The organism is Pseudomonas sp. (genome assembly GCF_049590575.1).
Classification (GTDB): Bacteria; Pseudomonadota; Gammaproteobacteria; order Pseudomonadales; family Pseudomonadaceae; genus Aquipseudomonas.
Window position 1 is genome coordinate 1 of sequence record NZ_JBAWDE010000309.1, and the last position, 56,252, is coordinate 56,252.

Below are 56,252 nucleotides of genomic sequence, written 5' to 3' on the forward strand. Positions count from 1 at the left end.
GGGCTATGCCACCGTGACCGCGCCGATCTCCGGGCGCATCGGCCGCGCGTTGGTGACCGAAGGCGCGCTGGTCGGCCAGAACGAAGCCACGCCGCTGGCGATCATCCAGCAGCTGGACCCGATCCACGCCGACCTGACCCAGTCCACCCGCGAGCTGAATGACCTGCGCCGCGCCTTCCGCGCCGGCAGTTTGAAGCAGGTCGGCCAGGACCAGGCCAAGGCCACGCTGATCCAGGACGACGGCAGCCTGTACCCCTTGCCAGGCAAATTGCTGTTTGCCGAAATCAGCGTGGACCCCGGCACCGGGCAAATCATCCTGCGCAGTGAATTCCCTAACCCGGACCTCGACCTGTTGCCCGGCAGCTTTGTGCGGGTGCGCCTGGAACAGGCCGTCGACAAACAAGGCATCAGCGTGCCGCAACGCGCGATTACCCGCGACAGCGCCGGCATCCCGATGGTGCTGCTGTTGGATGCGCAGCAGACCGTCAGCCTGCAACCGGTGGAATTGGGTGCGGTGATCGACGACCGCTGGATCGTCAGCAGTGGCCTCAAACCCGGCGACCGCATCGTGGTGGAAGGCCTGCAACACGCGCGCCCCGGTGAAAAGGTCGAGGTCGACGACAGCCCCGCCTCCGGCCAGCCAGTCAAGGAATAACCCGCCATGCCGCAGTTCTTTATCGACCGCCCGATCTTCGCCTGGGTGGTGGCCCTGTTTATCCTGCTGGCCGGCGCACTCGCGATCCCGCAATTGCCGGTGGCACAGTACCCTAACGTCGCGCCGCCGAAGGTGGAAATCTACGCGGTGTACCCTGGTGCCTCGGCGCAGACCCTGGACGAAAGCGTGGTCAGCCTGATCGAGCAAGAGCTCAACGGCGCCGATCACTTGCTGTATTTCGAATCCCAGAGCAGCCTCGGCTCGGCGACTATCACCGCGACATTCCAGCCGGGTACCGACCCGGAAATGGCCCAGGTCGACGTGCAAAACCGCCTCAAAGCAGTCGAGCCGCGCCTGCCGCAAGCGGTGACCCAGCAAGGCTTGCAGGTGGAAAAAGTCTCCGCCGGTTTCCTGCTGCTGGTCACCCTGACCTCCAGCGACGGCAAGCTGGATGACGTGGCGCTCAGCGATTACCTGGCGCGCAACGTGATGAACGAGCTCAAGCGCCTGGACGGGGTGGGCAAGGCTCAGCTGTACGGCGCCGAACGCGCGATGCGCATCTGGATCGACCCACAGAAATTGATCGGCTTCAACCTGACGCCGGCCGACGTCAACGCCGCGATCAGCGCACAGAATGCGCAGGTATCGGCAGGCAGCATCGGGGATTTGCCGGGCACCAAGACCCAGGAAATCACCGCGGCGATCCTGGTCAAGGGCCAGCACTCCACGCCGGCGGAATTCGCCGACATCGTGCTCAAGGCCAACCCCGATGGCTCCACCGTGCGCATCGGCGACGTGGCGCGGGTGGAAATCGGCAGCCAGGAATACCAGTTCTCCACGCGCCTGAACGGCAAGCCGTCCACCGCCGTCAGCGTGCAACTGGCGCCGGGGGCCAACGCCCTGAACACCGCGACCCTTGTGCGGGCGAAGATGGACGAACTGTCGCGCTACTTCCCGGCCAACGTGGAATACAAGATCCCGTACGACACCTCGCCGTTTGTCAAAGTCTCGATCACCAAGGTGGTTTACACCCTGCTGGAGGCGATGGCGCTGGTGTTTGCGGTGATGTTTCTGTTCCTGCAGAACGTGCGCTACACCCTGATCCCGACGCTGGTGGTGCCGATTGCCTTGATGGGCACGTTTGCGACCATGCTGTTGCTGGGGTTCTCGATCAACGTACTGACCATGTTCGGCATGGTGCTGGCCATCGGTATCCTGGTCGACGATGCGATTGTGGTGGTGGAAAACGTCGAGCGGATCATGGTCAGCGAGGGCCTGTCGCCCAAGGAGGCGACCAAGAAGGCCATGGGCCAGATCACGGGGGCCATCGTCGGCATCACGCTGGTGCTGGTGGCGGTGTTTCTGCCGATGGCGTTTATGCCGGGCTCGGTGGGGGTGATCTACCAGCAGTTTTCACTGTCGATGGCCACCTCGATTCTGTTCTCGGCGTTCCTCGCCCTGACCTTGACCCCGGCGTTGTGCGCCACCTTGCTCAAGCCGATCGCCAAGGATGAGCACCACGCCAAGGGCGGCTTTTTTGGCTGGTTCAACCGACGTTTTGAAAGCCTCACCAACCGCTACGAAGGCTGGGTGGCCTATGCGCTCAAGCGCAGCGGGCGCTACCTGCTGATCTACCTGGTATTGCTGGTGGGCCTGGGGCTGATGTTCAGCCGCCTGCCCTCCTCGTTCCTGCCGGTGGAAGACCAGGGCTACACCATCACCGATATCCAACTGCCGCCCGGCGCGAGCAAGAACCGCACGGTGCAGGTGGCCGAGCAGATCGAGGCGCATAACGCCGGGGAGCCCGGGGTGGGCGATACCACCATGATCATGGGCTTCAGTTTCTCCGGCTCCGGGCAGAATGCGGCGCTGGCGTTTACCACGCTTAAGGACTGGTCGGAACGCGGCAGCGATGACTCGGCCGCATCGATTGCCGACCGCGCCAACGCCGCCTTCAGTGAGCTCAAGGACGCGATTGCCTACGCGATCCTGCCGCCGCCAGTGGACGGCCTGGGCACCTCCAGCGGGTTCGAGTTCCGCTTGCAGGACCGCGGTGGCGTCGGCCATGCGGCGTTGATGGCCGCGCGCACCGAGTTGCTGGCGAAGGCCGAGAAGAGTCCAATTTTGGCCAACGTACGCGAAAGCGCCCTGGCCGAAGCGCCGCAAGTGCAATTGGAGGTCGACCGCAAGCAAGCCAACGCGCTCGGGGTTTCCTTTGCGGACGTGGGCAATGTGCTGTCTTCGGCCATCGGTTCGGCCTACATCAATGACTTCCCCAACCAGGGCCGCATGCAGCGGGTGGTGGTGCAGGCCGAAGGCGACCAGCGCAGCCAGGTGGCGGACTTGCTGAAGATCAACGTACGTAACAACGCCGGAAAAATGGTGCCGTTGTCGGCGTTTGTCGAAGCCAGGTGGACCCAGGGCCCGGCGCAGTTGACGCGCTACAACGGCTACCCGGCCATCGCCATCAGCGGCGAAGCGGCGCCGGGGCATAGCACCGGCGAGGCCATGGCGGAGATCCAGCGCCTGGTCAGCCAGTTGCCGGCAGGCTTGGGCCAGGAATGGACCGGGTTGTCGTTACAGGAACGCCTGTCCGGCTCCCAGGCGCCGTTGCTGCTGGGGCTGTCGCTGCTGATCGTGTTCCTGTGCCTGGCGGCGCTGTATGAAAGCTGGTCGATCCCGACCTCAGTGTTGCTGGTGGTGCCGCTGGGCGTGCTCGGCGCCGTGTTGGCGGTGACGTTGCGCGGCATGCCCAACGATGTGTTTTTCAAGGTGGGCCTGATCACGATTATCGGCCTGTCGGCGAAGAACGCAATTTTGATCATCGAGTTCGCCAAGGACCTGTATGACCAGGGCGAAGATCTGCTCGACGCCACCTTGAAGGCGGCACGGCTGCGGTTGCGGCCAATCATCATGACCTCGCTGGCGTTTATCCTCGGCGTGGTGCCCCTGGCGATCGCCACCGGGGCCAGCTCTGCCAGCCAGCAGGCCATTGGCACGGGTGTGATTGGCGGGATGATCACCGCGACACTCGCGGTGGTGTTTGTGCCGGTGTTCTTTGTGGTGGTTATGAAGCTGGTGCGCAAGCGTACAAAACCCTGGTAAAAATGCGCTATGGTGCTCACAACCTCCCCTGTTGTGAGCACCTATGGCCTTCCTCGCCCGCACCCACCCTCGCCTCTCCGCCGCCGCCGTTCTGGGCCTTGCCGTGGGCATCCTGGCGCCGGCCGATACGCTCATCGCCAAAATCCTCTATGGCTGGAACGCCGGGGTCTGGACCTACCTGGTGCTGATGCTGTGGCTGACCAGTCGCGCCCGCGCCGGCGATGTAAAACGCATCGCCGAAATCGAGGACGAGAACGCGGGATTGGTGCTGTTCATGGTGTGCATCGCGGCGATTGCCAGTCTGGCGACGATAACCCTGAATCTGCTGGGCAGTAAGGACATGGATGGCACCGCGCGCCTGCTGCATTACGGTTTTACCGCATTGACGGTGATCGGCTCGTGGTTGCTGATCGGGGTGATTTTCAGCGTGCATTACGCCCGCCTGTTCTACACCTGGGACGGCGACGAACCGGCACTGCGCTTCGCCGAGGGGTTACGCACCCCCAATTACTGGGACTTCCTGTACTTCTCGTTCACCATCGGCGTGGCCGTGCAAACGGCCGATGTCGGCGTGGCCACGCGCAGCCTGCGCAAAGTGGTGCTGGGGCAATCGTTGATCGGCTTTCTGTTCAACACGGCGATCCTGGGGTTCTCGATCAACATTGCCGCCGGCTTGTTCAGTTGAGCGGGCACTGATCGGGGTTTGGGGAGCAGTGGAACCAAAAACCACGTGCTGTTGTTCTCGACGGCCAGACAGCGGCGTCGGTATGCAAAGTGAACCGTCCAGGCATCGAGCTTGACCGCTGGTCACTTTAGTCTTCGAATTGTAAGACCTGACCGTTTCGAGCTTGCCTATTGTTCTACTTTGCAATGAGGACATTCACTTGCAAGGATGCAGCCATGGACGATCAAGATACCCCATTCGACAGCATGACCTTGGTTGCGTGCTTGCAGAAACGTGCAGCAGACTCGCCGGACGATGAAGTTTTTGCCTTCCTTGATAGTAATGGGAATTGCGTTGCTCGACTCAGCTACCTGCAGCTGCATGATCAAGCATGCGCCATTGCTGCCGCTTTACAGACCCACGGCCCGGAAGGGCAGCGGGTACTTTTGTTGTTCGAGCCGGGCCTTGCTTTCATCACGGCCTTCTATGGTTGCCTCTATGCGGGTGCCGTAGCAGTACCGGTATACCCACCCGATCCTCTACGTTTCGAGCGTACGTTACCGCGCCTGCTGACCATCGTCGCCGACTCGATGGCGGCAGTGCTGCTGACCAGCACACCTATTTTGGCGCAAGCCAGGCACTTCACTCGTTTTGCACCAGCGCTCGCCAAGCTGCAATGGTTCGCGGTGGAGGAGATCATTGAATCAGGCCAGACGAACGTAAGGCCTGGCCCCACGATTGCTGCCACCGATATTGCCCTTGTCCAATACACATCAGGCTCGACCTCGGCGCCCAAAGGCGTCGTTGTCAGCCATCAAAACTTGCTGATAAACGCGCGAATGATCCAGCGGGTCACCCATATGGATAGAAATCGAGTGATCGCGCTATGGGTGCCTATGTACCACGATCTTGGATTGATGACCGGGGTCATACTCCCGGTGGTTATCGGTGCCCGTGCCCTGCTGATGTCGCCCCTCGACTTTCTGAAGCGCCCGGTTCTTTGGTTATCGGTCATTGATCGGTACAAGGCGACCGATACGGCAGGTCCGAACTTTGCCCTGGACTTGTGTGTCCAGAAAATCGCCCATGATGACTATCAGAACTGGGACCTGAGCAGCCTGAAGTTCTGTCTTGTTGGCGCAGAGCCTGTGCGGTATGCCAGCGTAGAACGCTTTTTGCACCGGTTCGAAGCTGTCGGCCTGTCGCGCCAATGCATGTTCGCAGGTTATGGCTTGGCGGAGGCGACAGTCGGCGTCAGTTTCGGGTCGATCGGAGCCATCGGGCAAACAGCGTTTGTTGATGTTGACGAACTTGCACGAAATCGCGTCATGGAACTCGATTCGACACATCCCAAGGCCACGCCGTTGGTGACCTGCGGCATGCCGCTGGAAGGCGTCACTCTGGCCATCGTCAATCCTGAAACCTGTGAACGGGTCGGCGCCGATGAAGTGGGAGAAGTGTGGGTGATCGGACCGCAGGTGGCATTGGGTTATTGGCAGCTTGAGGTCGATAATGCACGCACATTCAAGGCACGTATTGGCCAGGAAGACCCTCGCGATTGGCTGCGCACGGGTGATCTGGGTTTCATTAAAGATCAACAACTCTATATCACAGGAAGGATAAAAGACCTGTTGATCATCAGGGGGAAAAATTATTACCCGCAGGATATCGAACATATCCTGGAACTCAGCCATCCACGCGTACGCAAGGGCGCAGTGGTTGTTTTCACCATTATGCAAGACGCAACTGAAAGCCTCGTCGCCGCCGCAGAGGTAGACCTACGCTTGTTGTCGACACCCCAGCAAAAACAACGAGCCTTTGACGAAATCACCAACGCCATGGTCAAGGCAGTCAGTCAACATCATGGGTTGCCCTTACACAGCGTGAATTTGCTCAAAATCAGAACGATTGATAAGACCTCCAGCGGCAAACTGGCGCGGCAGAGTTGCAAGCAACGTTACCTGGAGCAGAGGCTGGAGGTTGAGTTTGTTTGGCAAAAGGCAAAGTGTTCTCAGAATGAGCCTGCTTTTTTGCCAGAGATGCCGGGAAAGGAGGTCTCGACGTCTACGTCTTTCCCGGAACGGCGGCACACGCTGATCAACTACATTGAAAGTGAACTGGCTTCCCTGGCCAGGGTGACGCACACAGCGGATTCAACCGCTTTACATTTAGACGAGCTGGGCCTTGATTCTGTCCAGACAATGGAGTTGATGGGGCGCATTGAGCGGCATTTGCAGGTGGAGATTCCCGTCTCGAACATTTTCGGCGCCCGTTCCGTCGAGGAGATTGCCGATGTGCTACTTCAACTGGTGGTATCGAATGAAGTGTCACATGATCAGCGACCACCGTCTGTGGGCCGGGTGAAACCCTCTCCAGTGCGATTGAAGCAAGCATTGACATTGCAAGCATTATCCCTGCCGGCGCCTATTTTCTGTGTCTGTGGGCTGGGAGGCATGCCGCATTACCTCTTGCCGCTTTCTAATGCGTTGGCACATGCCAGGCCATTGATTTTCTTCCAGGCGGTCGGTGTCGATGGCGCAGAGTCGCCGCTTGGCTCCGTTGAAGAAATGGCGCAGCGCTATCTGCAAGAAATGAAGGCCATCCAACCCTCCGGTCCCTATACCCTGGCAGGTCACTCATTCGGCGGGCTTGTGATTTACGAAATGGCTCAACGCCTTACCGAGCAAGGTGAGCAGGTTGAAAATTTATTGCTGTTGGATACTACGCTGATCAAAAACAACGATCTTTATTCTACCCGCGAGGCGAACGCCAGCGATCGAACCATGGCGATGTTTGAACTGGCCGGAATGCTCCGAAGGTTCGCAGGTAAAAGTTGCGATGAAGATTGGCCTAAAAACATGCTCGCCCTGAATCTCGATGAGCAGGCAAGCAAACTCGAAGAGGAGCTCGGTGCTAGCGGTGCGATCATTCCTGGGTCTGTTATCGACAATATCATCGAGACCTATCGGGTAAGTTTCTCGGCAATGGAGCGTTATAGACCATTGCCCTATGCCGGCCCCATTACCCTGTTTCGTGCCCAAGACATATTTCCTGAGGCATCACTTCATCCCTCGCGAAAAATCGGTACTTATTTTGGTGATCCTACATTGGGCTGGCAGGGGCTTTGCCCCGCGTTGCGTGTGAGCGTTGTTCGGGGCGATCACTTCACCCTTGCTCTGGCGCCTAATGCTACCGAGTTGGCCAGCGCCATGTTGGGCACATTAAATGAATCGACACGTCTGGCAGTCGACCTGAATCAATTGATCTCGGCGAGGTTTGTCCCGACCAACAGACGCGCAATTGAAGTATCGCATCAGGGTGTCACATTTGATCAATACCATCCGGACGTATTCAACAACCCTTATCCGATTTTTCGTCAGTTGCGCGAACACGCCCCTGTCTATCGTGATACCGCAGGGACTTGGTGGGTAACGCGATACACAGATGTATCCGCAGGGTTACGTGACAAACGGTTCTCCGTGGAACCCCTAAACGCAACACAACCCGCGCAAATCAGCGCTGATGGTGTGAGCCCCACCCTGAGCGCTGCATCGCTACGCCAGGATGAGACACTCACCGCTTCCACGGTCTATAACAACTTCATGGTATTGGTTGACCCTCCCAGGCATCAGCACTTGCGTCAGTTTTTTTCACCACTTTTCGAACAGGCGACGATAAAAAAATGGAGGGCGGATATCGACCGAGAGGTTGATGTGCTGATTGCCAATATGCGCCTTCGTCCTGAACCGGATATTGTCCGGGATCTGGCGCTGCCCCTGCCGATCAGGGTTATTTCGAAGATGTTGGGAACGCCGCAGCACGATGCGTTCGTCCTCGAATCGTGGGCAAACGACCTTTTTCAGGGAGGCAATCCAGTGCTGGCGGAGGCCGTTGAGCGAATCAACACAAGCGCCCAGGACTTCATGCACTACATAGCTGATCATCTAGGCAGACGTAGGAAGTCGCCACCAAAAGATGATGTTTTGAGTTTTCTGCTTGAACGGTATGAAGGTCAACCACTTAGCGACGATGAATTGGCGGCCAACTTTATCTTGTTGTTCGCGGCAGGATTCGAGACCACTGCATCTGTCATAAGCAACAGTGTGCTTGCCGTTATGCGTCATCCGGATCAATTGCAGTTGTTACGTGAGCATCCGGAATTGATGGAAAATGCGGTCGATGAATTCATACGTTATGAGGGCGCATTCAGGCTCACCATTCGCACGGCACGGGAAGACGTTGAAATGGGCGATGTGCTGATCCCGCGTGGCGACCAAGTTTATTTCGTGTTGTCGGCAGCCAACAGGGACCCGCAAATGTTTGCTGATCCAGACCGGCTGGATGTGATGCGTGACGCGAAGCGCCATGTCGGATTTGGTCATGGCATTCATTACTGTTTGGGTGCGCCTCTGGCACGGTTCGAAATTCAAAGTGCGATCGCGGCACTGATTCGTTACGACCTTGCACCTGTGTCCGGTGCTATTAAATGGAAGGAAAGCATAATGTTTCGCAGCATGGAGCGGTTGCCTATCGTGTTCCGCTAGGGCATAAGCGCATATTCCCGATATTTTCCAAACCCCTGATCCGCGAGACAAAAAAAGGGGAAGCCAAAGCTTCCCCTTTTGATGTGCCTGACGGCGTTAGAAGGCGTAACGCAGACCGACGGTGCCGCCCCACGGCATATCGATTGCCTTGCCTTTGCTGGTCTCGATCTCGGCATGCATGCTGAGGTTTTCCGAGAACGAGACAGACATACCGCCCGCCACTTCATAGCGCGACCCGGACAGGTCGTTGTTAAAGGCCTGGTTGTTGATAAACACTTTGTTGTTAGCGTTGAACTCACGCACCGCGGCAGTACGCAGGTACGGTTGCACAATGGTGCCGCTGTCCAGCTGGATATTTTTACCCGCCGTCATCCCCACTTTACCGATGATCGACTTGGTACGGTCCCCCTCGACCTTCAAGCCGTTATCCATGGTGTAACCCGAGCCGCCAATAAACGACGTGCTCAGCTGTGTGTAAGGTTCAAAGAAGAAATCATCGTCCAGCTTGATGTGCCGGCCGACTTCCACCGATGCAGTCGCTGCGTCTTGGGTGTAGTTGCCCTTGGCACGCTTGCCATCGCTCATGTTGACCTGGCTTTGGTTGTTCAGCCGGTTGACCTTGGCCACCAGGTCGACATACAGCCCGGTCTCGGCTTCCAGCCACGTGGCGTAAGCGCCGACGTGGTAGCTGTTGACCATACCGCTGCTGCCGCGACTCAGGCTCAGATCGGATTTGCTGTAACCGCCCATCACACCGACCAGCCACTGGCCATCACCCGCCTCGATCGGCGTATCGACACCAATGGTCAGGCCGGTCTGGTTCTGTTTGTAACCCAGGCCGTTGCCGGTGGCAGCCACGTCATATTTGTTGCCGTAACTGCGCATCCACAGGCCCTGGCTCTTGCCCTGGGTGAAACGCAACTCACCCATGCGCGTACGCAGGATGCTCGCCTCGCCGAGTATTACGGTCGGCGCCGAGTTGGCCAGCGCCAATGCGGCCTGGGCGCTGTTACTGACGCCCAATCGTTCGGTGTCCAGGTACCAATCCGTACCTTCCTTTTTGAGACCGTAGGAGAAGGCGCCGACGTCGACGGTATCGCCCACCAGGCCGAACTGTGCGCCGCCGCCTTGGGTGTGAACGACTTTGATCGGCTCGCCGACCGCCAATTCGTTGCCACTCGCCGCGATCAACAGCTGGTGGCTGCCCTCGGCGTTGCCATTGACGTTCAACAGGTCGGTCACACCGGAGTTGAAGTTGGTGTGCATGACGAAGGTGCCGTTGCCGGCCAGGCTATTGGTATCGAGTTTGAAGAATTGGGTCGGGCCACCGAATTCAACGGAGCCGCCACCCATCCGCAGTGCGCCGACTGCGCTGTCACCTACCAGCATCCATTTGCCGCCGCTATTGGCATCCAGTTGCTCAACGTTGCGCAATTGGCCGGTGAGCAAGGCATTATTGTTCAGTTGCAGCGTGCCGGTGCTGCCTGCGTCAACGACCACATCGCCGGTCAAGCGGCTGTTGTCGACGTTCATGTTGGCGATGGAGTTATTGGCTACCTGCAGCAAAATGTTATTGCCGCTGAGCAAGTTGGAGCCGTTGAGCACCTGGATATCGGCCCGGGTGGCGTTGTTCGCCGGAGGGTTCACCAGAATGGCAGGACCGTTCAGCCCTTGGACCACCGACCTATCGAGGATCAAGCTATTGGTACGCGTAAGACCGCCGTCCACCCGCATGTTTACGCCGCTTGCACCACCCACAATGGTGCTGTTATTTCTGGCGACCGCGTCGGCATTCAGCAGTACCACGCCGACCCCTGCCGCACTCGTGGCCTCGACATACGCATTATTCAGGTCCACTACGCTGTAGCCGCCGGCACTGATACCGCGGGTTGTCCCTGAAACAGTGCTGTCTCTAACCGTGACCGATGGACCATCCGTCCCGGTAGTTGTGCGGCCGGCACTGATACCCCAGCCAGTACTATGAGTGACAACACTGTTGTTGGTGACAACTACGCTGCCGCCGTACCTAGAGGTGATCGCAGCCCCAACCTGCATGAGCGGGCGGGCGGTCACCCGTGAGTTATCGATGACAACCGTCGAATTAGTTTCCGCAAAAATATCTGATGTGCTGCTGCCCGCCAACACCTGCAAAGTGGCTCTATCCATTGTAATTTCTGCGGTGGTTGCCCCAGTGGCGGTCAACCTCGAAAGCGCAAACAATGAGTAATTATCAAGCGGCGTAGTCGAGGAAATAGTCGCATTGGTCGACCTCACCTGAGTGAGTGCCTGGGCGTCGGGCGCGACCAGAAATAAGAGCGAAACTGCTTGGGCCGTTAATGCAAGGCTCAGGGGGGTACGTTTGAAACTGAATGCTGCCGACATATTAGTGGACCTCTAGTGCCTTCACGAAACGATAGGTAGGGTTCTAAATCTCGTGAGACCCCGACCAATCAAGCGGCGCCATCATTGTTCATCTATTGCCTAAATTCTGTAGGACTAATCTCAAGAAACCGGAGGAATCGTACTGGGTTGATGTAAAGGCTGGAGGCAGCCAGTTAAAAGAGCTGGACATCTGGACTTTATAAAACTGAAAAGCCAAAGAGGGCCCTCACCCTCTTTGGCATACATTGACAACTAAGGAATAAGCCCACCGGAACAGTAGATGGGGCCGACATTACCCGGCCGGTATCCTCTGATACGAACGGTGGCCGGAAGAGAGGTCACTGTTTGTCCCTGGAACTGGGTGGAAACAGTGACCGTTGCAGAAGCCGCACTCAAGAAAGCACGGGAAGTATTAATAGGGTTGTACAGCTCGAGAGCAGTGCCCAAATCCACCGTAAACCCAATGACCCCCGCGTTATCACTTGGTACGGAGAAGTCTCTGATGAAAGTCATCACACTCGGAGGAGTATTCGTATTGTTTTGGAACCCGGTAAACGTCACTCTGACCGGTACCGATGGTGACAAATAGGCGGAGCCCGTGATATTGAGCCTGAGATTGCCGGTATCAATAGGCCGCAAGGCATCGCAGTTGGCATTTCTAAACCCGGTAATAGGATGAGGCACAATATCCGGGAAGGTGGGCGCGTCCATCTGCAAGAACGCCGAATCCACAGTGACCAAAGTCGTGGTCGAACGCTGCGGGTTGGGGTTGCCGGCACGACTGACAGTGTAATACGCGTCCTGAGTAGGACCACCCAAGGTTCTGATATCAGCAAACGGAATAGTGAACGTCACCTCCCTGCCAGGTGGGATGGCCGTCACGTTCTGAGTATAAACGCGGGTGCCATACACCAACGTAATGGTAAACGGCAATTGCAAATCAGGCACTACGGCGGCAGTCCACAATGGGATGCGTGCCCTCGCGTCGCGATTTACATCCGCAACCTGAAGATGGTTGGGCGGCCCGAATGTATTGCCAGGGCGAATGGCTTCAACAATGACCTCGAACAAGTCGTCATTGATACCGTCTGGCCCCGGTGGGTTCGGATTCGGGTTAGGCCCCGCAACAGACAGATCCAGGTCGAATGGAACGCTCAACGGCGTCGCCGGGTAGGTGTTCGCACCGCGCAGGACTACGTAACTCGCCGTTACTGGCACCCTGCCTGGTCCGGCACCGTACAGGGTGGTCATATTGGCTTGGGTGAATTCGAATGGCATCGGAAAAGCTGCCGTGCCAACCGGTAAGGTCAACGGTATAGAGCCGTTAACCGAAGTCAGAGTGACGATGATTTGATCCACTGTGCGGTCAACATTCGTATAGCTAGGAACCCGCACGATTGCGCCATTGTTATCTACCACATCACGACGATGGATCAGCCCATCACCGGGCACAGCCAGCAACACCTCGGGAGGTAGGAAGTCAGCGGGAACCGGCGCCTGGCCTACGTCCGTCAGCGTTAACTTGTAGGACTGTTCAGACCGGTTGCCGGAAGCATCGACAATCCTATAACTCAGGTCATAGTTGCTGTTCTGTTCAGCGAGGATATTGGCCAACGACAATGGAATGGATCCCGGAACACTCGGGTCGATGGGCAGGGTTGCTATAGGTCGTTGATTAGAGCCAAAGAACACTTGAACCGTATCGCCCGGAGACCGGCCTGCGGTCTGGTCGTATGGAATCGGAAAATTCACTGTCTGGTTCGGTTGGCTCTGGAAATACGCACGGTCAAGCGGCACCGTCAATCCCGCAGGAGCGTCCGGTGCAGGAGGCCAATCGCTAGTCCGCTCATAAGGCGCTGTCTCGTCAACGATCAACAGTTGCGGGACTGTCCAATTTGCTGCACCAGAGTCGGTAATCTCTAAATCAGCCCTGAGCAACCATATGCCATTAGGGACCATGGTTTCGGCCAACCTTACTACCACAGGAGCGGAGGGGTCGGTGACGGAGATGTTAAACGGCACTCTAAAAGTAGTGTTTTGGAAATAGGCATGTTCTTCGCTTATGCTCGCAAAACTGTTCAGGTCTATCAATGGACGAATGCTGATCGTCAAAACATCCGGGGCGGCTGGATCCGTACTGATGCCATCCCAGGGGGGAAGGTTAAATGTTAAAACCTGGCTTTTGGCAGCCTCCCTGGTGAGCAGCCCAAGGTAACCAGGTACCTCCCCTGTGAATGTACCGGGTGCCAGCCGAGTAGGCGTATAACTGCCAGGGAGCGGCGGGTTAAAGGCGTCAATAATATCTCGGTATGTTCTGTCCATCGTTTATTGCTCCGCATAGTTAGACCAATAGAACAACTACTCTTTTCGTTAGCTGAACGAATACACGTATATCAACCACGAACCTTTCGAACACATAGGGACTACGTAAATAGCTCAATCGATACAATCAAAAGCCCATTAACAATCAATTATCAATGCTCAAGCCCGCGCGGCGAGCAGAACCCGCCTGTGGGGTAAGTGAGATCAACACGCACACGCCCCTCCAGCGACTCGCCCACTTTTACACCGTTGCGCCACACTTCATAAGTGAAGATGGCCGACCTAAAGTCGCGCAATGGTCTCAACGTTGTGTCAAATGAATCCACCACGACTATCGCTCCAGCAGTTATATGTTGCGGCGCCCAGAGCAGCGAGCGGCGGAACACGACACTCGTATTTGGTGCGAACCAGTTGTTATCATTATAACCCTGCCATACACACCTTACTTCATCACCTAACTGCAGGGTGTTAACGGGGCGAATCAACCAACTAACACCGGCCATCACACTGGGCACTGAACCACAGGACAAATAACTAGCACCGGTTCGTGTGTGTTGCACAATAGGTGCTGGCAGTGAAATAGTCGGGATGGGCACTGTCGCACCCAAGCTCACAGTAAAGGGTAGGCCGATACTACGGTTGCTGAAGTTTCCAGTCGCGTCGAATATCTTGAAGAACACGTATGCCGGACCATCGTTCAGGCTGCGAAAAGCATCGCCATTCAGCGATACAGTCCACGGCGAAGTGGTGAAATCCACCAACGAAGTTCCAGCGGCTGCCAGACCGGGAGCGGGATTGGGTGAGTTGGATAAATAGATTTCGATTCGATCGCCTTCAGCCCCGATGTTATAGACCGGGACGTAAAAGGCAGGGCGCGGATTGTTCAGTAAATACTGGTTGTTAAGCGCCGGTACAGGCGGCACGACAAACCGCAGCGTATCGGTCGGCGACACCAACCGTGGAGGTTCCAGATCAAGTGTGATCGGAATGCTCGGCCGCATCAAGTTGGAACCACCCTCAGTGTTAACGGTGTAGTAAAGCTGTGCGATACGGGTTGCACTGCGCAGGTCAGCGAGTTGGATTGTAAGTTCGTGAAAAGCAGGAACAGGCGGCGGTGGTGCGGTGACAGTTTGCGTGGCCAGGAGTCTCACGCCATCGTGGCTGGACCAGAAAAGCCGGAGAATATGCGGCTCGTCCCCCGGTGCAGGTGTTGGCTCCCACATGGGAATCCGGACTGTCAGCGGTGCCAGCAATAACGTCTGTGGCACCACTCCCCTGCCGTCGGTGGTACTTACGCCCGCGATTGTCAAAGGAGCCAAGCCAGGGATAGTCGACATGTCACAGCCTCAGGGTAAGTTTCTCTAAGCCAAGCCAGGAGCGAACTACGTACCTGCCTGCTGTTAGTGAAAATTAAACGCCTAAAGCCGGGTCCCGGATACTGTCAGAACTAACAGGTAGGCCTATCCGCTCGTCGGTTTTATCCGCCAGAATTGGCCTGCCCCCCATTGAAATTCCTTGACCAGGTTGTTCTTTTGGCTTTTTATGAAACCGGTTTCAAGGCAACTGAACCCATAATTCCAATAAGAAAGGCCCGCTACCCGTGACGACTTTTTCCGCCGCCCAACGCAGCCGCATCACCATGCTCGACGTCGCCGAGCGCGCCGGTGTGTCCAAGGCCAGCGTGTCGCGCTTTATCGGCGATGACCGCGCCCTGCTCTCCGACGCCATCGCCCTGCGCATCGAGCAGGCCATCGATGAACTCGGCTACCGCCCCAACCAGATGGCCCGTGGCCTAAAACGCGGCCGCACCCGCCTGATCGGCATGCTGGTGGCCGATATCCGCAACCCCTATTCCATTGCCGTGATGCACGGCGTCGAAACCGCCTGCCGCCAGCACGGCTACAGCCTGGTGGTGTGCAACACCGACCGCGATGACGAGCAGGAGCGCCAGCACCTGGCGGCGCTGCGCTCGTACAACATCGAAGGGCTGATCGTGAACACCCTCGGCCATCACCTCGACCAATTGCTGGAGCTGCAACAGGAGATGCCGCTGGTGCTGGTCGACCGCAAGGTCGAGCCGCTGCACAGCGATCTGGTCGGGCTGGATAACCCCGCGGCGGTGCGCATGGCGGTGGAGCATCTGCAACAGCAGGGTTATCGCGATGTGCTGCTGGTGAGCGAAGCCACCGATGGCACCAGCTCGCGCCTGGAGCGGGTTGACGGCTTCAAGGCTGAAATTGCCGCCCGTCCCGGGTTGACCGGCGCGGTGCTCGAACTGGACGGCGAACTCAACACCCACCTGCAAACCTTTGTTGCCAAACCTGGGCGCAAGGCCCTGTTCTGCGCCAACGGCGTGGCCGCGCTGGCCTGTACCCGCGCGCTCAAGGCCTTGGGCTGCAAGCTGTTCGAAGATGTCGGCCTGATCGCCCTGGATGACCTGGACTGGTACCCGCTGGTGGGCAGTGGCATCACCGCCCTCGCCCAGCCGACCGAGGCGATTGGCGCCAGTGCGTTCGACTGCCTGCTCAAGCGGCTGCGTGGCGACAGGGAGCCGTTACGCAGCCTGGATTTCCTGCCTGAGCTGATTGTTCGCGGCTCGACTCAAACGATCTGAATTTTTTGCTCACGCGTTTGCTCAAATAAAAATGAAACCGGTTTCAGAGGTACACAACAATGAACAGATACCCCGTCTCCATCAGCCTCTCCAGCTACGGCGCCGACCTGGTTCGCCAGCAGGGACAATTGAGTTTCGTCGAGCTGCTGGCTGCCGCCGGCGCCCAGCGCATCGAATGGCGCGAAGAACTGCTGACCACCGAACGCCCCGCTGATCTGGCCCAGGCCGCCGCCGAGCAAGGGCTGGAGTGTGTGTTTTCATCGCCCTTGGAGCTGTGGGTTGCCGGACGCGCCCAACCAAACGCCGACCTCGCTGCCACCCTGGACCGTGCCCAGGCATTCGGCGCGCGCTGGCTGAAAGTCTCCCTCGGCTACTTCACCGACACCAATGACCTGGAAAGCCTGCAGGCGCTGCTCCAGCGCCACCCGGTCAGCTTGCTGGTGGAGAACGACCAGACCCTGCACGGCGGGCGCATCGAGCCGATGCAACGCTTCTTTACCGAAGTCGAACGCCTGGGCTTGCCAGTCAAGATGACCTTCGACATCGGCAATTGGCAGTGGCAGGACCAATCCGCCCTGACCGCCGCGCGCCTGTTGGGCCGGCATGTCGACTACCTGCACTGCAAGGCCGTGGCCCGCCGCGCGGACGGCAAGCTGGTCGCCTTGGCGCCCAGCGCCACCGACCTGCATTTGTGGGAACAACTGCTCAAACACATGACTCAAGGTATTACCCGGGCCGTGGAATTCCCGCTGCAAGGCGCTGACCTGATCGCGGTCACCGCGCAGCAGGTTGCCGCCCTCGCCCTCTTGGGCCAACCCCGTGCGGAGAATGCGCATGTCTGAGATCGATATCCTCTCGTTTGGTGAAACCATGGCGATGTTTGTCGCCGAACAGACCGGCGACCTGGCCCAGGTGGCGCAGTTTCACAAGCGCATTGCCGGAGCCGACAGCAATGTTGCCATCGGCCTGTCGCGCCTGGGTTTCAACGTCGCCTGGCTGAGCCGGGTGGGCAATGATTCGCTCGGGCGCTTTGTGGTCGACGCCCTGAAAAACGAAGGCCTGGATTGCCGGCATGTGGCGGTCGACCCGCTGCACCCGACCGGCTTTCAGCTCAAGTCCCGCGAAGAAGCCGGCGCTGATCCCCAGGTGGAGTATTTCCGCAAGGGCTCGGCGGCCAGCCATCTGTCAGTCGCGGCCATCAGCCCCGCACTGTTGCAAGCACGGCATGTGCACGCCACCGGCATCCCGCCGGCGTTGTCCGAGGCCACGCGCGAGCTGTCGGTCGAGTTGATGACGCAGATGCGCAAGGCCGGGCGCAGTGTGTCGTTCGACCCCAACCTGCGGCCTTCACTGTGGGCCAGCGAGGCGCAGATGATCGGCGAAATCAACGCCCTCGCCGCCCTCGCCGACTGGGTCTTGCCGGGCCTGGGCGAAGGCCGTTTGCTCACCGGTTTCGACGACCCGGCAGACATCGCCGCCTTCTACCTCGACCAGGGCGCCGAAGCCGTGGCGATCAAACTGGGGCCGGACGGCGCCTACTTCCGCACCCAGATGGACAAAGGCTTTATTGCCGCCGTGCCGGTGGCCAAGGTGGTCGACACCGTGGGCGCCGGCGATGGCTTTGCCGTCGGCATGATCAGCGCATTACTGGAAAATTTAAGCTTCCCCGAAGCCGTCCAGCGCGGCAACTGGATCGGCAGCCGCGCCGTGCAAAGTCGCGGCGATATGGAAGGCTTGCCCACGCGCGCCGAGTTACCCGCCCGATCCGTTGCGTAACCCACACCCTGTTGCCACAACTACAACAAGCTCAGGAGCAACTCCATGGAAACCGTGAAACTCGCCACCCGCCGCTGGTGGTACATCATGCCCATCGTTTTTATCACCTACAGCCTGGCGTACCTGGACCGCGCCAACTACGGCTTCGCCGCCGCCTCCGGGATGGCCGAAGACCTGATGATCACCCCGGGCATGTCGTCATTGCTGGGTGCACTGTTTTTCCTCGGCTACTTTTTCTTCCAGGTACCGGGGGCGATCTACGCGCAAAAGCGCAGCGTTAAAAAGCTGATTTTCGTCAGCCTGATCCTCTGGGGCGGTCTGGCCACCCTGACTGGGGTGGTGTCCAACGCCTACATGCTGATTGCGATCCGCTTCATGCTCGGCGTAGTCGAGGCGGCGGTAATGCCGGCGATGCTGGTGTACCTGTGCCACTGGTTCACCCGTGCCGAACGCTCACGCGCCAATACCTTCCTGATCCTCGGCAACCCGGTGACGATGCTGTGGATGTCAGTGGTCTCGGGTTACCTGGTGCAGCATTTCAGCTGGCGCTGGATGTTTATCATCGAAGGCTTGCCGGCGGTGCTGTGGGCCTTTATCTGGTGGAAGCTGGCGGATGAAAAACCGGCAGACGCCAAGTGGCTGAGCAACGCCGAGAAACAAGACCTGGAAACCGCCCTCGCCGCCGAGCAAGTGGGCATCAAGGCGGTGAAGAATTACGCCGAGGCGTTTCGTTCGCCCAAGGTGATCATCCTCGCGCTGCAGTTCTTCTGCTGGAGCATCGGCGTGTACGGCTTTGTGTTGTGGCTGCCGTCAATCCTCAAGGCCGGGTTGCAGATGGACATGGTCGAGGCCGGCTGGCTGTCGGCGCTGCCCTACCTGGCCGCGGTGATCGGCATGCTGGCGGTGTCCTGGGGCTCGGACAAACTGCAAAAGCGTAAACGCTTCGTGTGGCCGCCGCTGCTGATTGCCTCCATTGCGTTTTATGCGTCCTACGTGCTCGGCGCCGAACATTTCTGGTGGTCCTACACCCTGCTGGTGATTGCCGGCGCCTGCATGTACGCGCCTTACGGCCCGTTCTTTGCGATCGTCCCGGAAATCCTCCCGGCCAACGTGGCCGGTGGCGCCATGGCGCTGATCAACAGCATGGGCGCGCTGGGCTCGTTCGGCGGTTCGTACCTGGTGGGTTACCTCAATAGCAGCACCGGCTCGCCCGGCGCCTCGTATCTGCTGATGAGCGGCGCATTGCTGCTCTCGGTGGTGCTGACCATTTTCCTCAAGCCTGGCGCCAGCGACCGTGAACGCGCGCCGTTGCCGCCCCTTGAATTGAAGGCGAAAACCCTATGAAAAAATCTGTCGTTCTGTACAAGAAACTCTCCGCGCCGCTGATGGCGCGCCTGCACGAGCACGCCGAGGTCACACTGATCGAGGCGCTGGACGCGACCGGCCTGGCCAAGCTGCGCGACGCGTTGCCCGCCGCCCATGGCCTGCTGGGCGCCAGCCTGCGCCTGGATGCCAAGCTGCTCGACCTGGCCCCCAGGCTGGAGGCTGTGGCCAGCGTGTCGGTGGGCGTCGACAACTACGACATCGACTACCTGACCGGGCGCGGCATCCTGCTCAGCAACACCCCGGATGTGCTCACCGAAACCACCGCCGATACCGGTTTTGCGTTGATCCTGGCCAGCGCCCGGCGCGTGGTCGAACTGGCGGACATGGTGCGCGCCGGCCAATGGAACAAGAACATCGGCCCGGCGCATTTCGGCAGCGATGTGCACGGCAAGACCCTGGGCATCATCGGCATGGGCCGCATCGGCGAAGCCCTGGCCCAGCGCGGGCACTTCGGCTTTGGTATGCCGGTGATCTACCACAGCCATTCGCCCAAGCCTGCGGTGGAACAGCGCTTTGGCGCGCAGTACCGCAGCCTGAATGACTTGCTGCAACAGGCCGACTTCGTCTGCCTGACCCTGCCCTTGACCGCCGAAACCGAGAAGCTGATCGGCGCCGAGCAATTCGCGCTGATGGGCCCGGAGACGATCTTTATCAATATCTCGCGGGGCAAGGTGGTGGATGAAGCGGCGCTGGTGGACGCGTTGGAAAAACGCACGATTCGCGCCGCCGGGTTGGACGTGTTCGAAAAGGAACCGCTGGATCACGGCTCGCCACTGCTGCGCCTGAACAACGTGGTGGCCACCCCGCATATCGGCTCGGCGACCCATGAGACGCGCGAAGCGATGGCCACCTGTGCGGTGGATAATCTGCTGCAGGCGCTGTCGGGGCAAAAGCCAAACAATCTGGTAAACCCGCAGGCTTGGAAGCAATAGTGACTGGCACCCTGCAGTACCAATGTGAGAGTACCAATGTGGGAGTACCAATGTGGGAGAGGCAAGCCCCCTCCCACATTCTGATCACATTGACAGGTCAGATGACGAAGCGCGCCACCATCCCATTCAAATCCACCGCCAGGCGCGACAGCTCATGGCTGGCCGCGCTGGTCTGGTTGGCACCCGCCGCCGACTGCGTGGCCAAGTCGCGGATGTTCACCAGGTTGCGGTCCACTTCACGCGAGACCTGGGCCTGTTCTTCCGAGGCGCTGGCAATCACCAGGTTGCGCTCGTTGATCAGGCTGATGGACTGAGTGATCTGCTCCAGCGCCACACCGGCGGCGCGGGCCAGTTCCAGGGTGTTCTGGGTGCGCTGGTTGCTCTGCTGCATCGACTGCACCGCTTCACCGGTGCCGTTCTGAATCCCGGCGACCATCTTCTCGATCTCCTGGGTCGACTGCGCCGTGCGATGGGCCAGCGCGCGCACTTCATCGGCCACCACGGCAAACCCGCGCCCGGCTTCACCGGCACGCGCCGCTTCGATGGCGGCGTTGAGCGCCAACAGGTTGGTCTGCTCGGCGATGGCGCGGATCACGTCCAGCACCTTGCCGATATCCCGCCCTTGCGTGGCCAGGCCTTCGATCAGCACCGAAGTATTCTGCACGTCCTGGGTCATGGTCTGGATCGCGCCGACGGTTTCCACCACCCGGTCGCGGCCTTCGCGCGCCGCCTGGTTGGACTGGCCGGACGCCTCGGAAGTCGACACCGCATTGCGCGCCACTTCCTCCACCGCCGCCGTCATCTCGTTGACCGCCGTGGCGGCCTGGTCGATCTCATTGTTCTGTTGCTGCAAGCCGCGTGAAGCTTCTTCGGTGACCGCGCTCAACTCTTCCGCGGCCGAGGCCAACTGCGTGGCCGAACCGGCGATGTGCTGGATGGTCTGGCGCAGGTTGGCCTGCATACCGGCCAAGGCACTGATCAGGCGTGCCGGTTCATCCTTACCGTCGTCTTCGATGACGTGGGTCAGGTTGCCACCGGCGATGGTCTCGGCAACTTCCACGGCTTTGCGCAGTGGCGTGACGATGCTGCGGGTCAACAGCCAGGCCAGCAGCACAGTGAGCAATGCAGCGGCGACCGCGACGGCAATAACGCCGGTGATGGCGCTGTCGTAGCTCTGCCCCGCGTCATGGTCGGCTTGCTTGGCGTCGGCGATGTTGACGGCGACCAGTTTATTCAATTGCTCGCCCATCTGGTCAGTGCCGTCCTTGATCCGGGTATTGATCAAGGAGCGCATCTCATCGACCTTGCCCTGCCTGGAGAGGTCCAGCATCTCGACCTGGGCCTTGAGGTAGTTATCCAGCGTAACGGCAAACGTCTTGTACAGTGCCGCCTCCTCCGGGCCCTGAGGTAAGGTTGCATAGCCAGCCTGGGCAGCCTTCACCTTGTCGGCCAACACGCCTATGCGGGTTTCTGCTTCCTGCAGGGCGGCGGGCTCGCGGTTGACCAGCACCCGAAACGATAGAATGCGCATACGCAGCACGTTTTCGGTGATGACGCCCAGTGCAGTCACGCTGGGCACCTGGTTTGCGCTCATATCTATCGAGGACTGGCGGATCTGCGTCATGCGGTTGACGGCAAACACCCCCAATAAAACCACTAACAAGGCAATGAAGGCGAAACCAAGAAACGCGCGGGGGGCGATATTCAAGTGGCGAAGGGACATAGGGCTGCTCTCGGATGAAATATTTGCAAGCGTCCCTGCCGCGAAACGATCAGGCCGCGCCAACGCGCAGCTCGGACCTTGGTCACCACTATTGTCGTTGTATAGGTGGGCCTAACCACGCTATCGGCAGGCCTCCGGGTTTTGCGCAGGGCTTCATAAATATTTTTTTACACTTCTGACGATCAGCACTTTCTGGCATCCTGCGCCTCCCTTTTCTGACCCGAGCCCGCATTTTGTCTGACGCTCAAGCCCCCCGCCCGCGCTATAAATCCGACCTCATCTACGGCCTGGAAGACCGCCCGCACTTCACCGCGGCGATCTTTGCCGCGCTGCAACACGTGCTGGCCAGTTTTGTCGGCATCATTACCCCCACGCTGATCGTCGGCGGCGTGCTCGGCCTGGAAAGCGAAGTGCCCTACCTGGTGAGCATGGCGTTGTTCGTGTCGGGGCTCGGCACCTTCGTGCAGGCGCGCACGTTCGGCCCGGTCGGTTCGGGGCTGCTGTGCCTGCAAGGCACCAGTTTCTCGTTTATCAGCGTGATCCTCAGCGCCGGGTTCATGGTCAAGGCCCGGGGCGGCGGCACCGATGAAATCCTCTCGACGATCTTTGGCATCTGCTTTTTCGCCGCGTTTATCGAAGTGGTGCTCAGCCAGTTCATCGGCAAGTTGCGCAAGTTGATCACCCCGGTAGTCACCGGCACCATCATCACCTTGATGGGCCTGTCGCTGATCAAAGTCGCGGTCACCGACATGGCCGGCGGCTTTGGCGCCAGCGACCTCGGCGCAGCGAGCAATATGGGCCTGGCGGCGCTGGTGCTGCTGACCATCGTGGTGCTCAACCGCTTCAGCAACCCGTTCCTGCGCCTGGGCTCCATCGTGATCGGCCTGACTCTGGGTTTTGTGGTGGCCTGGTGGATGGGCCGTGTCGACATGGCCGCGCTGCCCCAGGTGCCGTTGATCAGCGTGCCGGTGCCGTTCAAGTACGGTTTTTCCTTCGACTGGGTGGCGTTTATCCCGGTGGCGGTGATCTTCCTGATTTCGCCCCTGGAAGCCGCCGGCGACCTGACCGCCAACTCGATGATTTCCCAGCAGCCGGTCAAGGGCCCGCTGTATATCAAGCGCATCAAGTCCGGGCTATTGGCCGACGGCCTCAACTCGGCCATGGCCGCCACGTTCAACAGTTTGCCGATGGTGACCTTCGCGCAGAACAATGGCGTGATCCAGCTGACCGGCGTGGCCAGCCGCTACGTGGCCTACTTTATTGCCGGCCTGCTGGTGCTGCTGGGGCTGTTCCCGATGATTGGCGCGGTGTTGCAGCTGATGCCCAAGCCGGTGCTCGGCGGCGCCACCCTGATCATGTTCGGCACGGTGGCCGTGGCGGGCATCAAGATCCTCGCCGAAGCCGGCCTGCATCGGCGCAATGTGCTGATCGTGGCGATTTCCCTGGGCATGGGGCTGGGCGTCGCGGCGGTGCCGGAAGTACTGCGCGACCTGCCGAAGGCCCTGCACAACATCTTCGAGTCGCCGATCACCGTGGGCGCGTTCTGTGCAATCCTGCTGAACATTTTCCTGCCTGAAGAGTTCATAGAGCTGGAAGAAGATGAATTTGATCCGGAGTCCTCTACCCTCAAGGTGATGCAAGACCCGGACGTCACGAAATAGGAGCACTTTTGTATGCGCAAGCTCATGGTTCTATCGCTACTGTTGCTGAGCTTGAGCGCCTGCGCCCTGTTCCCTAACCGCGACCCGGTGAACATCAACGTGGTCGGCATCGAGCCGCTGCAAAGCCAGGACCTGGAAGTGCGCTTCGCCGTGAAGCTGCGGGTGCAGAACCCCAATGAAACGGCGATTGACTACAACGGCGTGGCCCTGGACCTGGAGGTCAATGGCCGGCCGTTGGCGTCAGGCGTCAGCGATATCACGGGAAGCATCCCACGCTTTTCCGAGACCGTGCTGACGGTGCCGGTCAGCGTTTCGGCGTTTAGCGTGTTGCGCCAAACCCTCGGCCTGAGCCAGACCCAGAGCCTGAACAACCTGCCCTACGTGCTGCGTGGCAAGCTGGCGGGCGGGCTGTTCGGCACCCTGCGCTTTGTCGACCGCGGCACGCTGGACCTGCCGAATACCGTGACCTGGTAAGGGAAAAGTCGCGTTTCAGTCAGTCAGGTAGCGCACACCCGGCTTGGCACGCTCATCCACCACCAGTTCGAAAATATCCGGCCGGGCGTAGTGCCCCACCACGTCGTAGTCATACCGCGCGCGCACCAGGTCATCGGTGTTGATCTGCGCGGTCAGCAGCCCCGCTTCAGCCAATAACGGCCCCGCGAGAATATCGCCCATCGGCCCGACGATCACACTGCCACCCGCGATCAACGGGCGCTGTGACGGCCAGTTGGCAATCTCCACGCCGAGGGCCTCGGGTGAGGCCTGCACCTGGCACGCGCTGACCACAAAGCAGCGTCCTTCATGGGCGATGTGGCGCATGCTGACCTGCCACATTTCGCGCTCGTCCACCGTCGGCGCGCACCACACCTCCACGCCCTTGGCGTACATCGCCGTGCGCAGCAGCGGCATCATGTTTTCCCAGCACACCGCGCCGCCGATACGGCCAACCGCGGTGTCGAGCACCGGTAGCGTCGAGCCGTCACCCTTGCCCCAGATCAGCCGTTCAGTGCCGGTGGGCATCAGCTTGCGATGCCTGGCCACCAGGCCGTGCGCCGGCTCGAAATACAACACCGTGCAGTACAAGGTGCTGCCACTGCGCTCGATCACGCCCAGCACCAGGCTGGCTCCGGTACGCGCCGACAGGCCGGCCAGGGCATCGGTTTCGGCGCCCGGCACATCGATTGCGTTGGCAAAATAGCGGGCAAACGCTTCGCGGCCTTCGGGCAAGCGATAACCCAACTGTGTGCCAAAGCTTTCGCCCTTGGGATAGCCGCCGAGCAGCGCTTCGGGCATCACCACCAGTTGCGCGCCACTGCGCAGAATTTCGTCCTCGTAGGCAAGGATTTGCGCAAGGGTCTCGGCCTTGCCGCCGGGCAAGGCACCGATTTGCAGGGCTGCCACGGTTGAGATGGGCATCATGATCACTCCGAATAAGGGGGGTTGCCCATTCTCCCGTCAGCTACGATCATGAATAAAGCCCACCTCAGCACTGAATGATATGAACCAGATCAATATCGCGCAGGTCGACCTGAACCTGCTGAAAACCTTCGAAGCCCTGCACGACGAAGCCAGTGCCAGCCGCGCGGCGCTGCGCCTGGGGGTCACGCAATCGGCTGTCAGCGCGGGGTTGCGGCGTTTGCGCGAGGTGTACGGCGACCAGCTGTTCGTGCGCACCGGCCGAGGCCTGGCACCGACGCTGCGCGCCAACCAGTTGAAACCGCTGATCAGCGAGGCGCTGGAGAGGTGCCGGCAAAGCCTGGCGATGGTCAACCCGGCCAACCCGAACTATAGGGGCCGGTCGGTGGTGGTGGGCCTGTCCGATGACTTCGAAATTGCTTATGGCCGCCGGTTAATGGACGCCCTCGCCCAGCGCTTGCCGAACCTGCGGGTGATTTTCCGTCAGACGCACAGCCAGATCGTCGCCGGCGCCCTGCTCGAGCGCACGCTGGACCTGGCGATAACCGCAGGCGGCTTTGCCCAGGGCCGGTTAAGCCGACAGGTCCTGGGCGAAGGTGATTACCGATGCGTGGTCGACCCCGCCAGCCTGGCCCCGGGCCAAGCGGCGCTCAGCCTGGACGCGTTCGTCAGCCGTGAGCATGTGCTGGTGTCGTCTGGTGGCTTTGTCGGCATTACCGACGAGGGCTTGGCCGCGCTCGGGTTGAGCCGGCAGGTGTGCGCATCGACCAGCCACTTTGCCGCCCTGCCGTTTTTGCTCAAGGGCAGCGACGCGGTGGCAACCATTCCCGGGCATGCCGCGCAGGCCATTGCGCAGCTGACCGGGTTGCGTGTGCTGGCGTGCCCGGTGGCGCTGCCGCGCTATCCGGTGGAACTGGGCTGGCGCACCCAGGCCCAGCTCGATCCGATGCTGCTGAAAGTACGCGAGGCGATTGTCGAGAGTTTTACTTCGCCGCCGCCATCAGTTTGTTGACTTCGCTGCGCACCATGTTGGAAAACTCTGGCGGCGACATGCCGTCCAGCTCGGCGCGGACCCATTCGGCCCACTTGCCCTTGCGCTTGGCGCGCTCGCCGAACAACCGCGCGGCTTCGCCCTTGGCCTTGCCCAGGTTGGTTTGCCACAGGTCGTAGAGGCGTGACTTTTCGTCTTCCAGCTCGGCGCGTTCGGCGAGGGTCTTGTTGGCGAGATTGAAGCTCATGTTGAATTACCTGCTGCACAAATAGGCGACATCTTACACTGTAGGTCGAAACTTCCTGATTCGGATTTTGCGCGCAAGCGCCTCCAGGCAAAAAAACTGCAACTTTTGCCGCCGCCCGGCACTCCATTGTTCACTGTCACATTCACCTGCAAGGAGTCACACCATGGCCCGCAAAACTGCCGCCCAAGCCGTTGAAGATCAAATCAAGGATCAAGCTTTCAGTGAGCTGACGGCGCTGATCGAAGAATCGGACAAACTGCTCAAAAGCAGCGCCTCCCTGGTAGGCGAAGAAGGCGAAACCCTGCGCGAACAGGTCGCCATCAAGCTTAAGCAAGCGCTGGAATCGGTGTCCAACGTACGCGAACGCAGCAAGCCTGTGGTGGACGCCACCGAAACCTACATCGGTGGCCACCCATGGCAGACCGTGGCGATCTCGGCCGGCTTCGGGCTGGTCGTTGGCCTGCTGCTCGGTCGCCGCAACTGATGTGATGCACCTGGGCTGCGCGCTCGCGCAGCCCTCTGTCAACCTGCGGCCAGCTCGCGCAATTGCCGCAGTTCCTGCGCGTCAATCTCAATGCCGTTGTGCTGCGCTTTCGCCCGTGTGCGATGCCGCCGATCCCCCGGTAACCGCCGCAACCCCGCCGCATGCATCTGCCGCACCAGTTCCTGGCTGCGCTCGGCAAAGCTTTGGCCGTCGGTTTTGCTCGGGTCGATGACGATCAGCAACTGGCCGGTCCAGGGGGTACGGGCGCCGGGGTGGTCAGCCCAATTGAACTCGAAGGAAAAATTGCCGCCGGTCAAGGCGGCGGCCAGCAGTTCGACCATCATCGACAGCGCCGAGCCCTTGTGCCCGCCAAACGGCAGCAGCGCCCCGCCCTCCAATACGGCTTTGGGGTCCTGGGTCGGTTGGCCGAGGCTGTCCACCCCCATGCCCGGCGGCAGCCGTTCGCCCTTGCGCGCGGCAATCTGCACGTCGCCGTGGGCGATGGCGCTGGTGGCCAGGTCGAACACGATGGGCAAGCCGTCGGCGCGCGGTGCGGCGAAGGCGATAGGGTTGGTGCCAAACAGAGGACGGTCGGCACCATGGGGCACCACGCAGGTCATGCTGTTGACCACGCTCAGCGCCACCAGCCCTTCCTCGGCGAACGGTTCGACATCCGGCCACAGCGCGGCAAAATGATGGGAGTTGTGGATGGCCAGCAGGGCAATCCCGGCACTGCGGGCTTTGTCCACCAGCAGCGCGCGAGCGGCTTGCAGGGCCGGCTGGGCGAACCCGTTGCCGGCGTCCACGCGCACGAACCCGGACGCCACATCCGTGACCAGCGGCACGGCCTTGCCGTTGACCCAGCCGCTGGCCAGGGTGCTGAGGTAACCGGGGATGCGGAAAACCCCGTGACTGTGCGCGCCGTCGCGCTCGGCACTGGCGCAATTGTGCGCCAGGATCGCGGCAACCTCGGGCGTTGTGCCGTGCTTTACAAACACCGCCTGCAGCACCCCCACCAGGTCGCTGAAACCGATGAGCGTTGTAGCGTCTTCAACTCGCGGGGACTGGGCAGACATCTGTAGCTCCGATTTTATAATTGGGAGAGACAACAAGAATCCAGGCCGTCGATTAACAACGCCCCGCAGGCCTGCTGTCAACCCAGTTATCTACCGCCAACCCCGCTTCGCCAGCACCTACCTTGGGGCCTCCCAACCACCCCGACACCGGAGCGCAACATGGCGACCGTCACCCCACCTTACTATTTCGATGAGTTCCTGAGCCCGGCCAGGCGAAGTGAACCGAGCCCGCGCGAGCGCGCGCTGGGGTTTACGGTAAAGGATCTGGACTGGCTGCATACGCTGTTCTACGCCACTGACGTGGCGCGCAGGCAGTCGACGGTGCGCGGCCACCCGATGCTGGTCGAGCGATTGCAGGTCAATCCGGCCGGCCAACCCGCCCTTCCTCTGGCCGGCGTCTTTATGATCAGCGCCACACCTGACGGCGCTAAGGCCGTGCTCTATACCCCGTACGGTGGCCTGGAGGTCTTCGGCAGCCACGCCGCCCTGCTCAAGGAAGTGGCCAGGCGCCTGAAGCAACCCGGCCAGCGCGCCGAGCTGCTGCAGTTTCTGTCGATTGCCGAGCGTGGTGCGCTACCGCCCACTGTGCCGCTCACCGTGACCACCGCTGTCATCCAGGGCGCGGTGATGGAGGATCAGGAGCAATCGATCCTGGTGGGCCAGCAAAAAAACCTCGCGACCATGCTCGACGAGCTGCGCAAACTCCCCAGCCTGCGCGACATGCTCGACACCTTGCTCGGCATCATGGCGCGCTCCTACTTCCCTGACCTGAACCAGGCCGACACACGCGTGAATACCTTCCGCCGTGGCGCGCCCGGCGAAGACAGCCAATGGGTGGCGTCGCAGCCGCTACGCGAGGTGCTGCTGCGTTTCTATGTTCAGCAAAGCTGGCCAGTGGATCAAACCCACCGTTTTTTCAACCCGGCCCATGACACCCGCAGGTTTAACCAGGACCAACTGGCCGAGGACCAACAGCGCTGGAACAGCCTGGTCGAACAGACCAGCGGGACCTTCTCCAGCCTGTTGAAAAGCCTGCTGCAGTCCTACTGGAATGCCGACGTCAAGGCGGGGCAGTCACGCCTGCAGTTTTTTGCCCAGGCCATGCGTGACACATTCCGCGCCGACCTGATGTTAAAGCACCAGCAACGCATCGTGTCGAGCGGCGAACATCAAACACTTCGCAGCCTGTTCCTGCCAGACCAGACCGCGCGTGCTGGCGCACACAACCCTTTGAACGTGGAGAAGGTACGCGTCCATACCCCCTTTCAACACTATGTTGATCTGGCCGGCACACTGATGCTCAGCACTACCCAGGCGTACCTCTACACCCAAGCCCGCGGCTTGCAGGTGCTCGCCAACCTGGATGACCTCAACGCCACCCTGCTGACCCTGCTCAAAACCGCGGGTCACGAAGACGAGTTGCTCAACTTTCTGTCGCTGGATGAGCGCAATGTATTTGTGGGCATGGATCAAATACAGGTGACCGGCCAGCCGGTGGTGGGCGACGTGTTCCAGCAAATGCTCGAGGACATTCTCGCCAAGCAGTTCGACAACCTGGAGTATGTGCTCGGCCAGTATCGACGCAGCGCAGGCGAGGTCGACCTGGGCGCCTTGCTCGACAGCGCCCTGGATGTGCGCAACCTGCTCGACAGTCGCCTGCTGGAGCACGATACCGACGGGCGCTGGAGCGTCCGCCCGGTTAGCAGCGGCAATGGCCGGCCCGCCACGGTCCTGGCGGAAAAGGCCAGGCTGCACCTGCAACGGCTGCAAACGATCGAGGCGGCCATGGCGCAGGATCGCAGCCAGTATCCCGTTTACGCCGGGAATGCCCCGTCCTCGCGGCCCAATCTGCTGCTGGACGCTAATCGCGCACGTCTTGGCTGGGGAATGCTGCAAGGCTTGAGCGCTGAGGCACACCTGAGACAACTGCGCAAAAACCTGCCCGCCAATGTCCTTGCGCTGCTAGGCACTGCGCTGAACACCGAAGGCATGACCCGACTGACCCGCCATGGCCTCAACGGCTTCATCCCGGATGCCTTCAGCCTGGCGCTGAAAGTCGGTGTGGACACCACGCTGCATACCTTGGCCAACTGCTTTGTATTGACCGAACGTGGCGGCAACGACTCTGTTCACTCAGGGGCCGCACTGCTGTGGACGCCCCGTTGCGGCTACGAGGCGTTCGCGTCAATCAAGCGGCTGTGCGAAACACTGGCGCAACGCTTGACGGATCCAATGGCGCGCTTGCCCCTGATCGAGAACCTGCCGGTGTCCAAGCGTGTGCCCCACCAGGTCTGGCAGCTTGGCCCACTGCAACGCCTCGACGGGCACCTGCTGGAGAGCCGCCAACAGACCTACAGCGATTGCATACGTGACGAGATTGACCAACTGTCATCCATACGCTTGCACGCCAAGCGCTTTGAAGCGTGCATGGACAGTCTGATTCGGCGAGCCCCGCCAACCAACCTGCCCAGGGCCATCGCCATTGCGCGCGCCCTTGTCAACCAGCAGGCACTGCCGGTATGGCTCGGCATGGCCAAGCCTGCGCAACAAATCCTGCACGCGGAACTGTTGGAGCAGTACCGCATCAGCGCCCCGGATGAGCGCGATTACCTGCACAGCATCACACCGATGCGCGACCAGGTCGTGAGCAGCCTGTCGGCCTTGCTCAATGCGCGCTTTCCGGGGCAAGTGGTCAACCCGGACACGGTCATGATCCCCGGCCGTATCAACTTGCCCGGCAACGTGCAAAGCCTGACCGACTTCGCCCTGCGCCATTTACCTGAGCTGCGCGCCGAAGACATCCGCCCGCGCTCACGCACCGCGACCCCGTTGCCGCCCGCCCTGGACGGCAATGCCGTGGTGCAATTGGTGCGCCAACTGGACCTTAAAAGCCTCTACCAGAAGCAGCTGACACTCCTGCTCAAAGGCACGACCGAGGATGCCCGCCAGCGTCGCGCACTCTTCTGTCGGCAGCTGCCCTGGCAATTGCTGCAATACGCGCATGAACAGACACTCGACAATCGGCTGTCCGCTGCAGCCTGGAGCCTGCTACAGCAAGTCTTCGATATGCCGGACGCCGTGGCGCGCGCGGCCGTGCGCGACGCCACGGCGATGGTTCGCCCCTTGGAACTGATCGCCACCCCCGGCGCGACGCGGGTCAAAGCCTTGGGCTGCTATCTGATTGGCGCCGGAACCGGCCCGCTCATTCTGTATGCGCCCTACAGCCCCGAACATCTGTTGAAGGAGTACGCGAACGCAGCGGCGTTGCTGACTGAGTTCACCACCCCCGGTGCGCTCCAGGATTGGCTCACCGGTCAGATGCAAGCGCCCCACCAGGCGACGTATCGCAACCTGCTCGGCCCGCCTCGCGGTAGCGGCGCCTCGGATATCCAGCTCGGCGATTCACCTATCGAGGGTAATGTGCTGAGCCGGATGTTTCAGGACAACAGCGAGATGCTGCTGCGGATGCTGACCTGCCAGTTCTCCCGGTTGGGCAAGGCACAATGGGACGCCGTCACCCGCCTGCTGGGTCAAGGAATCCCCGCCGTTTTGCAGTTCATACCCGGCAAACTGGCCTACCCGCTGGTGGTGTGGCGCAGCTACCAACTGTTCAAGACCTCGGCGGAAGACCTGCAGCAACATCGCTGGCAACACGCGCTCCGAACCTTTGCCGGGGGGGTGGCAGAGCTGGCCACCTTGCGCAACGAGTTGGACCGGCTATTGCCCGCCTCGCCTCCGACAGAGGAACACGCCACGCTGAAACAATGGCTCGAAGCACCTGCGCCCTCAGCCCCCCCACTGGCCGACATGCAGCCGACCGCCGCTGAACGCACCCGACTGCAGGTATTTGAACACCATGATATTGGCTTGACCGACCTGGCGCAGATCCAACCGAGCCATGTTTACGTCAATGGCGCGGGCACCCGACATTTCGTGCCCTTGGGCGGCAAGGTGTACCCGGTGAAGCAGGCCGGGCAACACTGGCGCCTGAGCAAAGATGAGCTGCTCGGGCCTTATGTACAACGCAACCCTCAGGGCGAGTGGGTCGTCGACCTGGATCGGCACCGTCCGCACTATGGCAAAACGCTGACGCGTTACGCAGGCAAAGTGTCCACGCGGCACGCCGAACGACAGTCGATCAATATCGAAGCGGTGGGAATGCGCGATATCGCTGGGTTATCCAGCTGGAAAGCGCAGTGCATCAATGAAGCACTCAACGTCGCGACTTATTACGCAGTGAACTGCAAACGCAACCTCACCCACTTCGCCGCGCTACGCGAGCCCGGCAGCCGGCTCGGGCAATTTTTCAGTGAGTTATTCGGCATCGTTACGCTGACGCCAGACCAAGTGCGAAGAGTCGAACGGCGGGTCGACGAGGTTCTCGACGAGCTGACCAACCACACGCTGACCAGCCCAGACTCACAACGCTTTGTCAGCGGTACCCATCGGTACAGCCCGCAGGACACGTTTGCGTTTGTGCTGCAGGATGACGCGGACAAGAAGATCTACTTGCTGGACCGCTTCTTCGACCCAGGCATGGACGTCTATCAAAACCGCCTGAGCACGCCCTTCGATATCTCGGCGCATGCACGGGCGACCGTGTTGATTCATGAGATAACGCACATCAAGTCCATGACCGAAGACCTTGCCTACCTCGACACCATGCGGCCGTTTGAGGACCTGATCAACCTCAACGTACGCGGTGCGGCGCTGTTGAAAACCGACCTTGCAGACCTGCGCACAACCGCGTTGTCGACCCTGACTCCGGCCACGCTATTGTTCAAGACATGGGACGAATTCACGCAACAATGGCAGGATTTCGGCAGCCACCGCGGCTCTACGCCACTCAAGGACAAAGTGCTGAGCATCACGGGAGCGCGGACCCTAGACGACGCGCGGAGCGTGTTCATGAGCAACGTCGACAAACGTATCGACACTATTCTGGCGAATGCCGACTCCGTCACCTACCTGATCAGCCAGTTGGGAAGAGAATTGGATGCGGGAGCCTGAGCAGGCTCCCGGCGCGGTCGGTCAGTCTTTCTGGTCACGCAGGATATTGCCCGAAGCGCCATCGATGCGCGCTTCATACACGGTGCCGTCGGATTTGCGGCCTTTAACTTCCCAGTAGCCGTTGTCGTCGGCTTCTGCCGCGTAGACCTCGATATAACCGGCCTTGGTCTTGGCCACCTCGATGGCCTTCTCGATGGTGATCCAGCCCGCACCCGGCTTATCGGCCAGGGCCGCGCCAGCGCTGAGCAGCGCAGTGGTTGCACACAGGGCGACTAAGGTTTTCTTCAGCATTTTCGTACTCCATTGTGGGAATGTCCTGAATTTTTTAGGGCCTGCCAAACAAGAATAAGTTCCAATTGATGTGCAATCGCCATGATGGCTGTTCTCGCCGTCCGCCCTGGGAGGTTAGAATGTGTGAAATCAGGATGAGTCAATGACCGAAAAGTCCCTTTCAGAAGCCGAATATGACGCCATCACCGACGCCGCCGCGCATTGGTGCATGCGCCTGCACGCGAGTGATTGCACGGCGGCTGAACGTCAGGCTTTCGAACAATGGCATGACGCCCATCCGCTGCACGCCTTTGAATACGCAGCGATGCTGGAAATCTGGGACGTCGCTGACCACCTGCCCCGCCACCCAACCTCGCCGGCGGTGGTGCCCTTCAAGCCCCGTAGCCGCCTGCGCCGCTATGCGGTGGCGGCAGCGGTCTGCCTGGCCGTATTGCCGCTTGCCGCCTTTACCGGTTGGGAGGCCGGCTGGCTGCCGAGCTCCTATGAGCGCTTCCAGGCCGACAGTGGTTTGCGCCAGGTTACCCTGGGGGATGGCAGCCAGCTTGAACTCAACCTGGGCACCGAACTGGTCTACAGCAACTACAAGGACCAGCGCCGGGTGACGTTGAAAAAGGGCGAGGCGTTCTTCAAGGTCAGCCACGACGCCGCGCACCCGTTTATCGTGCACGCCGGCAATGGCCAGGTGCGGGTCACGGGTACTCAGTTCAATGTGTGGAAGTATGAAGACCAGGTGCGCGTCATGCTGCTCGAGGGCTCGGTGCAGATCGCCAGCGACCAGGTGCATGGCAGCGTGCCCATGACCCCCGGCATGCAGGCCAGCTATCAACAGGGCGATGCCACGCCCAGGGTGCAGGCAATCAACCCCAACGACTCCGCCCTGGCCTGGCGCCAGGGCAAGCTGGTGCTCGACAACCTGGCCCTGGTGGATGCGTTACCGCTGATCAACCGCTACCTGAGCAAACCCGTGATGCTGGCAGACGCCAGCACGGGTTCGATTCGCATCGGCGGCATCTACAACATCAATGAGGTCAACAGCCTCATCACCTCCCTGCCCAAAGTGCTGCCGGTCTACCTGACCCAGAACCAGGACGGCAACCCCGTACTCAATTCCATCCCGCGTAAATCGCCCAAAGGCTGAGCCTGGCCTGCGGGTTTGGGCTTTTTTGCGCGTGCAGTGTCCATTTTTCTTACAGTCGGTGCCCCTGAACCGCCCACCCTGTGCGGATTCATCGTTTTGTCATGCACGCTGTTACATCGCTGATACAGCCTGGTGAAGCGTTTTTGCTCGGTTCAGGCATGACGCGTTGCGCCAGCTGCTGTCTCACGGATGAAACAGGGCTGCGATCACTTCGCCCGTCTTTTATCGCAACCGATTGAATACGCAGAACAAATAAAAAGCGGCACAGCTTCTGCTCTATCCCTTACAGCGCTGTTTAGGGTCAGCGCGAAGAATAAGGAATAGCGCCGTGATCACTCACACTCAAGGCTCACTGAGCCTCCTCCTGATCAGCTGTGTACTGAGTACCAGCGTGAGCCTTCCAGCGCTCGCCGAAGGGAACGGTGTGATTGTGATCGAGCGCGCCGTTCGCGGCCACATGTGGGGCCGCACCGCCGGCTCCGACCCGAGCCCCACCACCGCGAATGCCAATCCGTCTGCGCAGATCTTCCGTGCGACCAATGAACTGAACGACAACGATATCGCCGGGATCGCCAGCGGCTCCAGCATCAATCGTATGGTTCTGCCCGGCGGCAACCTTCAAGGTTTCGACAACAACGGCAGCGGCATTGGCCTGGGTGCAGGCGGCGCAGCCGGCCACACCGGCGGCAACAGCCTTTCCGGCACGATCAATGGCGCAGTCTCTCGCGGCCTCGCGCCCCTTAGCACGATCAACAGCATGGTCGGGGGGCGTTGAGATGAACCCTTTCTGGATGCTGCTGGCGCTGCTCAGTTGCGCGACGGCGATGGCCGACAGCGACAACGACGCGGCCCTTGATAACTCCGGCAAACACTACAACGGCGTGGTCATGCTCAACCAGGCCGCCGGCGATCAACAGCAACTGAGCAACAACGTAGCCATTTCGGTAGGCCGCAACGCCCAGGCAAACGTGAATGTCACCCAGCACATCAGCGGCGCTCCTGCCGACCGCTCCCTGAACGCTAAAGCATCGATCCAGGGCAACTCATTCAGCAATGGTAACGGCGTACTGAGCATCAACCAGTCGGCCGGGGCCCAGAACCAATCAATCAATGCCGTGCGCATCAGCATCAACGCTGGCCCGCAAAGCATCGATGACAGTGTCATGTCGCAACAGAACGTTGCGCTTGCAACAGACTCAGGGTTGACCCCTACCACTGGCAGCCGCCAGGTCGTTACCAGCGACCAGGCCTTCACCGGCAGCCGTGGAGTGGTACAGGTCACCCAGAGCGCCGGGGTGGGGAACCGCGTGGCTAACACCCTGAACCTGCGACTCAACTGATGGAGCTGAGTCGGATAGCTAGACCGTACCAACACTTAACCAACTAAATAGAAGCAAGGAGAAACACCATGAAACCTACAACGGCTCTTAAACCACTGGCTTTCGCTCTCGCTGCGCTCATGGCTGTTGCTGCTCAAGCCGGTGGTGGCGGCGGTTACAACCCACCTACTCCAGCGCCAACCTCGGCGTCCGCGACGTCTAACGACGGTCAAAGCAACCATGGCAACGTGGTGCTCAATGACAAGACCAAAAACAACGCTTCGGCAAATGAGTCCTATAACAACATCAGCGGCATTGCCAACGGCAACGTGCTGAGCGGTGACAACAACCAGGGCAAAAACGACGTGATCGTCCAGTCCGCAGACGCCGACTTCGTGTTCGCTACCGCCAACTCCGCGCAATCGAACTATGGCAATCTGGTGATCAACAGCGGCACCAAAAACAATGCCTCGCTCAACGACAGTGGCAACCACGCGTCTGGCATCATTCAGTTGAACGCCGCTGCGGGTACTTCCAACCAAGGCAGCAACAGCACTGTGATCCAGGCTAACAAAGATGGCAGCGGCGGCGCCGCAACCATCAACGGCGCACAGGATGTCACCGGCAACCTGACCGTCAACCTGAGCAGCGGCCATGGCTGGAGCAGCAAGCCAGTGGCCAACAACGCCAGCGTGAACAACTCGATGAACTTCAGCTCCGGGGTGTCGAACTCCAACGTTCTGTCGGGCAGCAACAACCAAGGCCAGAACAACGTAGTCGTGCAGTCCACTACTCGCTTCTGATCCTGATAGGGCCTTGGCAACAAGGCCCTTTTTTCATTTCAGTGTCCAACAGGTCATACGATCATGCGCCTCGTTGCCTTGCTCCTTCTGCTCGCACTCACCGGCCCGACCTGGGCAGGGACCATGGCGGTCGTCATGCCCGGTGGTGGGTTGATCTACAAGAAGGTCGAAAGCATCCGCGAACGCAAATTCTCCAACCTGGTGGAACAGAAAACCGATTTCAGCTGCGGCGCCGCCGCACTCGCGACCATCATGCGCCAAGCCTATTGGATGGATGTGGACGAAGACCACGTCATCAAGGGCATGCTGGTCAACGCCGACCAGGACCTGGTGCGGACCCAGGGCTTCTCGATGCTCGACATGAAGCGCTACCTGGAAAGCATCGGCATGCGCGCCAAGGGCTACCGGATCACGCCTGAAGTGCTGATCACCGTCAAAGTCCCCGTGGTGGTACTCCTGGAAATTCGCGGCTACAAACATTTCGTAGTGCTGCAGCGCGCCGACAAGGACTGGGTCTACATCGGCGACCCGGTGCTGGGCCACAAGCGCTACACAAAGGACGATTTCATCAAGGGTTGGAACGGCATTGTGTTTGCCGTGTTGGGTGAAGGCTACGACAAGACCAACGCCCTGCTCTCGCCGCCCACGCCGCTGACCGCGAAAAACCAGCTGAACGAGTTCAGCCCGGTGCGCGACAGTGAACTGATGGACTTCGGTTTCATCCAGAGCGACTTCTTCTAGAAGCGCAATAAGGAGCAGGACGCTCCAGGAGCAGACGATGAACACCTATCGTTGGCTGACGGTCATGTGCCTGGCAGCCTCAATGCCCGCTTACGCGTCAACGGCCTTCAAGCCTGTCGAACTCAAGGATGCGGAAATGGCTGATCTGCGCGGGCGCTTTGTGATGCCAGGGCGCATCATCAGTTTCGGGATTGTCATGAGCACCACCTGGACCAATTCCGCAGGGGCGACCGTCACAGGCAGCGCCAGCATGCAGATCGACAAATCCACCGTTACCCCGCAGTTTTACGTGCAAATCACCGGCAGCGATGGCAACGGCGCTGTCAACCAGCCCAACGGCACCGGCACGGTAGTCGGCGGTAATGGGTTGGGCAGCGGCCAAGGCGTCACGCAAAGCGTGCGTGCCGCGGGCGATGGCAATACAGCCAACAATGCGGTCGACATCAACGTCACCAAAAATGGCCTGGCCCCGGCCAACTATGCGCAGTCCGGCCAGGCCCTGGTGGCCGGCCAGCCGATCACCGGCAGCACTGCCGCAGGCCAGGTCACCGTTTCGGCCAAGAATGGCGGGCTGCAAATGTCGCTTCTGGCCAATAACAACCAGGGCAATGTCGTGCAGCAAATCGGTGCTGGCAACGTGCTGCAAGGCACGGTTATCCAGGGCAACAGCAACCTCATCAACAACTTGACCCAGCTCAATGTGGTGATGGGCAACAACGGCCTGAACAACATCACACAGAGCCTCAACCTGGAGCAACTCAAAGGCCTACGCAATATCGGTTATTGAACTACGCTGAGCCTCGACACTTACGCATTAAAAAAAAGGGACGGCTGACTTCATGCATCGATCTTTATCGTTACGTGCTGTGGTTTGTTTGAGTACGCTCCTGCCTGCAACGCTGTTGTATGCCGCGCCGGACGCCGATATTGAATCGCTGAAACAGGAACTTCTGGAACTCAAGCAGCGCTACGAAGTGCAACAAAAAGCACTGGCGGTGCTGGAACAACGCGTGCGACAAGTGGAAGATCAGCCGGCCACGCCTGCGCCCAAGCGCCTGGCCAAGTCCCCGGCCGACTTCAGCAAAAACACCACCGTGGCCGGTGCGCCAGGCGTAGGCGCCGCGGCGGCATCCGGTGGTGCGGGCGGCGGCAGTTCCTATGGGCAAAGCCTCAAGGACGATTCGGCCCCCGCGCAAAGCGTCAGCAACTTGTACAACGAAGCCAGCGGCTTTTTCGGCGATGGCAAGTTCAGCTTCGAGACCGGCATCACCTATGCGCGTTATGACGCACGCCAGCTGACCCTCAACGGCTTTCTGGCACTGGACTCGATCTTCCTCGGCAATATCAACCTGGACCGCATCAAGGCGGATAACTGGACCCTGGACCTGACCGGACGCTACAACCTCGATAACCGCTGGCAGTTCGATATAAACGTGCCGGTGGTGTACCGCGAATCGACCTACCAGTCAGGCGGCGCCAACAACAGTGGCACCACCACGTCGGAAGCGTCGGTCACCCGCGACCCGACCATCGGCGACGTCAACTTCGGCATCGCCTACAAATTCCTCGACGAAACCGACAGCCTGCCGGATGCGGTGGTCTCGGTACGGGTCAAGGCGCCTACCGGTAAAGAACCCTACGGCATCAAGCTGGTCGGCTCGCCGAACAACGACAACCTGTTCGTACCGGAAAGTCTGCCGACCGGCAACGGCGTCTGGTCGGTCACGCCGGGGATCTCGCTGGTCAAGACGTTCGACCCCGCCGTCCTGTTCGGCTCGTTGTCCTATACCCACAACTTCGAGGATTCGTTTGACGACATCAGCTCCAACGCCAACCAGAAAGTCGGCGGCAAGGTCAGCCTCGGCGATAGTTTCCAAGTGGGGTTGGGCGTCGCCTTCGCGCTGAACGAGAAGATGAGCATGTCGTTCTCGGTCTCCGACCTGGTGCAGCGCAAGAGCAAGCTCAAGCCTGACGGCGGAGACTGGCAGTCGGTGGTCTCCAGCGACGGTAACGCCGGCTACTTCAACGTGGGGATGACGATTGCCGCGTCGCAGAACCTGACGATTGTGCCCAACCTGGCGATCGGTATGACGGATGACGCGCCGGACTTTACGTTCAGCCTGAAATTCCCGTACTACTTCTAGCGCACACAAGGACAAGCCCCGCAACGATAAGGGTCGTTGCGGGGCTTTTCGGTTTACCCGCCCTAGCGGATCTGGTGTTTGTGCAATAACCGGTAGAACGTGGGCCGGGAAACCCCAAGCACACGGGCCGCGACACTCAGGTTGTCGCTGTGCCGGTTGAGCACATCGCACAGCGCCTGACGTTCGGCGCGGTGCTTGTAGTCTTCCAGTGTAGCCATCGGTAATGAAATTGCCTGTTCGCCTTCCAGCCCCAGATCAACGGCCTCGATCTGCCGTCCTTCGGCAAGCACCAGGCCACGTCGCACGCGGTTGGCCAGCTCGCGCACGTTGCCCGGCCAGGGATGCTGCCCCATCGCGACCAAGGCGTCTTCGCTGAAGCTGCGCGGGCGTCGGCCGGTTTCCTGGCTGTAGAAACGGGAAAAGTGGTTGGCGAGCATCGCCACGTCTCCGTGACGTTCGCGCAAGGGCGCGGTCACCACTTGCAGCACATTCAGCCGGTAATACAAGTCTTCGCGGAAGGTGCCCTTCTCCACCGCGGCCTCCAGGTCGACGTGGGTTGCGGCAAGTACCCGCACGTCCACGGGAATCGGCTGGCTGCCGCCGACCCGCTCGATCTGTTTTTCCTGAAGAAACCGCAACAGATTGGCCTGCAGCTCCATTGGCAAGTCGCCGATCTCATCGAGGAACAGCGTGCCGCCGTTGGCCGCCTCGATCCGTCCGACCTTGCGCTGATGGGCACCGGTAAACGCGCCCTTTTCATGGCCAAACAGCTCGGACTGGATCAAGTGCTCCGGGATCGCCCCGCAGTTGATCGCCACAAACGGCTTGGCATGGCGCTGCGACTGGCGATGCAGAGTCTTGGCCACCAACTCTTTGCCGGTGCCGCTGTCGCCGCGAATCAATACCGGGGATTCGGTCGGCGCCAACTTGGATAACAATTTGCGCAGTTCGCGTATCGGCCGGCTGTCACCCAGCAATTCATGCTCGGGCTCATCGACCTGCGTGTGGCCCTTGCCCCGCAGGCGCGCCATGCCAAAGGCACGGCCCAGCGTTACCTGCACGCGGGCGACGTCGAAGGGTAAGGTGTGGAAATCGAAGAACCATTCACACACAAAGTCGCCGACATTTTGCAGGCGCAGCACATCCTGGCTGAGCACCGCGATCCACTCGGTGCCACTGCGGCTGATCAGCTCTTTGACCGCCTCGGGGCGTTCCAGGTGATAGGGCTGTAAGCGCAACAAACCCACGTCGCAGGTCCGATCCCCGACGGCTTCCAGGGCGCAGCTGTCCACTTCCCACCCGGCAGTGCGCAAGCCGGGCAATAGCCCGTGGCAGTCGTCGCAGGGATCGACCACCAACAAGCGGCGCTGTACGGGCGTCACAATCATGACTATTCCTTGGCGTCAAAAGTTATTATGAAACAATGGTTTGTGACGCCTGGCGCTTACACTAGCAAGGTCTTGACGCTGGGCTTGTACCGTTTCGCTATAAGCGCGGGCAAAAAGCCACTTCTGCGTATTTACGGCAAAAGAGTTGCAGATCGCAGAGACGTTCATTCAGCTTTCAAAACAGCTGCTTACATGACGTTAATCAGGGAAAGTTAAAATTTCTCGCTCTAACATGTGACCCGTACCCGGTCATCGCGCATCAGTACAAGTAACTCCACCGTATGGCCAGCCCAACCAACGGTACTCACTTGAATGGGCAATGAGAGAGAACACCTACATGAACGCTCCGCTGCGCATCAACGAAGCTCTTTTGATTGCAGACCGTGCTTTCCAGCCCTTTCAGTGCGTGGCCTGGCACGATGGCAATGGCGCCCTCAGCCTCAGCGTGATTGACCGCACCAATACCCGCATTGGCCGCAAACAACTGTCGTCGAGCGCCTACACCGACCCGGCACAGCTGGAAAACCTGCTGTTGCAGGCCCGCGCCGAACTCGATAAAGATGGCCACCAGTTGCTGTCTTGGGCGATGCCCAAGTAATTCGATACTGCAACTTGCGCCGATTGGATTAATCGGCGCAAGTTAAGTATTAGAGCAACGGCGTTGATTGCGCCGACAGAATAAACCGTTCGATGGCCTCGGCGGCTCCGTCGTCGACATTGCTGCCGGTCACTACAGTGGCCTGGCGCTTGACGGTCTCTTCCGCCTGCCCCATGGCAATCGATAAACCCGCCACCTGAAACATCGCCGGGTCATTGCCACCATCGCCAATCGCCGCCGTCTGCTCAATCGGCACCCCAAGATGCTCAGCCAACGTCTTCAAGGCTTCGCCCTTGTTGGCGAGCATTGCCGTCACATCCAGGTACACCGGCTGCGAACGTGAGACTTGGGCCAGCCCCTGCACTTTTGGCTGCAACTGCGCTTCGAGCTCCACCAGCAACTGCGTGTTGTTGCTGGCAGCGACGATCTTGTCGACCCGGTCGAGGTACGGCTCAAAACTCTCCACCACCACCGGCCCGTAACCCAGGCCATCGGCTTCGCGTTGTTGCATCGGCCCGGGCGGGTCACGACGCAGCCAATCGCCATCGGCAAACACCCACACTTCTACGTCCGGCTCTGCGGAAAACAGCGCCAGAGTCACCAGCGCCGCTTCCGCCGGCAGATGATGGGCAACCAGGATGCTGCCATCCGGGTTGACCAGCGTACCGCCATTGAAACCGGCCACCGGCACGTCAATCCCGAATGTCTCGATCAAGTGCCGCATGGCCTTGGGCGGACGCCCGCTGGCCAGGCTGAAAAACACCCCGGCATCGCGCAAGGCGCGAACCGCATCGGCGGTACGCTGGCTCAGGCTGTGGTCCGGGTGCAGCAACGTGCCGTCCACGTCGCTGAGGATAAAACGGATGGGATGAATCGCTGCGTCACTCATCCGAGGCTGTGCCAGGTACGGCCATCGCGGGCCAGCAAGGCGTCGGCGGCTGCCGGGCCGTCTTCACCGGCCTTGTAGGCCTGGATCCCGTCGTCCTGCTTCCAGGCATCGAGGAATGGCTGCACCGCACGCCAGCCATTTTCGATGTTGTCCGCGCGCTGAAACAGGGTCTGGTCACCGGTCATGCAGTCGTAGATCAGGGTTTCATACCCGGTTGACGGCTGCATTTCGAAGAAGTCCTTGTAGTCGAAACCCAGCTCGATATTGGCCATCTCCAAGGTCGGCCCAGGTTTTTTCGCCAGCAGATCGAACCACATGCCCTCGTTGGGCTGGATCTGGATTTTCAGGTAGGTGGGCTTGAGCTCATCCACTTCGGTGTCGCGGAACTGCGCATAGGGCGCGTGCTTGAAACAGATCACGATTTCGGTATCGCGAATGCTCATGCGCTTGCCGGTACGCAGGTAGAACGGCACGCCAACCCAGCGCCAGTTGTCGATCATCACCTTGAGGGCGACAAAGGTTTCGGTACTGCTGTCAGGCGCGACATTCGCTTCCTCGCGGTAACCCGGAAGCCGCTTGCCGCCAATTTCACCGGCGGTGTATTGGCCACGGACCGAGTTGGCCCGGGCATCTTCCAACGACCAGGGGCGAATGGCCCCGACCACCTTGGCCTTTTCGCCGCGCACCGCATCGGCGCCAAACGCCGCCGGCGGTTCCATAGCGACCATCGCCAGCAACTGGAACAGGTGGTTGGGCACCATGTCGCGCAAGGTGCCGGTTTTTTCGAAAAAATTACCCCGCGTCTCGACGCCGACGGTTTCGGCGGCGGTAATTTGCACGTGGTCGATGTAATGGTTATTCCAGAACGCTTCAAACAGCACGTTGGAGAACCGGCTGATCAGAATGTTCTGTACCGTTTCCTTGCCCAGGTAATGATCGATGCGATAGATCTGCTTCTCGCTCATCACCTTGAGCAGGCTGGCGTTCAGTGCTTCGGCGGTAGCCAGGTCGGAGCCGAAGGGCTTCTCGATCACCACGCGGCGGAACGCGTCATCGGTCTCCGCCAACAGGCCGGCACTGCCCAGGCGCTGCACCACGTCGCTGAAGAAGCGCGGCGCCGTGGCGAGGTAGAACACCGCATTGCCGGTGCCGCTGTCGGTGATTTTCCTGGCGATGTCGGCGTAGGTGCTGTCGTCAAGGAAGTCGCCCTCGACATAACTGATGCCCTTGGCCAATTGCGCCCACAAGTCCGGGTCAAGGGCGTTGTCGCCATTGCCCTTGACCTTGCTCGCCGCTTCGGTGCGAATGAAATCCTCGAGTTTCTTGGCGAAGTCGGCGTCGCTGATCGCATTGTGATCCACGCCGACGATGCGCAAGCCGTCGCCCAGCAGCCCGTCACGGCTGAGGTTGTACAGCGCCGGCATCAGCAGGCGCTTGACCAGGTCGCCATGGGCGCCAAACAGAAACAGTGTGGTAGGTGGAGCGGGTTCGGCCTTGGGTTTCTTGCCGTTGGCGGTCATTTTTTGGAAGTCTCCACGTGGCCGCCAAAGCCGAAGCGCATGGCAGACAGCATCTTGTCACCGTAAGTGCTCTGCTGGCGCGAGCGGAAGCGCGCAAACAACGAGGTGGACAGTACGGGCACCGGTACGGCTTGTTCCATGGCCGCTTCGATGGTCCAGCGGCCTTCACCGCTGTCGGCCACGGAACCGGAGTAACCGTCGAGCTTAGGGTCGGTCGCCAAGGCATCGGCGGTCAGGTCCAGCAGCCAGGACGAGACCACGCTGCCACGGCGCCAGACTTCGGCGATATCGGCCACGTTCAGGTCAAAGCGCTGGTCTTCGGGCAGGTTTTCCGAGTTCTTGGTCTTGAGAATGTCAAAACCTTCGGCGAACGCCTGCATCATCCCGTATTCGATGCCGTTGTGAATCATCTTGACGAAATGCCCGGAACCCGCCGGCCCCGCATGGATGTAGCCGTGTTCGGCTCGGGTATCTGCGCTGGCGGAACGGTCCTTGGTGCGCGGAATGTTACCCAGGCCCGGTGCCAGGCTGGCGAAGATCGGGTCAAGGCGCTGCACGGTCTCGACGTCGCCACCGATCATCATGCAATAGCCGCGCTCCAGGCCCCAGACGCCGCCGGAGGTGCCGACGTCGACATAGTGCAGGCCTTTTTCCGCCAGGGCCTTGCCGCGACGAACGTCATCCTTATAGTTGGTGTTGCCGCCGTCGATGATCACATCGCCGCTTTCCAGCAGCTCGCTGAGTTCATTGATGGTGTTTTCGGTCGGGTCGCCAGCCGGCAACATGACCCAGACGGCGCGAGGCTTCTGCAGCCCGGCAACCAGGGCTTTCAAGTCGGCGACGCCCGTGGCGCCCTCCTCGCTCAAGCCTTTGACAAATGCTTCGTTACGGTCGTAAACAACGGTGGAATGCCCATTGAGCATCAGGCGCCGTGCAATATTCCCGCCCATGCGGCCTAGTCCGATAATCCCCAGTTGCATGTGCTGATGCTCCTACTACTAAAAATGCTAAAAAAATGTGTGACATAGTTTATAGCGCAATGCGGCTAATGAGGGTTAGTCCAGAGCATATCTGTGTAGTTTCATGACAAAAAACTGCCATCATTTCAGCATCACAGTACAAAAAGTCACACGACCGTCAAAAATAAAAAAGTTCCATTGCCCGCAAAAAGAATTCAGAATTGCCCCGACTGCTGCCGAGAACCTCGACTCAAGCGTTCTGGCACACCGCGACACACCGGCTATTTGCGAGGTAAGCAATGAGCACTGCACACATGACCCGTCCGCCACAGACCCTCTACGTCACTCTGCGTCGCGATGAGTTGCGCCAGTTGAAAGACGAGCGCGACCACTTGCAGCAGGAAGTCATGCGCCTGCGTGCCCATATCATCCAAGCCCAGCTCGACCAGCCTGCCGGGGCGCAACCTGCGCTGTGCTAAATCTGTTTATGGCTTTGTAAGATAACCGCTACAAATATCTCACAAAGTTTTCACACGCCCCTCCCGATACTCCCGCCCGAAGGGCCACCCCATGCAAGGGTGGCCTCTGTTGCGCGCAGCCCTGCGCGTCGACTGAAGAGTGATCGGGTTGGAGCGCTGGATGGCAATGTTCAAACGCAGCACTAAGTCTGCGGAAGGCTTTGATTGGGCCGGTCTTGGTTGGCTGTTCCTGTTTTTCTGGTATTTCTCGGGTATTACCCAACTGCTGATTCAACTCAGCGGCACCTCTGGCTTCAGCGGCTTCCGCCAAGCCTTCTTCATGAGCGCGATCTGGCTTGCGCCCCTGCTGATATTCCCGCGCCGTACACGTTTGCTCGCCGCCCTGATCGGCGTGGTGCTGTGGGCCTGTTCCATGGCCAGCCTGGGTTATTTCTTCATCTATCAGCAGGAATTTTCCCAGAGCGTCATCTTCATCATGTTCGAGTCGAACATCTCTGAAGCCGGCGAGTACGCCACCCAGTATTTCGCCTGGTGGATCGTGCTGGCATTTATCGCCCACACCGCTATGGCGGTTTTCCTGTGGACGCGAGTACGCCCGGTGTATTTGCCGCGCGGCCAGGCAGTGCTGGCGGCGACCGCGATACTGGTCGCCGTTATCGGCTATCCGCTGGTCAAGCAGATTGCCCGCAGCGACACCCTGGACTCTGCCATCGACCGCTTTGAATCGCGCATCGAACCCGCCGTGCCATGGCAGATGATCGTTGCCTACCGCCGTTACACCGAGCAATTGGACAGCATGCAGGGCATGCTCGACAGCGCGAGCAAAATCCCGCCGTTGACCAATCTCAAGGACAGCATGGCCGGCCAGCCCTCGACCCTGGTGCTGGTGATCGGTGAGTCCACCAACCGCCAGCGCATGAGCCTCTATGGCTACCCGCGCAACACCACGCCCGAGCTGGACAAGCTGCGCGACCAACTGGCGGTGTTCGACAACGTCATCACCCCGCGCCCCTATACGATTGAGGCGCTGCAACAGGTGCTGACGTTCGCCGACGAGGAAAACCCGGACCTGTACCTGAAAACCCCGTCGATCGTCAGCGTGATGAAACAGGCCGGCTACAAGACCTACTGGATCACCAACCAGCAGACCATGACCAAGCGCAACACCATGCTCACGACCTTTTCCGAACAGGCCGACGAACAGGTGTACCTGAACAACAACCGCAACCAGAACGCCCGCCAATACGACGGCGATGTGCTTGAGCCGTTTTCCAAGGCCCTGGCCGACCCGGCCGCACGCAAATTTATCGTGGTGCACCTGCTCGGTACCCACATGAGCTATCAGTACCGCTACCCGCCGACGTTCGACAAATTCACCGACCGCCAGGGCGTACCGGCAGGCGTGAGCGACGATCAGTTGCCCACCTACAACAGCTACGACAATGCGGTGCTGTACAACGACTTCGTGGTGTCGAGCCTGATCAAGGACTACGCCAAGACCGACCCCAACGGCTTCCTGTTGTACCTGTCGGACCATGGTGAGGACGTATTCGACTCGGCCGGCCACACCACCCTGGGACGCAACGAAGGCAAACCGACCGCGCCGATGTACACCATTCCCTTCATAGCCTATGCCTCGCCGAAATGGCGCGAAACACATGAATGGAGCTTCGCCGGTGACTTGCAACGGCCCTACAGCAGTTCGCAATTGATTCACACCTGGGCAGACCTGGCCGGGCTGAGCTTCAACGAACTGGACCGCAGCAGAAGCCTGGTAAGCGATAGCTTCAAGCCGCGCCCGTTAATGATCGGTAACCCCTACGCGCGCGAGCAGAAGGCCTTGATCGACTTCAGCCTGATCAAGCCGAAAAAGGTCAACCCGACGGATGTCGTGCTCCAAGAGCACCCGGCTCAGTAATAGCGTGTTCATGATTAGGCGCTGATCAACAGTTAACAAGTTCGTTAACTTTCGATCAGCGTTGCGTTAATTCCCACTTAATAAGATCGATTCATAGTCGCGCCATTATCTGATCACGGAGCGACTGGATACCGATCACTCTTAATGGGAATACTGCTATGAAACTCTCTACCGTACTACTTGCCAGCCTGATGACCCTGACCTCCGCCGCCGCTTTTGCAGAGGGCGGTTCCGAGCGTTCAAAGGAGTTCTACAAGCATTTCACCGTATCGCAGAGCCAGATCCACGGCACTAAGGACCGCATTGCCGCCGCTGACGGTAAAGATATGAAAAAGGCCGAGGTTAAACAAACCACCGCTGAGGAACAACCGAACAGCTGATACGCCTGTCATACCCTTGGCTATTCCGCTCCTATGCCAAGGTTAACTTGGCGCCATTTAATGGCGCCTTTTTTGTGTCTGTCATTTATTGAATTTACTTAATCAAAAACAATAGACACGCGAACCAAAAGTCAAACTTCTAACGATTAAAACCGAACTTCCACTGCCACGGCATTGCCTTCCGGCACCGCCGTGCAGGCCTCAGCCAAACCGTCGCCTTTGCATTTCCTGCAGCCGGCTCAGGGTGCGACGGAAGGGAAACCCCAGATAGCCCTTGGTATACAGATGCTCCAGCGGCACCTCGGCTTCAATATACAGCGGCACCTTACGGTCGTAGCACTCGTCCACCAGGGCGATAAACCGGCGCACGCTGTCATCGTGTACCGACAGCTGCGGTAATTCGCGATCCCCCGCCACCACACGCTCGGCACCGTCTTCGGTGCCACGGGCAATCCGCCCGGGGCGTGTTTGCGCACTGAGGTTCGGCACCTCGCTCAGCAGGATGGCCTGGTAGCGATCACACAACAGCATGAAATCCATCGCCGCCAAGGGCTGCTCGCACAGCTCGGCATAACGGCACCACAGCAGGTTGTCACTGGACTGCATGACCACGATACGTCGATGCCCGACATCCACTGTGCCACTGCGGACCGGCCCTTCGGCCAGTTGCTTGAACACGTTCGCCAGCGCATCGGGCTGCTTCACCCAATAGCGCTGCACGCCATCACCTGGGTGCAAGCGATGGTCCTCACTGCCATCAACCGCCAGCACCTGCATATGCTGCTTGATCGCCGCAATGCCCGGCAAAAAACGCTCGCGGTTGAAACCATCGGCGTACAACTGCTCAGGCGGATGGTTGGAGGTGCAGACCATCACCACGCCCTCCTCGAACATCACCTGAAACAACCGACCCAGGATGATCGCATCGCCAATATCATTCACGAACAACTCGTCGAAACACAGCACCCGCACGTCAGCGCCAAGCTCCCTTGCCAGGGCTTGCAAGGGGTCGGGAGTACCGGTGAGTTGGAACAGGCGCTGATGCACCCAGCCCATGAAGTGGTGAAAATGCTGACGCCGCGCGGGCACCCGCAGGCTTTGGTAGAACTGGTCCATCAGCCAGGTCTTGCCACGCCCCACCGGCCCCCAGAGGTAGACGCCGCTGGCTGGCGAATGCGCTTGATGCAGGGCCGCATGGCAGGCCTGCAGGGCGTCCACCGCTCGGCGCTGGGCGTCGTCGGCCACAAAACCCTGTTGGGCGATGGCGTGTTGGTAGGCGCTGAGGGGCGAGTCGAAAGTCATGCGCGCCAGTATGACGCCAGAAAACATCAGCCGCAAAAAAGCTGCGCTCGGCTCGGACACTTCACCGCCAGTCATCTGAAGCAAAAAAAACGGCCTGAACAGGCCGTTTTCTTATTCGCTCAGTTTTTACGCAAGGCTCTTGCTGACTACCTCGAACACATCACTGGACAGCTCGCCGGAGGCACGAATGCGCTCCAGCTCGGCTTTCATCAGCGCCTGGCGCGCGCTGTCGTATTTACGCCAGCGCGTCAGTGGCGCCAACTGGCGCGAGGCGATTTGCGGGTTGAAGGCATTCAGCTGGATCACCAGGTCCGCCAGGAAGCGATAGCCCGAGCCATCGGCGGCGTGGAAGTTGATCAGGTTCTGCCCGGCAAATGCGCCGATCAGTGCGCGAACCTTGTTCGGGTTCTTCAGTGTGAACGCCGGGTGCTCCATCAATGCCTGGACCCGCGCCAGCCCGCCCGGCAAAGTGCTGCCGGCCTGCACGCTGAACCACTGGTCCATGACCAGCGGGTTGTCCTTGAAGTTCTCGGCAAACACCGCCAGCGCCTGGGCCTTTTCCGCTTCGAACGGCGAGTTCACCAGCACCGCCAGCGCGGTCAGGCGCTCGGTCATGTTGTCGCTGGTGTCGAACTGCTCCAGCGTCGCCGCCAGCACTTCAGGCTTGCCGCTGAGCATCAGGTACGACAGCGCAATGTTCTGCAATGCACGCCGGGCAAAGTGCTCGGCCGCCGCCACATAAGGCGTCTGCTTGGACAGTTGGCGATTGGCCTGGTAACGCAGCCACAGCTCCTCGTGCAGGTTGTCGGCCAGTTGCTTGCGCGCAAACTCGCGGGCAGCGTGGATGGCATCCACGTCCGCCACTTCGCTGATTTCCGTCAGATAGGCTTCGCCCGGCAGCGAGAGCATTTCTGCAACCATGGCCTGGTCCAGGCGTTCATCGCTCAACACACTGCGCAGCGCAGTGATCAGGCGTTGATCCAGCTTCAGCGGCTGGCCGGCCTGGTGCTGGCCGATCAGTTCCTGCAACACCTGCACCGACAGTTGCTGGCCGGCATCCCAGCGATTGAAGCCGTCGCTGTCGTGCTGCATCAGGAACATCAGCTGATCACGGTTGTACGGGAAGCTCAGTTTCACCGGCGCCGAGAAGCCGCGCAGCAAGGACGGCAACGGCTGTTCGGCGATATCGACGAAGGTGAAGGTCTGCTCGGCTTCGGTCACCGAAATCACGCGGGAGGTGGCGCCCGCAGCGGCCTCACCGGTCAGGCGCAGGGGAATGCCGGCGCCCTGCCCGTCCAACAGGCCCAATTCCACAGGGATCACGAACGGCAGTTTTTCAACTTTATCCGGGGTTTCCGGGCAGCTCTGGCGGAAGGTCAGGCTGTAGGTTTTAGCCGCGGCGTCGTAGGACTCGCTCACCGCCAGGCGTGGCGTACCGGCCTGGCTGTACCAGCGTTTGAACTGGCTCAGGTCAGCACCATTCGCGTCTTCCATGGCCTTGATGAAATCGTCGCAGGTCACGGCCTGGCCGTCGTGGCGTTCGAAGTACAGGTCGCTGCCTTTACGGAAGCCTTCAGCGCCGAGCAAGGTGTGGATCATGCCGACCACTTCCGAGCCCTTTTCGTACACGGTCAGGGTGTAAAAGTTGGAGATTTCAATAAAGCTGTCCGGGCGCACGGCATGGGCCATCGGGCCGGCGTCTTCGGCGAACTGGTGGGTGCGCAGGTACGCCACGTCCTGGATACGCTTGACCGTGGCCGAGTTCATGTCGGCCGAAAAGCCACCATCCCGGAACACAGTGAAGCCTTCTTTCAGCGACAGCTGGAACCAGTCACGACAGGTCACGCGGTTGCCCGACCAGTTGTGGAAGTATTCGTGGGCAACGATCGCCTCGACCCGCTGGTGCGCGGCGTCGGTGGCGGTTTCGGCGCGGGCCAGCACGGCACTGGAGTTGAAGATATTGAGGCCCTTGTTCTCCATGGCGCCCATGTTGAAGTCGTTCACCGCCACGATCATGAAGATGTCGAGGTCGTACTCGCGGCCGTAGGTTTCTTCGTCCCAGCGCATGGATTTTTTCAGGCTGGTCATCGCGTGCTGGCACTTGTCGATGTTTTCCGGCTCGACGTAGATGCGCAGTGCCACTTCGCGCTGGGTCATGGTGGTAAAGCTGTCTTCAACGCACCACAAATCACCGGCGACCAGTGCGAACAGGTAGGCCGGCTTCTTGAACGGGTCTTCCCAGGTCGCCCAGTGACGCCCGTCTTCACCCGGACCGCTGGCGATCGGGTTGCCGTTGGACAACAGCACCGGGTAGCTGTGTTGCTCGGCGATCACCGTGGTGGTGAACGTGCTCATCACGTCCGGGCGGTCGAGGTAGTAGGTAATCTTGCGGAAGCCCTCGGCCTCGCACTGGGTGCAGAACATGCCGCTGGATTTGTACAGGCCTTCCAGCGCAGTGTTGGTTTCCGGGTGAATGCGCACGCTGGTGTCGACCGTGAAGGTCTCGCTGGTCGGGTGCAGAATCAGGTGGCTGTCGGTCAGCTGGTAGTCAGCCTCGGTCAGTTCCCTGTCGCCCAGGTTGACGGTCAGCAGCTCAAGCTGCTGGCCATCCAGCACCAGCGGTGGCAAACCGGCGCCGCGCTCGGGGTTGCGGCGCATCACCAGTTGCGCGTGGACCAGGCTGTGGTCCTCGAACAACTCGAAGGTCAGGTGCGTCTCTTCGATCAGGTAGTCCGGCGCCTGATAGTCCTTCAGGTAAATCATCTTCGGTTGTTCGGTGCGCATGGGTGGCATCCTTCTACTGATGCACGGCGAGCTGGTAGGCCGTGTACTTACGAATATTGATGACGCCGGTGTCGAAGATCAGGTATTGGCCCTTGATCCCCAGCAGCGTGCCTTCGGCAATCGGGTTCTTGTCCAGGTTGAAGCTGACGATCTTGGTCGGATACTGCTCGACCGGGTAGCGGATTTCGATCGGCTCAATGTCGGCAATCGTTTGGATGGCCTGTAGGCCAAAGCGTTCCTGCAAACTCAGCAGGCCTTCGGCGCAGGAGGCGAACAGTGCATCGCGCACCTCGGCCAGGTCCACCGCCACCGCATCGCCCTTGAGCAGCGCGCGCCAGTTGGTCTTGTCGGCCACCTGGCTGCGGAACAGGTCTTCGACGAAACCGGACTGCTGGCGGGTCGCCACGCGCATGATCGGCAGCGCCTGGCTGGCACCCTGGTCCAGCCAACGGGTCGGCAGTTGAGTGGCACGGGTGATGCCGACCTTGATCCCCGACGAGTTGGCCAGGTAGACCACGTGGTCGGTCATGCAGAATGTCTCGCCCCAGCCCGGATCGCGGCAGGTGCCGGCGTCGTAATGGCAACGCTCGGGGCTCATGATGCACAAGTCGCACTGAGCCAGCTTGGTCATGCACGGGTAGCAATAACCCTGGCTGAAGCTGGTCTTGGTCTTGCGCCCGCAATGGCTGCAATGGATGGCACCGAGGTACTCCAGGCGTACGTGCGTGCCGATCAACGGGTTGACCGGCACCTCGACATCGCCCAGGCGAAACGCGTATTGAACGGTCGGCTCACCGAGTTGCGCCGACATTTTGCTGACTGCACCGCGACAAATTTCAATCAATGGATCGCATCCGACTTGAACAGGATGTTCGCCACCGGCTCGGACTTCGACGCGCACTCCTGCGGGCCCATGTAGCCGGTGCGCTGGTCTTCCGGCAGGTTCTGGATCTCCCAGGCGATCACCGCTTGCAGGGACAGCTCGCGCTGCTCGGCGGTGAGCTTGCGGCCATCGGACCACTTGCCGATTTCCACGGCGAGCTTGAGGCTCTCGTAGATGTCCGGGGTGATGTTTTCGATCATTTCAGCAAAAGAGGACATGAGGCTCTTCCTTATCAAATAGGCGATTTGCGGCGGTTATACACGCCGCCCAGCAAACCGGTCAGGCAACCGATGACCAAGCCACCCACATGGGCCGCGTTGGCGATTTCGCCGAAGCCGATCATCGAGATCAGCCCCGACATGCACAGCACCAGCCATATCAGCATCATCGCCAGCACCCCGCGAGGCAGGCGATACGCCGGGTTCGGCGACAACAACTGGAAAATCCAGCAATGCCCGAGCAGGCCATACAACACGCCGGACAACCCGCCAAACAGGCCGGGACCGCCGTAGGCGTACTGCGCGTAATTGGAAACCAGGCTGAACAACAAGGTCAGGCCCAGCAGGTTGATGCTGCCCTGGCGCACTTCGATGCGCCGGCCCAGCTCCCAGTACCACATGCCATTCATGGCCAGGTGCAGGATGCCGAAGTGGATCAGCATCGGCGTGACCAGGCGCCACCACTGCCCCGACGCCAGCATGTCGGCGAACGGCGTGAACTGGATGTACTCGCCCATCACCCGGAACGGCAAAAAGGTCAGCCAACTCATGGCCTGCAGGTTTTCACCGAGCAAGGTCACCGCGCCGACAAGCATGCTCGCCAGCAACACCAGCGCCGTGACCGGGCTATGCCGCACTTGCTGGACAAAGCTCGGGCGGGTCACCGGCGCCTGCTCGGGAATATCCAGTTGCTGGTCCGGGTCACCGGCGGGAAAGCGCTGGTACAGCACGCGCACGTCGTCGCTGATGGTCTCGGGCACCCACAACACCTGCTCGCCCGCTTCCTCGCTGACGCGATGGGGCACTTGCATGCGTTGCAGCAGTTTGACGAAACCGCCCAGGTCAACGCTCAGTGGCAAGCGCAATACAGCTACGGTACTCATGCAATCACCTCAGGCCGCTCAACGTCGACCCAGACAAATTTACGCGGATCCAGTCGGGTTTCCTGGTCCAGGCGGTACGCCACCAGCTTGCCGTAGAGCACCGCGCTGTAGTCCAGGCAGGCCAGGTTCGGGCGGATCGGCGCCGGTTTGCCGCTGCGCCAGTAGTGGCCGACGAACAGCAACGGCTCGTCGACGCCGTAGCGCAGCAGCGAATTCTTTTCGGTGGAGGACAATGGCGTAGCCGCCACCGGCTCCGGCAGTGCATCGGGCTGGAACACAATGTCGCCGTAGGTTTTCGGGTCGTCTTCCCAGAACTTGGTGCGGAAGAACGAACGCGTCAGGCCATCGCCGCCGGTCAACGTCAGGCCGTCCGGCAGGCGCATGTCGGTGCCGCGCAGCAGGCGGTCGAACGCATTACAGGCAAAACTGCCCGGCACCGCAGCGGCCTGGAGGAAATGCTGGTCGATGCAGCCGTCCGGGAAGGTCGCGCGCAACGGCTGGATAAAGCCTTCGTCCCAGCACGCATGCACCACGCGGAAACGCCCGGCGTCGACAAACAGCGGCATGTCGTAGAACCAGCCGAGGAAGTCATGCCAGTCGGCCGGGTGGTGTTCGAACTGGGTCAGGGTTTCATGGATCAACCGCGCATGCCGTGGGTTGTGCTCGCGCACGAACTGCTTGCCACTGCCCGGCGGCGCCGGGGTGCTCCAGCCCAGCGCGTTGAACTCGTGGTTGCCCATGATGCACAGCGCCTGACCGGCCTCGGTCATGTCATGGACGATATGCAACGCCTCACGAATGCGCGGGCCACGGTCGATGATATCGCCGAGGAACACCGCCATTCGCGACGGATGGCGCCAGGTGCCGCCCTGCTTGTGGTAGCCCAGCCGGTCGAGCAGGTGCTCAAGGGTATGGGCGCAACCGTGCACGTCACCAATCAGGTCGTAGCTACGCGCGGGATCGAGCATCAGTCGCCTCCGCCCCCCAAGCGGCTGCCCCAGCCCAGCTTGGTGCGGCACACTTCGTAATAGTTGTGGTCCAGCGGGTGGATCAACCGCAACTTCTGCGCCTTTTTGCTCACGGTGATGGTGTCACCGGGGGCGCAGGTGAAATGGTTCTGCCCGTCACAGGAGACTTGCGGGTAGATCTGCATGTCTTTGGACACCACGATTTTCAGCTCACTGTTGCCGTCGACCACAATCGGTCTGCTGGACAACATATGGGGGTACATCGGCACGATCACAATGGCATCCAGCTTGGGGTGCATGATCGGGCCACCGGCCGACAGCGCGTAGGCCGTGGACCCGGTCGGAGTGGCGACGATCAGGCCGTCGGCCTTCTGGCTGCACACGAATTGGCCGTCGATATACAGCTCGAACTCGATCATGCGCGTGGATTTGCCGGGGTGCAGCACCACGTCATTCAGGGCGTCGCCCTGGCCGATGGCTTCACCGTGGCGGCGCACTTCGGCTTGCAGCAGGAAGCGGTTTTCCACCAGGTAATGGCCGTCGAGCACCTTGGCCACTTCGACTTCCAGCTCATCCGGGCGTATATCGGTGAGGAACCCCAGGCTGCCACGGTTGATCCCCAACACCGGCACGTTGTGCCGCGCCAGCGCACGCGCCGCGCCGAGCAGGCTGCCGTCGCCGCCGACCACGATGACCATGTCGCAGACTTCGCCGAGCATCTTGCGCGACGAGGTTTGCAGGCCGTGGCCAGGAAGGATCTCGGCGATGGTGTCTTCGAGGATCACATGCAGGTGGCGTTCCAGCAGGAACTTCTTCAGCCGGCGGACGGTGTCCAGCACCTGGGTACTGCCCAGGCGACCGATTATGCCGATATTGCGAAATTGCTCCATGGGGCTCCTGCGGGATTTGGGGTGTGGCAAAAAAGAAACGATTATGGGCGAAAGGCCGCCCCAGGCAAAATCCTTTGTCGCCGTGAAGCCTTGATGACAATGCTTCTCAGCCACCCGCGGAGGCTTTAAACGGCTATGCTCGGACCATGACTGTGTTCCCTGACTTGCATAATTTGCCGCGCCAACTGCGCCACCCTGAGGTGCGCGATTTGGCGTGGGTGATGCTCGCCCCACCGATGCTCGCGCAAACGCCCTGGCCGCAGCGCCACCCGCTGGCGGGCAGCGATTGGGTGCAGGCGCCCGAACGGCTCGAACATTGGCTACGCACACTCGACCAGGACAGCAGCGCCTTGCAGCACTGGCTGAGCCTGGCCCGCACCCGTCGCCTGGGCCTCTACTACGAACGCTTGTGGCAGTTTGCCGTACAGCACGCGCCGGGCGTGGAATTGCTCGCGGCCAACCTGCCGATCCGCCGCGCCGGGCATACCCTGGGCGAACTGGACATGTTGCTGCGCGACCGCGAGGGCGTGCACCACCTGGAACTGGCGATCAAACTGTATCTCGGCCCTCAGGACGGTAACGGCCAGGACCCGGCGCAGTGGCTCGGCCCCGGCTGCCATGACCGGCTGGACCGCAAGCTGGCGCACCTGGCCGAGCATCAGTTGCCGATTTCCGCACGCCCGGAAAGCCGCGAGGTGCTGGCGGCGCTGGATATCCAACAGTTCGATGCGCATTTATGGCTGGGCGGGTATTTGCTCTATCCCTGGC

46 protein-coding genes are annotated in these 56,252 nt (G+C 60.2%); 27 read left to right on the plus strand and 19 right to left on the minus strand.

Annotation, left to right across the window (positions count from 1 at the left end; all coding sequences use genetic code 11):
- The 4 genes from WBR57_RS21375 to WBR57_RS21390 all read left to right on the plus strand — a co-directional run.
- A partial coding sequence (locus WBR57_RS21375; protein ID WP_424086369.1) for an efflux RND transporter periplasmic adaptor subunit occupies positions 1 to 655 on the plus strand: 655 nt, incomplete at its 5' end.
- Positions 656 to 661: 6 nt separating this feature from the next.
- Positions 662 to 3,760 (plus strand): multidrug efflux RND transporter permease subunit, encoded by a 3,099-nt coding sequence (locus WBR57_RS21380; protein ID WP_424086371.1) that lies wholly within the window; start codon positions 662 to 664, stop codon positions 3,758 to 3,760.
- Positions 3,761 to 3,803: 43 nt separating this feature from the next.
- Positions 3,804 to 4,445, plus strand: coding sequence for a DUF1345 domain-containing protein (locus tag WBR57_RS21385; protein ID WP_424086373.1), 642 nt, complete (start codon positions 3,804 to 3,806; stop codon positions 4,443 to 4,445).
- Positions 4,446 to 4,660: 215 nt separating this feature from the next.
- Positions 4,661 to 8,968: a cytochrome P450 gene (locus WBR57_RS21390; RefSeq protein WP_424086375.1), complete on the plus strand. Its 4,308-nt coding sequence runs from the start codon at positions 4,661 to 4,663 to the stop codon at positions 8,966 to 8,968.
- 96 nt (positions 8,969 to 9,064) lie between these two features.
- Here the strand turns inward: WBR57_RS21390 and WBR57_RS21395 are convergent, their stop codons facing one another.
- The gene (locus WBR57_RS21395) at positions 9,065 to 10,825 is read right to left on the minus strand and encodes an autotransporter outer membrane beta-barrel domain-containing protein (protein WP_424086376.1); all 1,761 of its coding nucleotides are present in this window, start codon (positions 10,823 to 10,825) and stop codon (positions 9,065 to 9,067) included.
- 229 nt (positions 10,826 to 11,054) lie between these two features.
- On the opposite strand from WBR57_RS21395, the gene WBR57_RS21400 reads away from it, so the two are divergent.
- Positions 11,055 to 11,195: a hypothetical protein gene (locus WBR57_RS21400; RefSeq protein WP_424086378.1), complete on the plus strand. Its 141-nt coding sequence runs from the start codon at positions 11,055 to 11,057 to the stop codon at positions 11,193 to 11,195.
- Between the two features lie 407 nt (positions 11,196 to 11,602).
- On the opposite strand, the gene WBR57_RS21405 is transcribed toward WBR57_RS21400, so the two are convergent.
- Together WBR57_RS21405 and WBR57_RS21410 are read right to left on the minus strand one after the other, a co-directional pair.
- Positions 11,603 to 13,672, minus strand: coding sequence for a hypothetical protein (locus WBR57_RS21405; protein ID WP_424086380.1), 2,070 nt, complete (start codon positions 13,670 to 13,672; stop codon positions 11,603 to 11,605).
- 152 nt (positions 13,673 to 13,824) lie between these two features.
- Entirely contained in the window at positions 13,825 to 15,009 is a 1,185-nt protein-coding gene (locus WBR57_RS21410; RefSeq protein ID WP_424086382.1) for a hypothetical protein, read from the minus strand.
- Between the two features lie 263 nt (positions 15,010 to 15,272).
- Here WBR57_RS21410 and WBR57_RS21415 point away from each other — a divergent pair, with 263 nt between their 5' ends.
- From WBR57_RS21415 to WBR57_RS21435, 5 genes are read left to right on the plus strand one after another with little or no spacing between them, the layout of a single operon-like run.
- Positions 15,273 to 16,286, plus strand: coding sequence for a LacI family DNA-binding transcriptional regulator (locus tag WBR57_RS21415; protein ID WP_424086384.1), 1,014 nt, complete (start codon positions 15,273 to 15,275; stop codon positions 16,284 to 16,286).
- A gap of 59 nt (positions 16,287 to 16,345) precedes the next feature.
- Positions 16,346 to 17,128 carry a sugar phosphate isomerase/epimerase family protein gene (locus WBR57_RS21420; RefSeq protein ID WP_424086386.1) on the plus strand — a complete coding sequence of 261 codons (783 nt, stop codon included), beginning with the start codon at positions 16,346 to 16,348 and terminating at the stop codon, positions 17,126 to 17,128.
- Positions 17,121 to 18,062 carry a sugar kinase gene (locus WBR57_RS21425; protein WP_424086388.1) on the plus strand — a complete coding sequence of 314 codons (942 nt, stop codon included), beginning with the start codon at positions 17,121 to 17,123 and terminating at the stop codon, positions 18,060 to 18,062. The genes WBR57_RS21420 and WBR57_RS21425 overlap by 8 nt, the downstream gene beginning before the upstream one ends.
- A 45-nt stretch (positions 18,063 to 18,107) precedes the next feature.
- A complete protein-coding gene (locus WBR57_RS21430; protein ID WP_424086390.1) occupies positions 18,108 to 19,406 on the plus strand; it encodes an MFS transporter in 1,299 nt (432 codons plus the stop codon).
- A complete protein-coding gene (locus tag WBR57_RS21435) occupies positions 19,403 to 20,380 on the plus strand; it encodes an NAD(P)-dependent oxidoreductase (protein ID WP_424086392.1) in 978 nt (325 codons plus the stop codon). Before WBR57_RS21430 ends, WBR57_RS21435 begins: the two co-directional genes overlap by 4 nt.
- Before the next feature lie 97 nt (positions 20,381 to 20,477).
- Here the strand turns inward: WBR57_RS21435 and WBR57_RS21440 are convergent, their stop codons facing one another.
- A complete protein-coding gene (locus tag WBR57_RS21440) occupies positions 20,478 to 22,103 on the minus strand; it encodes a methyl-accepting chemotaxis protein (RefSeq protein ID WP_424086394.1) in 1,626 nt (541 codons plus the stop codon).
- Positions 22,104 to 22,336: 233 nt separating this feature from the next.
- On the opposite strand from WBR57_RS21440, the gene WBR57_RS21445 reads away from it, so the two are divergent.
- Positions 22,337 to 23,764: a nucleobase:cation symporter-2 family protein gene (locus tag WBR57_RS21445; protein WP_424086396.1), complete on the plus strand. Its 1,428-nt coding sequence runs from the start codon at positions 22,337 to 22,339 to the stop codon at positions 23,762 to 23,764.
- A 12-nt stretch (positions 23,765 to 23,776) separates the two neighbouring features.
- The gene (locus WBR57_RS21450) at positions 23,777 to 24,238 is read left to right on the plus strand and encodes an LEA type 2 family protein (protein WP_424086398.1); all 462 of its coding nucleotides are present in this window, start codon (positions 23,777 to 23,779) and stop codon (positions 24,236 to 24,238) included.
- Positions 24,239 to 24,253: 15 nt separating this feature from the next.
- Here the strand turns inward: WBR57_RS21450 and WBR57_RS21455 are convergent, their stop codons facing one another.
- Entirely contained in the window at positions 24,254 to 25,180 is a 927-nt protein-coding gene (locus tag WBR57_RS21455; protein WP_424086447.1) for a carbon-nitrogen hydrolase family protein, read from the minus strand.
- 82 nt (positions 25,181 to 25,262) lie between these two features.
- On the opposite strand from WBR57_RS21455, the gene WBR57_RS21460 reads away from it, so the two are divergent.
- Complete coding sequence (locus WBR57_RS21460) at positions 25,263 to 26,192, plus strand: LysR substrate-binding domain-containing protein (protein WP_424086400.1); 930 nt, start codon at positions 25,263 to 25,265, stop codon at positions 26,190 to 26,192.
- Here the strand turns inward: WBR57_RS21460 and WBR57_RS21465 are convergent.
- Entirely contained in the window at positions 26,164 to 26,418 is a 255-nt protein-coding gene (locus WBR57_RS21465; protein ID WP_003190904.1) for a hypothetical protein, read from the minus strand. The two genes, WBR57_RS21460 and WBR57_RS21465, sit on opposite strands and share 29 nt — an antisense overlap.
- Before the next feature lie 163 nt (positions 26,419 to 26,581).
- On the opposite strand from WBR57_RS21465, the gene WBR57_RS21470 reads away from it, so the two are divergent.
- Positions 26,582 to 26,902 (plus strand): DUF883 family protein, encoded by a 321-nt coding sequence (locus tag WBR57_RS21470; RefSeq protein ID WP_197628627.1) that lies wholly within the window; start codon positions 26,582 to 26,584, stop codon positions 26,900 to 26,902.
- Between the two features lie 38 nt (positions 26,903 to 26,940).
- On the opposite strand, the gene WBR57_RS21475 is transcribed toward WBR57_RS21470, so the two are convergent.
- On the minus strand, positions 26,941 to 27,978 hold the full coding sequence (locus WBR57_RS21475; protein ID WP_424086404.1) for an Ldh family oxidoreductase: 1,038 nt from the start codon (positions 27,976 to 27,978) through the stop codon (positions 26,941 to 26,943).
- A 159-nt stretch (positions 27,979 to 28,137) separates the two neighbouring features.
- On the opposite strand from WBR57_RS21475, the gene WBR57_RS21480 reads away from it, so the two are divergent.
- Positions 28,138 to 32,988 carry a dermonecrotic toxin domain-containing protein gene (locus WBR57_RS21480; protein WP_424086406.1) on the plus strand — a complete coding sequence of 1,617 codons (4,851 nt, stop codon included), beginning with the start codon at positions 28,138 to 28,140 and terminating at the stop codon, positions 32,986 to 32,988.
- Between the two features lie 21 nt (positions 32,989 to 33,009).
- On the opposite strand, the gene WBR57_RS21485 is transcribed toward WBR57_RS21480, so the two are convergent.
- Positions 33,010 to 33,279 (minus strand): PepSY domain-containing protein, encoded by a 270-nt coding sequence (locus WBR57_RS21485; RefSeq protein ID WP_025857288.1) that lies wholly within the window; start codon positions 33,277 to 33,279, stop codon positions 33,010 to 33,012.
- 142 nt (positions 33,280 to 33,421) lie between these two features.
- Between WBR57_RS21485 and WBR57_RS21490 the strand changes: the two genes are divergently transcribed.
- The 7 genes from WBR57_RS21490 to WBR57_RS21520 all read left to right on the plus strand — a co-directional run bounded on the left by WBR57_RS21490 (position 33,422) and on the right by WBR57_RS21520 (position 39,424).
- Positions 33,422 to 34,417: a FecR family protein gene (locus WBR57_RS21490; protein ID WP_424086408.1), complete on the plus strand. Its 996-nt coding sequence runs from the start codon at positions 33,422 to 33,424 to the stop codon at positions 34,415 to 34,417.
- Positions 34,418 to 34,745: 328 nt separating this feature from the next.
- On the plus strand, positions 34,746 to 35,192 hold the full coding sequence (locus WBR57_RS21495; RefSeq protein WP_424086410.1) for a hypothetical protein: 447 nt from the start codon (positions 34,746 to 34,748) through the stop codon (positions 35,190 to 35,192).
- 1 nt (position 35,193) lies between these two features.
- Positions 35,194 to 35,757 (plus strand): adhesin, encoded by a 564-nt coding sequence (locus WBR57_RS21500; protein ID WP_424086412.1) that lies wholly within the window; start codon positions 35,194 to 35,196, stop codon positions 35,755 to 35,757.
- Positions 35,758 to 35,825: 68 nt separating this feature from the next.
- Complete coding sequence (locus WBR57_RS21505) at positions 35,826 to 36,539, plus strand: heme utilization protein (RefSeq protein ID WP_424086414.1); 714 nt, start codon at positions 35,826 to 35,828, stop codon at positions 36,537 to 36,539.
- A gap of 63 nt (positions 36,540 to 36,602) precedes the next feature.
- Positions 36,603 to 37,280, plus strand: a complete 678-nt coding sequence (locus WBR57_RS21510) for a C39 family peptidase (protein WP_424086416.1) — start codon at positions 36,603 to 36,605, stop codon at positions 37,278 to 37,280.
- A gap of 37 nt (positions 37,281 to 37,317) precedes the next feature.
- On the plus strand, positions 37,318 to 38,067 hold the full coding sequence (locus tag WBR57_RS21515) for a hypothetical protein (protein ID WP_424086418.1): 750 nt from the start codon (positions 37,318 to 37,320) through the stop codon (positions 38,065 to 38,067).
- A 52-nt stretch (positions 38,068 to 38,119) separates the two neighbouring features.
- A complete protein-coding gene (locus tag WBR57_RS21520; RefSeq protein ID WP_424086420.1) occupies positions 38,120 to 39,424 on the plus strand; it encodes a hypothetical protein in 1,305 nt (434 codons plus the stop codon).
- 62 nt (positions 39,425 to 39,486) lie between these two features.
- Here the strand turns inward: WBR57_RS21520 and WBR57_RS21525 are convergent, their stop codons facing one another.
- Positions 39,487 to 40,812, minus strand: a complete 1,326-nt coding sequence (locus WBR57_RS21525) for a sigma 54-interacting transcriptional regulator (RefSeq protein WP_424086422.1) — start codon at positions 40,810 to 40,812, stop codon at positions 39,487 to 39,489.
- A gap of 337 nt (positions 40,813 to 41,149) precedes the next feature.
- On the opposite strand from WBR57_RS21525, the gene WBR57_RS21530 reads away from it, so the two are divergent.
- Positions 41,150 to 41,410, plus strand: coding sequence for a hypothetical protein (locus WBR57_RS21530; protein WP_424086424.1), 261 nt, complete (start codon positions 41,150 to 41,152; stop codon positions 41,408 to 41,410).
- Positions 41,411 to 41,459: 49 nt separating this feature from the next.
- On the opposite strand, the gene WBR57_RS21535 is transcribed toward WBR57_RS21530, so the two are convergent.
- The 3 genes from WBR57_RS21535 to gnd are packed head-to-tail and all read right to left on the minus strand — an operon-like array spanning position 41,460 to position 44,799.
- On the minus strand, positions 41,460 to 42,299 hold the full coding sequence (locus WBR57_RS21535) for an HAD family hydrolase (protein ID WP_424086425.1): 840 nt from the start codon (positions 42,297 to 42,299) through the stop codon (positions 41,460 to 41,462).
- Positions 42,296 to 43,819 carry a glucose-6-phosphate dehydrogenase gene (gene zwf, locus WBR57_RS21540; protein WP_424086427.1) on the minus strand — a complete coding sequence of 508 codons (1,524 nt, stop codon included), beginning with the start codon at positions 43,817 to 43,819 and terminating at the stop codon, positions 42,296 to 42,298. The genes WBR57_RS21535 and zwf overlap by 4 nt, the downstream gene beginning before the upstream one ends.
- Entirely contained in the window at positions 43,816 to 44,799 is a 984-nt protein-coding gene (gene gnd / locus WBR57_RS21545; protein WP_424086429.1) for a phosphogluconate dehydrogenase (NAD(+)-dependent, decarboxylating), read from the minus strand. The genes zwf and gnd overlap by 4 nt, the downstream gene beginning before the upstream one ends.
- Positions 44,800 to 45,077: 278 nt before the next feature.
- Here gnd and WBR57_RS21550 point away from each other — a divergent pair, with 278 nt between their 5' ends.
- The 3 genes from WBR57_RS21550 to WBR57_RS21560 all read left to right on the plus strand — a co-directional run bounded on the left by WBR57_RS21550 (position 45,078) and on the right by WBR57_RS21560 (position 47,555).
- Entirely contained in the window at positions 45,078 to 45,257 is a 180-nt protein-coding gene (locus WBR57_RS21550) for a DUF6026 family protein (protein ID WP_424086431.1), read from the plus strand.
- A 160-nt stretch (positions 45,258 to 45,417) separates the two neighbouring features.
- A complete protein-coding gene (locus tag WBR57_RS21555) occupies positions 45,418 to 47,175 on the plus strand; it encodes a phosphoethanolamine transferase CptA (protein WP_424086433.1) in 1,758 nt (585 codons plus the stop codon).
- Between the two features lie 158 nt (positions 47,176 to 47,333).
- On the plus strand, positions 47,334 to 47,555 hold the full coding sequence (locus tag WBR57_RS21560) for a hypothetical protein (protein WP_424086435.1): 222 nt from the start codon (positions 47,334 to 47,336) through the stop codon (positions 47,553 to 47,555).
- A 201-nt stretch (positions 47,556 to 47,756) separates the two neighbouring features.
- On the opposite strand, the gene zapE is transcribed toward WBR57_RS21560, so the two are convergent.
- The 7 genes from zapE to WBR57_RS21595 form a co-directional block, all read right to left on the minus strand.
- Positions 47,757 to 48,857, minus strand: a complete 1,101-nt coding sequence (gene zapE, locus WBR57_RS21565; protein ID WP_424086437.1) for a cell division protein ZapE — start codon at positions 48,855 to 48,857, stop codon at positions 47,757 to 47,759.
- 126 nt (positions 48,858 to 48,983) lie between these two features.
- The gene (pepN, locus tag WBR57_RS21570; RefSeq protein ID WP_424086440.1) at positions 48,984 to 51,641 is read right to left on the minus strand and encodes an aminopeptidase N; all 2,658 of its coding nucleotides are present in this window, start codon (positions 51,639 to 51,641) and stop codon (positions 48,984 to 48,986) included.
- A gap of 13 nt (positions 51,642 to 51,654) precedes the next feature.
- A complete protein-coding gene (locus WBR57_RS21575) occupies positions 51,655 to 52,485 on the minus strand; it encodes a DUF2797 domain-containing protein (RefSeq protein WP_424086441.1) in 831 nt (276 codons plus the stop codon).
- Positions 52,482 to 52,742: a YeaC family protein gene (locus WBR57_RS21580; protein ID WP_122541572.1), complete on the minus strand. Its 261-nt coding sequence runs from the start codon at positions 52,740 to 52,742 to the stop codon at positions 52,482 to 52,484. Before WBR57_RS21580 ends, WBR57_RS21575 begins: the two co-directional genes overlap by 4 nt.
- 14 nt (positions 52,743 to 52,756) lie before the next feature.
- Positions 52,757 to 53,626 carry a rhomboid family intramembrane serine protease gene (locus tag WBR57_RS21585; RefSeq protein ID WP_424086443.1) on the minus strand — a complete coding sequence of 290 codons (870 nt, stop codon included), beginning with the start codon at positions 53,624 to 53,626 and terminating at the stop codon, positions 52,757 to 52,759.
- Positions 53,623 to 54,597, minus strand: coding sequence for a metallophosphoesterase (locus tag WBR57_RS21590; protein ID WP_424086449.1), 975 nt, complete (start codon positions 54,595 to 54,597; stop codon positions 53,623 to 53,625). Before WBR57_RS21590 ends, WBR57_RS21585 begins: the two co-directional genes overlap by 4 nt.
- Complete coding sequence (locus tag WBR57_RS21595) at positions 54,594 to 55,484, minus strand: NAD(+) kinase (protein WP_003217892.1); 891 nt, start codon at positions 55,482 to 55,484, stop codon at positions 54,594 to 54,596. The genes WBR57_RS21590 and WBR57_RS21595 overlap by 4 nt, the downstream gene beginning before the upstream one ends.
- 146 nt (positions 55,485 to 55,630) lie before the next feature.
- Between WBR57_RS21595 and WBR57_RS21600 the strand changes: the two genes are divergently transcribed.
- On the plus strand, positions 55,631 to 56,252 hold a 622-nt coding region (locus WBR57_RS21600; protein WP_424086445.1), incomplete at its 3' end, for a DUF1853 family protein.

Bases quoted from the DNA above. Each gene is read 5' to 3' on its own strand.
- WBR57_RS21380 (WP_424086371.1), top strand. From the start codon at position 662: ATGCCGCAGTTCTTTATCGACCGCCCGATCTTCGCCTGGGTGGTGGCC.
- WBR57_RS21385 (WP_424086373.1), top strand. From the start codon at position 3,804: ATGGCCTTCCTCGCCCGCACCCACCCTCGCCTCTCCGCCGCCGCCGTT.
- WBR57_RS21390 (WP_424086375.1), top strand. From the start codon at position 4,661: ATGGACGATCAAGATACCCCATTCGACAGCATGACCTTGGTTGCGTGC.
- WBR57_RS21400 (WP_424086378.1), top strand. From the start codon at position 11,055: ATGACAACCGTCGAATTAGTTTCCGCAAAAATATCTGATGTGCTGCTG.
- WBR57_RS21405 (WP_424086380.1), bottom strand. From the start codon at position 13,672: ATGGACAGAACATACCGAGATATTATTGACGCCTTTAACCCGCCGCTC.
- WBR57_RS21410 (WP_424086382.1), bottom strand. From the start codon at position 15,009: ATGTCGACTATCCCTGGCTTGGCTCCTTTGACAATCGCGGGCGTAAGT.
- WBR57_RS21420 (WP_424086386.1), top strand. From the start codon at position 16,346: ATGAACAGATACCCCGTCTCCATCAGCCTCTCCAGCTACGGCGCCGAC.
- WBR57_RS21425 (WP_424086388.1), top strand. From the start codon at position 17,121: ATGTCTGAGATCGATATCCTCTCGTTTGGTGAAACCATGGCGATGTTT.
- WBR57_RS21430 (WP_424086390.1), top strand. From the start codon at position 18,108: ATGGAAACCGTGAAACTCGCCACCCGCCGCTGGTGGTACATCATGCCC.
- WBR57_RS21435 (WP_424086392.1), top strand. From the start codon at position 19,403: ATGAAAAAATCTGTCGTTCTGTACAAGAAACTCTCCGCGCCGCTGATG.
- WBR57_RS21440 (WP_424086394.1), bottom strand. From the start codon at position 22,103: ATGTCCCTTCGCCACTTGAATATCGCCCCCCGCGCGTTTCTTGGTTTC.
- WBR57_RS21450 (WP_424086398.1), top strand. From the start codon at position 23,777: ATGCGCAAGCTCATGGTTCTATCGCTACTGTTGCTGAGCTTGAGCGCC.
- WBR57_RS21455 (WP_424086447.1), bottom strand. From the start codon at position 25,180: ATGCCCATCTCAACCGTGGCAGCCCTGCAAATCGGTGCCTTGCCCGGC.
- WBR57_RS21460 (WP_424086400.1), top strand. From the start codon at position 25,263: ATGAACCAGATCAATATCGCGCAGGTCGACCTGAACCTGCTGAAAACC.
- WBR57_RS21465 (WP_003190904.1), bottom strand. From the start codon at position 26,418: ATGAGCTTCAATCTCGCCAACAAGACCCTCGCCGAACGCGCCGAGCTG.
- WBR57_RS21470 (WP_197628627.1), top strand. From the start codon at position 26,582: ATGGCCCGCAAAACTGCCGCCCAAGCCGTTGAAGATCAAATCAAGGAT.
- WBR57_RS21475 (WP_424086404.1), bottom strand. From the start codon at position 27,978: ATGTCTGCCCAGTCCCCGCGAGTTGAAGACGCTACAACGCTCATCGGT.
- WBR57_RS21480 (WP_424086406.1), top strand. From the start codon at position 28,138: ATGGCGACCGTCACCCCACCTTACTATTTCGATGAGTTCCTGAGCCCG.
- WBR57_RS21485 (WP_025857288.1), bottom strand. From the start codon at position 33,279: ATGCTGAAGAAAACCTTAGTCGCCCTGTGTGCAACCACTGCGCTGCTC.
- WBR57_RS21490 (WP_424086408.1), top strand. From the start codon at position 33,422: ATGACCGAAAAGTCCCTTTCAGAAGCCGAATATGACGCCATCACCGAC.
- WBR57_RS21500 (WP_424086412.1), top strand. From the start codon at position 35,194: ATGAACCCTTTCTGGATGCTGCTGGCGCTGCTCAGTTGCGCGACGGCG.
- WBR57_RS21505 (WP_424086414.1), top strand. From the start codon at position 35,826: ATGAAACCTACAACGGCTCTTAAACCACTGGCTTTCGCTCTCGCTGCG.
- WBR57_RS21510 (WP_424086416.1), top strand. From the start codon at position 36,603: ATGCGCCTCGTTGCCTTGCTCCTTCTGCTCGCACTCACCGGCCCGACC.
- WBR57_RS21515 (WP_424086418.1), top strand. From the start codon at position 37,318: ATGAACACCTATCGTTGGCTGACGGTCATGTGCCTGGCAGCCTCAATG.
- WBR57_RS21520 (WP_424086420.1), top strand. From the start codon at position 38,120: ATGCATCGATCTTTATCGTTACGTGCTGTGGTTTGTTTGAGTACGCTC.
- WBR57_RS21525 (WP_424086422.1), bottom strand. From the start codon at position 40,812: ATGATTGTGACGCCCGTACAGCGCCGCTTGTTGGTGGTCGATCCCTGC.
- WBR57_RS21530 (WP_424086424.1), top strand. From the start codon at position 41,150: ATGAACGCTCCGCTGCGCATCAACGAAGCTCTTTTGATTGCAGACCGT.
- WBR57_RS21535 (WP_424086425.1), bottom strand. From the start codon at position 42,299: ATGAGTGACGCAGCGATTCATCCCATCCGTTTTATCCTCAGCGACGTG.
- zwf (WP_424086427.1), bottom strand. From the start codon at position 43,819: ATGACCGCCAACGGCAAGAAACCCAAGGCCGAACCCGCTCCACCTACC.
- gnd (WP_424086429.1), bottom strand. From the start codon at position 44,799: ATGCAACTGGGGATTATCGGACTAGGCCGCATGGGCGGGAATATTGCA.
- WBR57_RS21550 (WP_424086431.1), top strand. From the start codon at position 45,078: ATGAGCACTGCACACATGACCCGTCCGCCACAGACCCTCTACGTCACT.
- WBR57_RS21555 (WP_424086433.1), top strand. From the start codon at position 45,418: ATGGCAATGTTCAAACGCAGCACTAAGTCTGCGGAAGGCTTTGATTGG.
- WBR57_RS21560 (WP_424086435.1), top strand. From the start codon at position 47,334: ATGAAACTCTCTACCGTACTACTTGCCAGCCTGATGACCCTGACCTCC.
- zapE (WP_424086437.1), bottom strand. From the start codon at position 48,857: ATGACTTTCGACTCGCCCCTCAGCGCCTACCAACACGCCATCGCCCAA.
- pepN (WP_424086440.1), bottom strand. From the start codon at position 51,641: ATGCGCACCGAACAACCGAAGATGATTTACCTGAAGGACTATCAGGCG.
- WBR57_RS21580 (WP_122541572.1), bottom strand. From the start codon at position 52,742: ATGTCCTCTTTTGCTGAAATGATCGAAAACATCACCCCGGACATCTAC.
- WBR57_RS21585 (WP_424086443.1), bottom strand. From the start codon at position 53,626: ATGAGTACCGTAGCTGTATTGCGCTTGCCACTGAGCGTTGACCTGGGC.
- WBR57_RS21595 (WP_003217892.1), bottom strand. From the start codon at position 55,484: ATGGAGCAATTTCGCAATATCGGCATAATCGGTCGCCTGGGCAGTACC.